The sequence below is a fragment of the Actinoplanes palleronii genome (assembly GCF_016862315.1).
GTDB lineage: Bacteria > Actinomycetota > Actinomycetes > Mycobacteriales > Micromonosporaceae > Actinoplanes > Actinoplanes palleronii.
This window is the reverse complement of the sequence record NZ_BOMS01000111.1, coordinates 1-49,722: the sequence shown is the minus strand read 5'-3', so window position 1 is coordinate 49,722 and position 49,722 is coordinate 1. Positions and strand designations below refer to the sequence as shown.

The following is a 49,722-nucleotide window of genomic DNA, read 5'->3' as shown; positions in this document are numbered from 1 at the left end:
CTCAACACCCCTGAGACACCCCTGACGACCAGCCGAGGCCGTGACCGCTCCGGGCCGTGGCGTACCGCATGGGGGTGAAGCGGCGCGGCGCCCTTGCCGGGACGCCGCGCCGGGAGAGTTATGCCGTTGCGCAGGTGGCCGACGGCCAGGTCCAGTTGCCGTTGGTTTGGATCGTCACGCCGAAGGTGTTGCCGCTGCCGTTGGGTTTGGCGACCATCTGCTGGGCGCTGGGCCAGGTGGCGGCGGTGTTCCAGGTGGCGATGACCTTTGCCGGGGACGGGATGTTCAGGGTGACCGTCCAGCTGCTCGAGCCCGTCACCGCCACGCTGAGGTTGTAGCGGTCGCTCCACTGCTGACCCGCGGAGATGGTGGCCGTGCAGCTGCCGGACTGCGGCGGGGTGGTCGGTGAGGTGGGCGGGGTCGTGGTGCCGCCACCGCCGTCGGGGGCGACGGCCCGGCCGGTGGACGGGGAGATCATGCCGCTGCAGAGGCCGCGGGCGGCCAGGCCCTGGGCGATCCGCGGTACGGCGGCGACCGTGTTGGCCGGCCAGTCGTGCATCAGGATGACCTGGCCGTTGGTGAGCCGGCCGGCCGCCGCGACGATCGCGTCGGTGCTGGCGTTGTTCCAGTCCTGCGAGTCGACGTCCCAGATGATCTCGGTGAGGCCGTACTTCTGCTCGACCGCCTTCAGGGTCGCGTTCGTCTCGCCGTAGGGCGGCCGGAACAGTTTCGGGGTGCCGCCGCCGGCGTTCGCGATGGCCGTCTGGGTCCGGGAGATCTCGGAGTCCATGGTGGCCTGGCTCTGCTGGGTCAGGTGCGGGTGGGTGTAACTGTGGTTGGCCACCCACATCCCCGCGTCGACCTGGGCCCGGACCAGGCCGGGGTTCGCGGCGGCGTACTGGCCCTGGTTGAACATGGTGGCCCGCAGGCCGTTGGCGCGCAGGGTGTTGAGCAGGTTCTGGGTGTTGCCGGCGGTGGGGCCGTCGTCGTAGGTGAGGCCGACGTAGCCGCTGCACGCGGCGGCCTGCGACGGGGTGGCGTTCATGGTCACGGCGATACCGGCCGCGGCGGCCACGATGGCGGCCAGGGAGGCTGCGATGCGCATCTGACGTTCCTCTCTAGCTCGCGCTGCACGAGACGCTGGGCCAGGTCCACGTGCCGTTGGCCTGGATGGTGACGCCGAAGGTGTTGCCGCTGCCGTTCGGCTTGGCGACCATCTGCTGGGCGGAGGGCCAGGTCGCGGCGGTGTTCCAGGTGGAGAGGACCTTCTCCGAGCCGGGCAGGTTGAGGGTCACCGTCCAGTTGCTGGAGCCGGTCACCGCGACGTTGAGGTTGTACCTGTCGCTCCACTGCTGCCCGGCCGAGAGGGTGGCCGTGCAGCCGCCGGACTGCGGCGGCGCGGTGGTGGTGCCGGTGGTGGGCGTGGTGGTGCCGCCGATGGTGATGTTGGAGTTGCCGGAGCTCTGGTAACCCTCGGTCGCCAGGATCATGTAGTTGAAGGTGCCGAGGTTCATGCCCTTGCTCGCCCAGGCGTCGAAGTGGTTGCCGCTGGTGATGGTGCCGCCGGTGCGCTTCTGCTGGCGGACGCTCCAGTACTGGTAGAACGTCGAGTTGTTGCCCTCGATCGACGGGGCGTTGACCCGCTGGGTGCGGTAGATGTCGTACGTGCCGCCGTCGCTGGTCACGGTGCCCATGAACGTGCCGGTGGGCCGGTAGGTGCCCCAGTTGTCGACGATGTAGTACTCGATCAGCGGGCCGGTGGTCCAGCCGTAGAGCGTCAGGTACGCGTTGCCGGACGGGTTGAACGAGCCGGAGTACGTGACCGCGCGGCGCCCGCCGGTGCTCCAGCCCTTGCCGGCGACGAAGTTGTTGATGCCGCTCCACTGGGTGCTGTACTGGCCGCCGGCGCCCATGGTCATCGAGACGTTGCCGCTGTCCTTCCAGAACGAGAAGTAGTACCCGTTGTTGGTGCCGGTCTGGTTGGTGGTCACGGTGGTGTCCGCGCGGGCCGGGGCGGCCATGACGGTGGCAACGAGGGCCAGGACCGCCGCGCAGGCGGCGCTGAAGAGCAACCGGACGCGATTTCTGGGCATGGTGATCAGACCTCCCGGGTGGGGGATTTCGGGCGGGTTTTCAATCGACGCCTACTGATGTGTCGACTGCCGCAGTATTGGCCCGGGCTCGCGCTGGTGTCAACAACTTCCGGATACATACCGGAAACATGATCGAACGTCTTACCTGCTGAATTCGATTGTTACGGGCCCACGCCGGAAGCTGGCGCTGAACTTACGGAGCATTACTCCGAAAGTTTCGGGCGTTCTCCTGCTCCAGCAGGGCGTCCAGGTCGCTGAGCCGGCGCAGCCCCTGCAGCGGCTGGCGCATCCGGTGGTTGCCGGTCAGGGCCGCCTCGTTGCGGGCCAGGAAGCTCCAGTACCCGGCGGTGAACGGGCAGGCGTCGTCGCCGACCCGGACCTTCGGGTCGTAGCGGCAGCCGCCGCAGTAGTCGCTCATCCGGTGCAGGTAGGCGCCACCGGCCGCGTACGGCTTGCTGCTCATCCGGCCGCCGTCGGCGTACTGGCTCATCCCGACCACGTTCGCGGTCATCACCCACTCGTAGCCGTCGACGAAGCTGCGGTGGAACCAGTCGGCGACCGCGCCGGGCCGCCAGCCGCGCTGCATCGCGTAGTTGCCGAGCACCATCAGCCGCGGGATGTGGTGCACCCAGCCCCGGTCACGGACCCCGGCGAGCACGTCGGACAGGCAGCGCGCCTCGACCGCGTCCGCGTCCAGCTCGGCGAACCATTTCGGCAGCTGCTTGCGGGCGTGCAACTCGTTGACCGCGCGGTACTCCGGTTCGAAGTACCAGTACAGGTGCCAGACGAAGTCGCGCCAGCCGAGGATCTGCCGGATGAACCCCTCCACCGAGGACAGCGGCGCGGCGCCCTCCCGGTACGCCTGCTCGGCACGTTCGATCACTTCCCGGGGGTCCAGGAGCCCGAGATTGATCGCCGGGCTGAGCAGACTGTGCGCCATCAGCGGGTCGCCGGCCAGCATCGCGTCCTCGTGCGGGCCGAAGACCGGCAGCCGGTGCGTGACGAAGTGCCGCAGCCGGGCCAGCGCCTCCGTGCGGGTCGCCGGGAACAGCCGCGGGCCGTCGTTGCCGACGAACGTGATGCCGTCCTCGCGTTCCCACCGGTCCAGGTCGGCGCGGACCTGCTCGTCGATCTCGTCCTCGACGATCGCCGGTGGCGCCGGCACGTCCAGCCGCTGCACGCCGCGCGGCGGCGGTTCCCGGTTGTCGGCGTCCAGGTTCCACCGGCCACCGGCCGGCTCGGCGCCGTCCATCAGCACGTCGTGGTGGCGCCGGGCATACCGGTAGAAGTCCTCGAGCCGCAGGTGGTCACGGCCGTTCGCCCAGCTCACGAACTCGTCCGGGGTCGTGACGAAGCCCCGCGGCGGCAGCATCTCGACGCCCGGCAGCCGCCGGACCAGACCGCGGGCGGCCCGGGAGGTCGGATGGCAGACGGTGAGCGGTTCGTTCACCGCTGCGGCGTACGTCTCGGCGCGCACCAGGCGCACGTCCCCCTGCTGGGCCCGGTGCCGCAGCGCGGAGAGCACCAGGTGCGCCTTCTGCCGGTGGAAGGCGCGGCGCCGGAACACCGCCGTGGACTCGACGAGCAGCACCGGCTGCCCGGGCGTGTCCAGGAAGTGCGGCCCGAGTTGGTCGGCGAACAGCCAGCGACGCGTCATACCGCCCATACTCCCGCATCTCGGGCCGGCGACGGCGCGTGGCGAGCGCCCACGGTGATGAAAAGCGGCGAGACCACCAAGGGCGCCCGGCTGGTCTCCAGGGGTATTGAAACGGATGCGAGACACCCCCGGGAACCAGCCGGGAACCGCACCATCACGACTACCGAGGGTGGATGCCCTGCAGGGCCAGCCGGAGCAGGCGGGCGGCTTCCCCGGCCGGGTCCGGGCCGCTCTCGGTGGCCAGCGACACCGCGTTGACCAGGGTCAGCAGGTCGATCGCGGTCAGGTCGGCGCGCACCGTCCCGGCCGTCTGCGCCGCGGCCACCAGGTCACCGCCGGCCGCGAGCAGCATCACCTCGCACGAACTGTCGACCGGTGCGGTCGCGCCGGCCAGCAGCGACGAGGCCAGCCCCCGGGTGGTGGCGCCGAAGACCGCCACCGCGATCAGCCAGTCCACCAGCGCCCGGCCCGGTTCGCCCTGCCCGGCGAGCAGCCGCGCCTGCGCGCAGAACTCCTCGACCCGGTCGTGGAAGACCGCCTGCAAGAGCGCGTACCGGCTCGGGAAGTGCCGGTGCAGGGTGGCCGATCCGACGCCGGCCCGGCGGGCGATCTCCTCGAGCGAGGCGTCCGCGCCGGAGCGGGCGATCTCGGCCTGGGCGGCGGCGACGATCTGCTCGTAGTTGCGGCGGGCGTCGGCCCGCCGGGGTCGTTCGGCTTCCACCGGCCTGGCGCCTCCAGATCTGGGGTGTCCCTCCAGATCCTAGTCAGCACCAAACGGGGTGGTCCACCACTTCTCGTTGACAAGTGGGGGACCCCTCCATATATCGTCGCTCGGACAAGCGGGGTGCCACCCCGTTTCTACCGACAGGAGATCCCGATGAGTGACAGCACCGTTCTGGTCACCGGCACCAGCACCGGCTTCGGGCGGCTGACCGTCGAAGCCCTGGCCCGCCGCGGTCACCAGGTCTTCGCCGGGCTGCGCGACGTGACCGGGCGCAACGAGCGGGCCGCCGCCGAGCTGACCGCGCTCGCCGGGGCGCAGGGCCTGCGGCTGCGGGTCGTCGAGATCGACGTGACCGATCAGGACTCGGTCGAGCGGGCCGTCCGGGAGGTGACCGAGGCGGCCGGCCGGCTCGACGTGGTGGTGAACAACGCCGGGATGAACTTCGCCGGGCCGGTCGAGGCGTACACCGCGGCGGAGGCGCACCGGCAGTTCGACGTGAACACGCTCGGCGCGCTGCGGGTGAACAACGCCGCGTTGCCCTACCTGCGGGCGCAGGGTCACGGCGCGCTGATCCAGGTCGGTTCGCTCGCGGGCTGGCTGACCCCGCCGTTCAACGGCCTGTACGCGGCGAGCAAGGCCGCCCTGCGCAGCCTCACTGAGGCGTGGCACCACGAGCTCGCCCCGTACGGCATCGAGGCGGTCATCCTGGACGCCGCGGCGTACCCGACGAACATCGGCGTCAACGCGGCGATGCCCGCCGACCACCAGCGGATGGCGCTCTACGGCGAGACGATGACCCGCTTCGTCACCGACCTGGTCGCCCGCACCACGGCCGCCGCCGCGACGATCGGCGAGGCGAGCCAGGTCAGTGACGCGCTGGTCGCACTCGTCGAGACCCCGCACGGCAAGCGGCCGCTGCAGACGCTCGTCGCGCCGCCGGCCCAGTACGCCGCGGTGCACGCGCTGCAGGAGCAGGCGAACGCGGCCGCCCGGATCGTCGCGGACGACATGGGCATCGGCGCCTACCTGGCGGCCCGCTGAGCGGCGAGAACCGTGGCCAGCCGGCGGCGCGACGTGATCGCGAGTTTCCGGAAGACCTTGGTCAGGTGGTACTCGACCGTCGACGTGCTCAGGAACAGCCGGGCGGCGATCTCACCGTTGGTGGCGCCGGCCGCGGCCAGGCTCGCGACCTGCTTCTCCTGCGGGGTGAGGTCGCGGGTGGCCTGCTCGTCGCGTTTGCGGGCCCGCTCGCCGGTCGCCAGCAGCTCCACCCGGGCGCGTTCGGCGAACGCCGCGGCGCCCATCCGGGTGAACATCTCGTAGGCGGTGCGCAGCTCGGCGCGGGCGTCGGCGCGCCGGCGACGGCGGCGCAGCCACTCGCCGAACAGCAGGTGGGTGCGGGCCTGTTCGGTGACGATGGTGGTCCGGGCCAGCAGGTCCGCCGACTCGCGGTAGAGGTCCTCGGCCTGCTCGTCGTCGGCCATCAGCGCCCGGCAGCGGGCGAGCAGGCCCAGCGCCCAGGGGGTGCCGCTGGCCTGGGCGCGTTCCTCCATCCGGGTGAGCGCGGCCTTCGCGGCCGGGTCGTCGCCGCCGCGCACACCGGCCTCGACGATCTCGTGCAGCGACCGGGTGGCGACGCCGGGCTTGTCCCGGTCGAACGCGGGCAGCAGCAGGGCCAGCGCCTCCTGGTGCCGGCCGAGGCTGATCTCCAGGACGGCGAGGGAGTTCTGCACGTAGTCGTCGAAGCCGAGGCCCGCGGCGGCGACCGCCCGGGTCTCGGCCTCGCGGCCGCTCCAGGCGAGCAGCTCGATCCGCTGGATGCCGCCGCGGTGCGGCTGGCCGACCACGTCGGAGAGTTCGTCGAGTTCGTCCTGGAGGGCCGCGGCCGCGTCGAAACGGCCGGCGCGCAGCTCCCAGGTGGCGCCGGCGACCAGCGTGGTGCGCAGGTTGCCGAGGGCGCCGTTGTCCCGGTCATGTTTCTCGAGCCGGCGCCACACCCGGCGGCCGCCGTCCTCGTCCCACACGTCCTCGGCGGCGAACATGCTGATCACGGCGAGCGGCAGGCACTCCTCGGCCAGGCTGTCGCCGTCGCTGCTCAGCGCGGCCAGCGCGGCACGCATCAGCGGCACGGCCGGCCGGTAGCCGACCGCGATGCGCGTCGTGTAGCCGTACAGGAAAAGATCGGCGTAGCCGTAGGAGAAATCATCGGTCCGGGTGGAGGCGGGCGAATCCTGCACCGCGCGGGCCAGGGCCGGCAGGGTGAGGGTGGCGTCGCGGTCGTCGGTGAACAGCACGGCCTGCAGCGCATCGAACATCATGGTCCGGGCCAGGCCGGCGTCGACCGCGGCGATCGACCCGGCCGCGTCCAGCAGGATCGTGGCGGCGCCGGTGAACCGGCCGGTGTACATCTCGGCGATCGCCCGGGTCTGCCGGGCGATCGCCCGCGGCACCGGCTGGTCGAGTCCGTGCTCGGCCCGGTCCAGCATCGGGCCGACCGAGGCCGGGTCGCCGAGCACCAGGTGGGCGTGTGCCGCCGCGACCAGGCGCGCGGCCCGGGCCCGGGGGTCCGGGGAGAGGTCGGCGGCGCGGCTCAGGAACGCGGCCCGCTCGGCGTGACCGCCACGGGCCCGGGCCCGGTCGGCGGCCCGGTCGAGCTCCGCGGCGACCTGCTCGTCGAGCCCGATGGTGGCTTCCGCCCGGTGCCACGCGTGGCGGTCGCGGTCGAACACCGGATCGCAGACGGCGGCCAGGGCGGCGTGCGCGAGGCGCCGGTCGGCCGGGTCGGCGCCGCGGTAGACCGCTGAGCGGATCAGCGGGTGCCGGAAGTCCAGGGCCGGGGTGAGGATGCCCGCGGTCAGGGCCGGGTCGGCCATCGCGGCGGCGATGCCGAGGTGCCCGGCGGCCCGCCAGAGCAGCGACGGGTCCTCCGGCGGGGTGGCCGAGACGAGCAGCAGCAGGGTACGGGTCTCGGCCGGCAGCCGGCCGACCTGCCGCAGGAAGTGGGTCTCCAGGAACGTGCCGACCGGCAGCGGGCTGGGCAGCGGGGTGATGCCGGTCAGCTGCTCCGCGGTGAGCGCGTGCGCGAGTTCGATGAGCGCCAGGGGGTTGCCGCCGGTGCCGGCCACGATCCGCGCGGCGACCGCGCCGTCGAGGTGCCCGGTGATGCTCGTCGACAGCAGGCTCTCCGCGTCGTCGTCGGGCAGCCCGGCCACGGTCAGCGCCGGCAGCCCGTCGACCAGGGCCTGCCCGTGCGGGCGGGTCGCGAAGACCAGCCCGATCGCCTCGGCGTGCAGGCGGCGGGCGACGAACGCCAGCACCTCGGCCGACTCCCGGTCCAGCCACTGCGCGTCGTCGACCGCGCAGAGCAGCGGCTGCGGCGCGGCGGCGTCGGCGAGCAGGGTGAGCGCGGCCATCCCGGCGAGGTAGCGGTCCGGCGCGACGCCGGCCAGCCGGCCGAACGCGGTGTGCAACGCGTCGCGCTGCGGCGCGGGCAGCTCGTCGATGCGGGGCAGCCAGGGGCGCAGCAGGCGGTGCAGGGCCGCGAAGCCGAGCCGCATCTCCGACTCGACCCCGGCGATCCGGACGGTGTGGACGTCCGGGCAGCCGGCCGCGACCTGGTCGAGCAGGCTGGTCTTGCCGGTGCCGGGCTCGCCGACCAGCACCAGCGTGCCGCTGCGTCCCTCCCGGACACCGGCCAGCAGGTCGGCCAGCACCTGCCGTTCCCGGTGACGGCCGATGAACGGCGCCGTTCGTTCCATGTCGCACCGACCCCCATGTTCCGCCTCAGGTCAAGGGGACCATCCGGGCGGCACTGGGGGCCCTAGGGCCGGACCCTAAGCGTCCGACCCGGGGTCCGGTCCGCGCAGCGCGTCGGCGAGCAGCCGCCGGGACGAGATGCCGAGCTTGGCGTAGATGTTGGACAGGTGGTACTCGACGGTCTTCTGGCTGACGTAGAGCTCCGCGGCGGCTTCCTGGTTGGTGCGCCCGCTCGCGATGACGTACGCCACCGACGTCTCCCGTTCGGTGAGCGTCGGCCGGCCACCGGGATCGTTCTCGGACGCGGTCAGCCCGCTCGCGGCCAGGTCGGCCGCGCACCGCTGGCGGAACGGCTCGGCCAGCAGCGCACCGAAGCGCCGGTGCGCGTGGTGCAGCCAGGTCGCCGCGTCCCGCCGCGACGTGGCGCCGGTGGCCAGCAGCAGCTTGCCGTGCGCGTGTTCCAGCATCGCCCGGTGCAGCGGCGCGGTGCCCGCGTCCACCTCGACCGCGAGGGCCTGCTGATAGATCTCCACGGCGTCCAGGGGGTGGTTCCGGGCCTCGGCCAGCCGGCCGGCCAGCCGGGCCACCACGTCGCGCAGATAGCCGGTGCCGTCGTGCCGGGCGCGCAGGTCACGCAGCGCGGCCGCAGCGTCGTTCAGCTGATCAGTTCCGGTCAGGGCTTCGACGAGCATCGACTGCTGCCACAGCCAGAACGGCTGGTACCGCAGGCGGTAGCCGCCGCTGTCGTCGAGCAGCGGCCGCAGCGCGTCCAGCATGCCGGGATGGTCGGCGCGCGCCTGCGCCATGGTCGCCGCGGCCAGCGACGAGTAGACGGTCTCCGGGGCGGAGCCGAGCACCTGCACCAGGTCGCCCAGCTCGCCGAGGCGCCGCTGGGCACGCTCCCAGTCGCCACGGCCGGCGTCGACGCAGACCATCGCAAACCGGGCCGCCGACTCGAAGGCCAGCAGCTCCTGGGCCTGCGCCACGGCGAGGGCCCGTTCGGCGGCGGACTCGCTCTCGTCCCACTCGCCGGTCAGGTACTGCACGACGGCCTGCAGCGCGAGGGTCGCCGGGCCGAGCTTGGACGCGGCGCCCTGCCGGTCGCGCAGCGCGGTGGTCGACAGGTCGGCGAGCGCCGACGGGAGATCGCCCAGGAACAGCCGCATGACGCCGCGGGTCGCCAGGGTGTCCAGGGTGTCGTTGCGCGCCGCGGTGCTCGACGCCGGCAGGTGGGTGAGGTCGCCGAGCGCGGCGCGCGGGCCCTCGTGCCACATCCGGCCGGTCGCCTGCAGCGCCCGGATCAGGTCGACGGTGGCCGGATCGAGACCGCCGATCGTCAGCGTGCGCCGGGCGATCTCGGTCGCCTCGCCGCCCCGGCCGGTCCAGATCATCATCTGGGCCAGGAACGTGCCGGCCAGCGCGGCCACCCAGCCGTTCTCCGGCACCGGCCGGGCCTGGTCCCAGGCCTGGGTCAGGTGCGCCTCGGCGGCCGGCAACCGGCCCGACGTCAGGTCCATGATCCCGAGGACGCAGCTGCGCAGCGCGCCCGGCGAACAGTCCTCGACCTGCTGGCGCAGCTGCGGGATGCCGGTCGGCTGCTGGGTGCGCAGCGTCTGGGCGCACGAGGCGAGCAGCCGGCGTTCCCGGTCGGTGCGGGCCGCGGACAGCGACGACGCCCAGCCCAGGCGGGTGGCGGCCACCGCGCTGCGCCCGCTGGCGGCCTCCGCCATCCCGGAGCGTTCCAGGTCGGCGGCGAGGTGTTCGTCGGTGGTGGTGGCCGCCGCGACCCGGTGTGCCCAGCTCGCGGCCGCGTCGACGAGCTCGGCCGCGGCGGCGTGCAGGGTCCGGCGCCGGTCCGGGGCGAGCGTGTCGTAGATCGCGTCCCGGTGCAGGGCGTGCACCAACGCGACCGGGCTCTCCGGTTCGGTGGGCGACCACTGGACGAGGCCGGCGGTCAGGGCCGGGCCGAGGGCGCGGGCCGGGTCCGGGACTCCGGCGAGCCGCCCGGCCGCGGCCAGCGGGGCCCGGGTGTCCAGCACCGCCATCGCCTCCAGCAGCTCGCGCGACTCGGCCGGCAGGTGGTCGAGCTGCGCCCGCAGGCCGGTCAGCAGCGAGCGGGGCACCGGCCAGCGTTCCAGCACCCCGTCGCGCAGCACGTCGGCGGGCACCTCGGCGAGCACGGTGCGGACGTGCAGCGGGTGGCCGCGGGTGTATTCGTACAGCCGCTCGCTCAGGGCCGGCGCCAGGGCGCCGTCGACCAGGGCGTTCGCGAACTGTGCGACTTCGCTGTCGTCAAGACCGCCAAGATCAACCTTTATCGCTCGATCGGTGGAGCGCAACAGCCGGTCCACCGTCTCGGCGGCCGCCCCGCCGTCCGGCCGGGTGACCAGCACGGTGAGCACCCGGTCGGCCCACAGCCGGCGCAGCACGAACCCCAGCACCTGGATCGACTGCCGATCGGCCCACTGCAGGTCGTCCACGATCACCGCGACCGGGGCACCGCGCTGCTGCAGCGCGCCCAGCAGGAGCAGCAACTGCCCGCCGAGCACGTGCGGACCGGTCTCGGCGGCCGGCGCGGTCAGCTCCGGGAACTCCCGCAGGGCGGCCGGACCGGCGCGACGGGCCAGTTGCTCGATCACGCCGTACGGAAGATCGGTCTCTGCGGGGTCACCGGTGGCCCAGAGGACCGTGAAGTCGTCGAGGGACGCGGCGCTGCGGCGCACCAGCGAGGTCTTGCCGATCCCGGCCTCGCCCTCGACCACGGCCAGCCAGGACGCACCGGCCCGGACCTGGTCGGCGCAGTCGCGCAGCCGTGCGGTATCCCGTAACCTGCCGACGAAAAGGTCACCACTCGTCAAGATCGCTCCTTGGCGTCGCGGCAGCCGCCGTCGCACGACTCTAGAAATCCCCCAGTGACCGGCGCAAGCCAGAAACCCGGACTGTGGTCTTTCCCTGATTCGAAGCCATCCGGCCCGGTGATGTGCTGCGGGCATGACGACACCTACCCCGATCGTTTTCATCCACGGGCTGTGGCTGCACGCCACCTCGTGGAACCCGTGGATCGACCTGTTCACCGCGGAGGGCTACGCGCCGATCGCGCCCGGCTGGCCCGGTGACCCGGACTCGGTGGCCGAGGCCCGGGAGAACCCGGAGAGCATCGCCGACCACGGCATCGACGACGTCGTCGAGCACTTCGCCGGGATCATCAAGACGCTCGACTCGGCGCCGATCCTGATCGGTCACTCGTTCGGCGGCATGATCGCGCAGAAGCTGCTCGGGCAGGACCTGGCCCGCGCCGCCGTCGCGATCGACGCCGCGCAGATCAAGGGCGTGCTGCCGCTGCCGCTCTCCGCGCTGCGCGCCACCCTGCCGGTGTTCAAGAACCCGGCGAACAAGCACCGCGCGGTGTCGCTGACCGCCGAGCAGTTCCGGTTCGCGTTCGGCAACGCGATCCCGGAGGCCGAGTCGGACGCGCTGTTCGAGCAGTGGACCATCCCGGCGCCGGGCAAGCCGCTGTTCGAGGCGGCCGCCGCGAACTTCAGCCCGCACTCCCCCGCGAAGGTCGACACCGGCAACCAGTCGCGCGGCCCGCTGCTGCTGATGACCGGCGGCAAGGACCACACCGTGCCCGAGGCGGTGGTGCGGGCGACGCTCAAGCAGTACCGGCACTCCGAGGCGGTCACCGACATCACCGAGTTCCCGGACAAGGGCCACTCGCTGACCATCGACAACGGGTGGCGCGAGGTCGCGGACACCGCTCTGACGTGGTTGCGCGCCCAGGCGCTCTGAGTTCGTACACCTGAGGGGGTTTGGTTATGGATCTTGGTCTGTCCGGTAAGAGCGTGATCGTCACCGGGGCGAGCCGGGGCATCGGCCTGGCCGTCACGCGCGCCCTGGTCGAGGAGGGTGCGTCAGTGGTCGCGGTCTCCAAGGGTGGCTCGGTCGAGCTGAAGGCCCTCGAGGAGACCGGGAAGGTGCGCGCGGTCGCGGCGGACCTCACCGACCCGCACGGCGCCACCGAGGTCGTCGAGGGGGCGATCGCGGCGTTCGGGCGTCTGGACGTGCTGGTCAACAACGTCGGCGCGGTCCAGCCACGGCTCGGCGGGTTCCTGTCGGTCACCGACGACGAGTGGCACACCACGCTGACCATCAACCTGCTGTCCGCGGTCCGGATGACCCGGGCCGCGCTCCCCCGCCTGATCGAGGGCGGCGGCGGCAGCATCGTCACGGTCAGTTCGGTCAACGCCGTGCTGCCCGACCCGCTGGTGCTCGACTACAGCGCCGCCAAGGCCGCGCTGTCCAGCCTGTCCAAGTCGCTGTCCAAGGAGTTCGGGCCGTCCGGCGTGCGGGTCAACACGGTCAGCCCCGGACCGGTCTCGACCGCGCTGTGGCTGGGTGAGGGCGGTGTCGCCGCGACCATCGCGAAGGCCACCGGCGGTGACCCGGCCGCCATCGCGGAGCAGGCCGCCGGCGGCGCGGTGACCGGTCGATTCACCACCCCCGACGAGGTCGCCGACCTGGTCGTCTTCCTGGCCGGCGACCGGGCCGCGAACGTCACCGGCGCCGACTTCACCATCGACGGCGGCCTGGTGACCACCCTGTGAAGCTGGTCCTGGCCGCGATCACCGCCGCCGTCGCCTTCCTCGTCCCGGCTTCCTCCGCTGCTTCCGTCGCTCCCTCCGCCTCCGCGGTGGAGGAGATCCCGGCCGGGTTCAGCGAGCACACGACGCAGGTCGGCGCGGTCGGCATCCACTACGTGATCGGCGGGCACGGGCCGACCCTGGTCCTGATCCACGGCTACCCGCAGACCTGGTACGAGTGGCACCACATCATGCCGGCCCTGGCCGAGCACTACACGGTCATCGCCCCCGACCTGCGCGGCGCCGGCGGCAGTGACGCCCCGGCGACCGGCTACGACAAGAAGACCCTGGCCGCGGACCTGCACGGGCTGCTCACCCAGCTCGGCCGGACCTCCAACGTCCGGATCGTCGGGCACGACATCGGCACCATGGTCGCCTACGCGTACGCCGCCGCGCACCGCGCCGACGTGACCAAGCTCGTGCTCAGCGAGGCACCGATCCCCGACCCGGGCATCTACGACTTCCCGTCGCTGACCAAGGACGGGCCCGGCGCCTGGCACTTCGGCTTCTTCGCGCTCACCAACGGCATGCCGGAGCAGCTGATCCAGGGCCGCGAGCAGCTGTGGACCGACAAGTTCATCGACAACCTCGAGGTCAAGAAGGGCTCGGTGACCCCGGCCGAGGTCGCGGTGTTCGCCAGGCACCTGAGCGAACCCGGCCATCTGGCCGCGAACCTCGCCTGGTTCCGCACGTTTCCGCAGGACATGACGGACAACGCCCGCAACCAGAAGATCAAGCTCACCATGCCGGTGCTCGCGATCGGCGCGTCCGGCAGCCTCGGGCCACTGGTCGGCGAGAAGGCCAAGGAATACGCCCGGCACGTCACGCCGGTCACGGTGGCCGACTCCGGCCACTGGATCTACGAAGAACACCCGGCTGAGATGACCAGCCTGCTCCTCACGTTCCTGAAAGGTAACAAAAAATGACCGCATTCCCGGAGACCGGGTCCCCGTTCTGGTTCCTCGGCGGGCAGGCCAAGGTGCTCGTGCCCGGCAAGGTGACCGGCGGCAGCCTGTCGGTCATCGAGTTCACCGACTCCGCGGGCCACGCCCCGCCGATGCACGTCCACGAGGGCGAGGAAGAGGTCTGGATCGTCCTGGACGGCAAGATCCGCTTCTTCGTCGGCGACGAGAAGTTCGACCTGGAGCCGGGTCAGGCCGCTTACGGGCCGCGGGGTGTGGCGCACAGCTATCTGGTGCGCAGCGAGACGGCGCGGCTGGCCGCGGTGTTCGCTCCCGGGCAGGTCGAGGAGTGGTTCACCAGCAACAGTTCGCCGGTCTCCAGCGTGGACGAGGCGCCGGCGTCGTTCGACATCGGGGCGATCCTGGCGTCCGCGGACGCGTTCAAGGTCCGGGTCGCGGGCCCGCCGCCGACTGAGTGATGTTTTTGGGCCGGTCCTCGCCTTGGGGCGAGGACCGGCCTTCGCTTCACCCCGGTCAGAGCAGGCGGCTGCGGTCCTTCGCCGCCCGGGTGCGGACCGCCTCGCGGAACGCCTCGTTCGCGCCGGCGCCCGCGCCCTCGTCCTCCTTGAAGTCGGTGTAGAGCAGCTGGCAGCCGTGGATCCCGATCAGCAGGTCCTCCAGCAGATCGCGGGCCGGGCGCGACGGGTCCAGCGGCGTCATCCGCACCGGCTCCCCGGCCAGCACTCCGGGCTCCACATCGTCGTCATCGTCATCGTCGTCGTCGAGGTCCGGCTCGTCGGCTTCCTCGTACCGGCCCTCGCCACCGGCGAAGATGACCGTCCCCGGTGCCAGCCCCTCGGCGATCAGCATCGCGTCGCCGACCAGGTCGACGACCAGCTGATGTGGTGAGCCACCGGCCGCGAACAGCTCCAGTACCACCGTCGGCGTCCGGTACGGCAACGACTCCAGGTCGTCTGCGGCCACCACGACCTGCTCGGCCGGGATGCCGGTCAGGTCGGCGGTCACGTCCGCCGCCGCCTTGAGCCAGTGCGCCGCCGCCACCGCCGCGGCGGTCGGTTCGAGCTCGCGGAACAGCTCACTGCCACCGAGCGGATCCTTGTCGAGCACCGCGTCGGCCGCGGCCACCTGCGCCGGGCTGGCATCGGTACGGCTCAGCGTCACCGCCTGCACCGCCCGGCCGGTCAGGTCACCGAGCTCGGCCCGCTCGACGGCGTCCCGCTCCGCGTCCACGTCCGCCACGACCGCCTGCGACAGGGCCTCGTCGCCGATCGTGTGCAGGGCCCGGCCGACGCGGTTCGCGTACTCCTGGACCGGGTCGTACTCGACGACCAGGTAACCGTCGCCGTCGACCAGGTGCGGGGCGCGGATCGCGTCGGCGACCGTACCGAAACTGTCCCGGCTCTGCTGCCGGCGCCAGCCCTCGGTGTGCGGCTCGGTGCTCGCGGCCGCGCTGGCCGGATGGGTGTAGCAGCGCCACAGCGTGTCCGCCAGGCCGGACAGCTGCGCGGCCAGATCGAGCCGGTGCAGCCTCGGCGCGGACTCCGGGATCGCCGCGACGACCGCCGCGAGGTGCCCGTGACCGGCGGCCCAGGTCCGGATCAGGACGTTGCCGTCGTCGTCGACCGCGTAGTTGCTCACCAGCTCATCCCCCATGTGCCTGTAACACCGGAACCGAACACTACGTCAGCGCCTCCGGGCGGGGGTTTTCCCCACCCGTACTCCGGGGGTGGATCGAGTGCGGTCCGGGGGACTGCTCGATCGCGCCGGAGCTGCGGAAACGGAAACATTGGTCCTGTCAGCAAGGCCCGCACGGCAGACAGGGACAGAGATCATGTGGAACAGCTCGCACTGCTCGCCCGGCGACAACACCCCGTCCAGCGACACCAGCTCGCACGCCTCGCACGCCTCGTATGGCGACGACGCCTCACACGCCTCGTATGGCGACAACGGCTCGCACGGCGACAACAGCTCGTATGGCGACAACACCGACTACGACTACACCCGCTGGGAGTCGACCAGCAGCCACCAGCAGAACCAGTCGTGGGACGACCACTCGCAGAGCTCCTTCGAGCACCAGGAATACACCAGCGTCCACTTCGAGCACCACACCTTCACCGGCTGCAGCTGACCGCTCTCGGTCGGCGCCGGGGGTTATCCCTACCTCGGGCCGGGGGAGCTCCCCGGCCGGATCCGGGGGTCTCCTCGGTCGCGCCGCGGCGGTCAAGACGGAAGCATTGTTCCCATCGGCAAGGCCCCCCACCAGGTAAAGGACAACGACCATGTGGCAGAGCACGCACCACTCCGACAGCCGTCACCAGAGCGATGACAACAACCACGACAGCGGGAGCTCCGGGCACGACCGCAACCACTGGGACGACAACGACCACCACAACCGCCACAACCGCCACGACGACCACCGGTGGAACCACGACTCGCACGGCCACCACGGCGGTCACCACGACCACCACGGCCACCACGAGCACCACGACCACTCCGGTCACCACGACTCGCACCACTACTTCCAGCACTGACGGCACCCGACCGGTGGCCGCCGCCCGGCGGCCACCGGACCCAGCACGCGGAGGTGAGCCCGATGACCGTCACGACCGAGCAGACCGACCTGCGGGAGCTCGTCCACCTGGTCCGCCAGGGCGCCGAGGCCAACGAGCGACCCGACCTGGTCCGCCGGATGCACACCGCCGCCGGCGAGTTGGCCGTCACCCACCCGGCGCAGGGCGCTCCGGTCGCCGCCACCGTGGTGCAGGCCCTGCAGTCGCTCGAGGTCGACCTCCGCAACCGGCGGGCCGGGCTGTGCGACCCGGGGCGGTCCGCCCGGCTCGCGGCCGAGGCACGCCACGCCGAGACCCGGCTGCGCCGGTTCCGGGAGAGCACCGCGAGGTGGCCCCGCACGCTCGGCGACGCGCTGGGCGCGGCCGATTCAGACCTGGAGTACGCCGTTCAGCGGCGGTTGCGCTCCCTGCTCGACGAGGGCACCGCGCTGATCGAGCGGGCCGAGCCCGGCCTGGACCTCGACGGCTGGCTCCGCGCCCGGTTCGCCACCGAGACCGAGGCCTGCGAGGAGGCGCTGCGGTCGGCGGCCGCCCGGGTCGCCGCCTCGCTCGAGGTCCCGGTCCCGGTGCCACCGGTGTGGCTCGCGCCGCTGGACGAGCCCCGGCCCCGCCCGGCCCCCGCCGGCCGTCAGCCGCTGGCCGGCCGGATGCTCGGCATCGTCATGCCCACCTACGGCGGCATGATGATCGCCCTGGTCCTCCCCAAGATCCTCGGACTCCGGCTGCCGCTCTGGCTGATCGTGACGGCGGCCGTCACCGGCGCGTTCGCGATGGGCGGCGCCGCGATCGCCGGCGAACGCCAGCGCCAGCGGAGCCGGCGCGCCGCGGAGACCACCAGCGGCCTGCGCGCCACGGTCGACGACTTCCGGATGGCCCTCAGCAAGCGCATGCGCGACGGCGTCCGCTCCCTGGAGCAGCACCTGCGCACCGCCGCCGACGCGGCGGTCACCGCCCGCACCCGGCAGCTCACCTCCACCGCCGACGCGGCCCGGCGAGCCGCCGACGACAGCACCGACCAGGAACTCAGGGCGATCGACGCGGACCTGGAGTCGATCCGGGATCTGCAGGTCCAGGCCCTGCGCTTCCTCCGGAGTGCCTGAGCATGAGGTGCTCACAGGTCCGGACCACGGTCGCCGCGACCAGCCGCACACTTCCGGAGGTGCCGGGGTGCGAGGCCCGGGTCCGCCAGACCGCGAGAGCTCGTGCCGCGGCCTCGGCGACCTGGGCCCGGCCGGCGTCCGCGGCGAGCCCGAGCCGGGTCCGCGGATCCGCACCGCTCTCCCCGAGCAGCCGAGCCGCCATCTCGACCTCGTCCGGCGCGCCGGGATCGGTGGTGCCCGCCGAGCGCAGGGCGTCGATCGCGGTCACCTCGGCCCACTCCCGGCTGCTCGAGCGGATCCGGTCCAGCCGGTGCAGCAGGTGCGGGCCGTTGCCCGGGGGCGGCTCACTGCGGACCAGCTGGTCGAGGGCCCGCAGCGCCGACCACGCGGCGAGGATCGCGGCCCGGCGGGCCGCCGGCTCGTCCAGCCCGGCGCGCAGCTCCCGGATCCGTTCCACGGCCGGGTCGTCGCCGTAGGCGGCCGCCGCCGCCTGGATCGCCTCGCGTACCGCGGTGACCAGCGAGTCGTCGTCGGCCTGCCCGCCGGGCAGCGGGACCCAGCCGTCCACCCGGGTGCCCGCGCCCGGTGCGGACCGCACCGCCACCAGGCCACCCACCGCGGTCACCCGGGCCATCACGTTGCGCATGCCCCGGCCCGGTGAGCCGGCGCTCGCGGTCATGTCCCAGCCCGGCCCGTCGTCGTGAACGCCGAACGCCAGGCGATCCCGGCCGCACGTCAGGCTGAGCCGGATCGGCGCGCCCGGGGCGTGCTTGCGGGCGTTGTTCACGGCTTCCAGGCAGCAAAACCAGACCGCCGACTCCAGTTCGACCGGGAAGCGGCGGCCGGCGTCCATCCCGGCGGCGGTGATCGGCACCCCGGTGCCCAGCTCCGACTCCAGCGCCGCGACCAGGCCGCGCCGCGCCAGCACCGGCGAGGTCACGCCCCGGGCGGTGCGCGCCAGGATCGCCTCGGCGTCGTCGATCTGGCCGGTGACCCGGTCGAGCGCGGTCTCCGCGTCCGCCCGGCCGCCCTTGGTGAGTTTGTGCTCGGCCAGCCCGAGCGCGAGCCGCAGCGAGACCAGGTGGTGCTGGGCCCCGTCGTGCAGGTCCCGTTCGATGCGGCGGCGTTCGGCGTCCATCTCGGCGACCAGCCGCCGGCGCGATCCGGCGATGTCCGCGGCATGCGCCCGGACGGCCCGCAGCTCGCGCTCCAGGGCGATGCCCAGCCGGTGCGCCTCGAAGACCGGGCCGAGGCTGTCGGCGACGTCCTCGACCAGCCGCCGCCGGTGGACGTCCGGGCCGGCCGCGGCCGCCCGGTCCACCGCGATCGAGCCCAGCTGCTCCGCCCCGCGCACCACCGGCAGCGAGACCAGGGTTTCCCCGGTGTCACCGGCCGGCCAGACGTAGGTGCGGTCCGGCAGATCCGGCCGGTGCACGGTCAGCCGGCACACCCGGGCGCCCAGTCCGCGTCCGACCGCCTCGGCGACCCGGGCCAGGTCGGGGGCGTCCGCCGTGCTCGTCCACGACAGCGTCCCGATCCCGGCCAGCACGCTGTAGGGCGTCGGCCGCCGCCCGTGCAGCAGCCGCTCGGCCCTGACCAGGGCCGGATGCAGCAGCAGAGCGACCGGCGCCGCGGCGATCGGCACGGCCAGCCCCGCGGGCAGCCGGTCGAGCAGCAGGCGCAGCACCAGGAACACGCCGCCGCCGAGCACGGCGACCGGAAGGATCACCACTGCCCACGGCAGGGACCGGCGACGCGTCACGACCCCGGCCCGAGGGTGGCGCCGGATTCGAGGAGCGCGTCCAGCCGGTCCGGCAGCCAGGCGTGCAGCCGCAGTCCGGGCTTCTCGTCGTCCGGGCAGGCGACGTCGCCGCCGAGCGCCGCGAGCCGTTCGCTGTCGTCGAGCAGGGCCGTCCGGACCTGCTCCGCGGTCACCGGCGGATCGGGATCCTCGACCAGCACCCGCACCCGGCCACCGCCGTGGGTCAGTCGCACGTGGATCTCCGTGGTCTCCGGCCCGTCCACCCGGACGTCCAGCTCGGCCGTGGTCACCCCTCGGACCAGCGATCCCGGCCGGCCCACGGGCGGTTCCGCGCTCCCGGCCTCCTGCGCGAGCAGCTCCAGGGCCGCCGCCGTCACCTGGTAGACCCCGGACTCGATCTCCCACGCCACCCGGACGTCCAGGTCGCCGGTGATCCGCACCGTCCGGCGCAGGTCGGCGATCAGCTCCTCCAGGGCAGCACCCGGACCCTGGCTGCGCAGCACCGCCGGATACACACCCCGGGCGATCACCCGGAACCGGTCCAGCAGCTCGTCCAACTCGGTGCGCGCCCGCACCAGGTGACCCGGAACCTCCGGCTGCCCCAGGCCGTCCCGGGCCGCGGTCACATGCTCGCGCAGCGCGGCCAGGCGGCCCGAGGTCGCGCGGGACAGCTCGGTCAGCAGCCGGCGCCGCTCCACCTCACGGGCCTGCGCGAGCCGCCGCCGGGACGCCTGCAACTCACCCGCCAGGTGGTCGGCGCGGCGGACCCGGTCGGCCAGTTCGGCGTTGAGCGCCACCGTCCGCAGCAGCAGGGCCGCCCCGTTCGCCACGTCCCGCATCAGCGCGCGGTCGGCGGGCGTGATCGGCGCACCCGGCTTCTCGATCACCAGCACGGCCCGCAGCTCGGTCCCGTCCAGCACCGGCACGACATGCCCGATCCCCGGCCGGGCCAGCAGCACCGCAAGGTTCTCCACACTGTCCGCCGCGCAGGCGGACACTCCGTCGTCCGGATAGGCAGCGCTGATGACCAGGCGCTCCCCCACCGCGAGCCACACCGACGCCCGGCGCGCTCCGGTCCCGTCGGCCAGCACCCCGGCCAGCCCGGGCAGCGCCTCCTCCATCGACGGCGACCGCAGCCGCCGCGCCGCGTCCGCCAGCGCCGAGTAGGGCGTCACCCGCCGGTCGTGAACCACCCGCTCCACCGGCCCGCGCAATCGCGCCACCAGCACCACCGCCACCCCGGCGGCCAGGAACGGCAGCCCGGCGACCACCGGGCCCGGCCCGCTGACCAGGCCCGCCAGCACCAGCGGCACGAATGCCCCACCGCCGAGCAGCGCGGCCCGCAACACCCCCGCCCTACGCACCGTCCTGTTGCGATCTCAGATACGTCAGCACCGCGAGCACCCGCCGATGGTGCTCCGCGGCGTCGGCCGGCAACCCGAGCTTGCTGAAGATGTTCGCGATGTGTTTCTCCACCGCCTTCGGCATCACCACCAGCTGATGGGCGATCCCGCCGTTCGACCGTCCCTCGGCCATCAGCCGCAGCACTTCCTGCTCCCGCCCGGACAGAGCCGCCACCACGTCCCGGCGGCTGCTGCTCGGCCGTTCGACCAGGCGCCGCGCCAGCACCGGCTCGATCACGATCTCGCCGTCCCGGATCCGGGTCAGGGTGTCGCTGAGCACGTCGACGCTGCCCACCTTCTCCTTGAGCCGGTACCCGATCGCGTCGGTGCCGATCTGCAGCACCCGCATCAGGTAGTGCGCCTCGGCGTAGTGCGACAGGAACAGCAGCCCGAGCTTCGGGTGCGCGGCCCGCAGCCGTTCCGCGGTGACCAGGCCACCGTCCGGTTCGGGTGGCATCCGGATGTCCAGGATCGCGACGTCGGCCGGTTCGGTGGCGAGCAGCTCGACGAGCGCGTCACCGTCCGCGGTCGCGCCCACCACCTCGTGCCCGGCCGCCTCGAGCAGCATCATCAGGCCGTCGCGGAACAGGGCCCCGTCCTCGGCGAGCGCTACCCGCACGGAATCCGCACCTTGATCGTGCGCCTACCGGCATCCTCGACGATCTCGACCACCCCGCCCAGCCACGCGATCCGGTCACCGACGGTGACGCCCCGGCCAGTATCGGCACCGGCCAGATCGAGCGCCAAGCCGTCGTCATCCCGGCGGACCGTGATGTCCACCGTTCGAGTGGTGACCGGATGGTCCCGGAGCACTTCGAGGACGGCGAAGTACGCCACGCCCTCCACGGCCGGGTCGAACCGGCCGTCGGCGGCGTCGACCCGGACCGGCGCCGGCAGGACCGAGGCCAGTTCGCGCAGCGCGGCGCCCAGGCCGGCCTCCTGCAGCAGCGGCGGGTAGATCTGGTCGGCGATCAGCCGCAGCTCCTGCAGCACGATGTGCAGCTGTCCTTGCAGGTCTTCGATGTCGTGCCGCAGGTCACCGGCCTTCTGCCCGAGCAGTCCGAGGTGCAGGGTCAGCGCGGCGATCCGCAGCGCCGGGCCGTCGTGCAGCTGTCGTTCCAGGTCACGGCGGCGTGTCCAGTGTTCGTCGGCCTGCCGGCGACGGGCGGTGTCGTCGTCCGGACCGAGCGTCATGCCCTCATTGTGCAGGAATTCACCCGACACGTACGGGTTGGTACCCTGGATCCCGGCCCCCCGGTGTCCGAGACTGACCACAGTGCAGGACCGTCTTGGAGGTGTGGTGGGTTACGACCTGGGTGTCGATCTGGGCACCACCTTCGTCGCCGCCGCGATCTCCCGGGACGGCCGCACCGAGATGTGCACGCTGGGCAACCAGACCGTGGTCACCCCGGCGGTGGTGTTCCTCAGTGAACCGTCCCGGCTGGTCTTCGGCGACGCCGCGGAACGCCGCGCGCTGAGCCACCCGGACCGGGTCGAGCGCGCGTTCAAGCGCCGGCTGGGCGATCCGACCCCGGTGGTGCTCGGCGGCGTCCCGCACGCGGTGACCGCGCTGATGTCCGCGCAGCTGCGCGACGTGCTGGACACCGTCACCCGGGTGGAGGGCGTCCCGCCGGACCGGGTCGCGCTGACCTACCCGGCGAACTGGGGCCCGTACCGGCGGGAGCTGTTCGAGGAGATCCCGCGGCTGGCCGGGCTGCACGACTACGTGCTGCTGACCGAGCCGGAGGCGGCCGCGGCCTTCTACGGCGCGTCCCGGCTGCTCGCCGAGGGTGACACGCTGGCCGTCTACGACCTCGGCGGCGGCACGTTCGACGCCACGGTGCTGCGCAAACGCGCCGGGTTGGTCGAGGTGATCGGCGACCCGGACGGCATGGAGCGGCTCGGCGGGATCGACTTCGACGAGGCGATCCTGCAGTGGCTGAACTACCAGCACGGTGGCGCGCTGGCCGAGCTCGACCTGTCCGCGCCCGAGTCGGCGGCCGCCATGGCGAACCTGCGCCAGGAGTGTGTGCAGGCCAAGGAGGCGCTGTCGGTCGACGTCGAGACGACCATCCCGGTGCTGCTGCCGAACCGGCACTTCGTCGCCCGGCTGACCCGTCCGGAGTTCGAGGGCCTGATCCGCGCCCCGATCGAGTCCACCATCGGCACCCTGATCCGGGCGGTGCACACCGCGCGGCTGGACGTCGGTCAGCTGTCCGCCGTACTCCTGGTCGGTGGATCCTCCCGGATCCCCTTGATCGAGAGAATGGTCGCGGCCGAGACCGGCCGGCCCACCGTGAACGACGCGCACCCGAAATACGCGGTCGCCCTGGGCGCGGCGATGGTCGCCGCGGGCCCCCGCCACGCGCCGGCCCCGGCCGGTCCCGCGCCGGCACCGCAACCGCCATGGACGCCACCGCCTGCGCACCATGACGGCCCGATCAGCACCGGCCGGAGTCGGCGCGCCCTCACCCTGGTCGCGGCGCTCGCCGCCGTCCTGCTGCTCAGCGGCACGATCGTCGCGCTCACCCGGGACCGCGACCACTCGATGTCGGCCGCGGCTCCTCGGCAACGGCCCACTCCCGCCTCGACCGCCGCCCGCATCGCGAAGACTCTGCTCTCCGCGATCGCCGTGCCGTCGCTGGCGAAACCGGTGACGCTCACCTCACCCCCGAGTTACGTCGCCGCCTCCCCGAACGGGCGCCAGCTCTACATCGCCAGCGGCGACCAGACCGTCTCGGTGCTCGACACCAGCACCGATCGGGTGACCCCGACCACCATCCGGGTGCCCGGCCCGGCCCGGTTCCTGTCCTTCTCCCCCGACGGCCGCTACGTCTACGTCAGCCTCTGGGACCGCCGCGACGGCGACGTGCACGCCGTCAGCATCCTCGACACCAGCGACAACACCATCAAGAAGACCATTCCGGTACGGACGCGGCCGTTCCTCGCGGCAGTCACCCCGGACGGCACCCGGTTGTACGTCCCGAACCACGACGGCCACACGGTCACCGTGATCGACACCGAGAGGATGGCCCCGATCGCCGAGATCACCGTCCCGCCCGAGCCGCACTACGTGTCATTCTCGGTCGACGGCACCCGGGCCTACATCGCCGATCACGAGTCCAACGAGATCAGTGTCGTGGACACCGCCACCCGCAAGCTGCTCAGGAACATCAAGGTCGGCCGGTCCCCGCACAGCGTCGAGCAGAACCCGGTCCGACCGCTAGTGATCAACGTCAACTGGGACGACGACACGGTCTGCGCGATCGACACGACCACGCACACGGTCCGCCGCACCATCGCCGTCGGCAACGAGCCGCTGAACGTCCACTGGTCACCGGACGGCCGCTACGCCTACGTCGTCAACAGCGGCAGCGACACCCTCTCGGTGATCCGCGCCGACAACCTCCAGGTCACCGCGACGCTCCCGACCGGCAAGGCGCCCACCTCGATCGCGGTCCTGCCGGACGGCTCCCGCGGCTACGTCAGCAACAGCAAGGACAACACGCTCACGGTCCTCGACCTGACCCGCTGAACGCCCTACTCGCCGGCCTCGGCCCGCCAGGCGATCAGTTGCCCGGCCACGCCTTCCGTGTCGACGGTGCCCGCCGGCAGTCCGGCGTCACCCGCCGCTGGAGCTTTCCGGCACGGCCCGAGTCCCCCGGAAGAAGGTAGCTCTCCTGCCGACAAGCAGGCCGCAGAGGAAAATGGCCACCTGCCGAACCCGGTATGGTGAGGCGATGGCCTGGCCTCGCACGGTGGTCCTCAACGGTGATCTCGGCAGCGGCAAGACGACCGCGTCGGTGCTGCTGGCCGAGCGGCTGGGGGTGCGGCGGGTCAGCGTCGGTGACCTCTACCGCCGGATGGCGGCGGAGCACGGCATGACGGCGCTGCAGTTCAACCTGCACTCGGAGCTGGACGACAAGATCGACCATCAGATCGACCAGCTGCAGCACGACATCGCCGCCTCCGGTCAGCGGCTGGTGGTCGACAACCGGCTGGCCTGGTACTACTTCACCGACGCCCTCAAGGTTCACCTGATCACCGATCCGGTCGTGGCCGCCCGGCGGGTGCTGGCCCGGCCCGGTGACGCGGTGGAGCGCTACGACAGCGTCGAGGAGGCCCGGCGCCAGCTCGCCGAGCGCAGCGACAGTGAGCGGCAGCGGTTCCTCGCGCGGTACGGCGTCGACAAGTCCGACCTGCGCAACTACGACCTGGTCTGCGACACAACCCGGGCGACCACCGAGCAGGTCGTCACCCGGATCGTCGAGATGCTCGGCAGGCCGGCCACCGCGTCGCCGGTCACCGCGTGCCACCTCGATCCCCGCCGGGTCCGCCCGACCGCGGACACCGACGAGGACGGCGAGATCACGGTGCGGCACCAGGCATCGGAGTTCGTCGCCGTGCGCGGGCACCGCCGCCTGACCGCCGCGGTCCACGCCGGCGAAACCCTGACCCCGATGCTCCTCGCCGACGGCGCCTGACACCCCGACACTGAAGGCATGACGTTGACGACCCGGATGCTGTCACCGGAGACGTGGGACGACTTCGCCGCGCTGGTCGAGGCGAACAACGGGGTCTGGGGCGGCTGCTGGTGCATGGGCTTCCACCCGGAGGGCGTGGGCGCGGGGCGCACCCGCGAGGGCAACCGGCAGGCGAAGCTTGCGCACGTCACGCGCGGGACGGTTCACCAGGTGCTCGTCTACGACGGCACACTCTGCGTCGGCTGGTGTCAGTTCGGTCCGCCGCCGGAGCTGCCCACCATCAAAAACCAGCGATCGTACGATCAGGGAGCCGGCGAGTCACCGGACTGGCGGATCGGCTGCATCTTCACCGGTGCGAAGCAGCGCGGCAAGGGTGTCGCCGCCGCTGCCGTCACCGCCGCGCTCGACGAGATCAGGCGGGCCGGCGGCGGGATCGTCGAGGCCTACCCGGAGCAGACCGACGAGCGGCCGCCGCAGCGTGGCGCCTACCTGCACACCGGCCCGGAGGAGCTGTACGCCCGGCACGGCTTCACCCGGGTGCGGAAGATCGCCAAGTGGCGGTGGGTGATGCGCGCCCAGATCTGATCGCGCTGCCCTCAGCCCAATCCCCCGGCGCCTCGACGAGCTTGCAGCGCACGGCGTCGTAGATCGGCGAAGCGTCCTGCCCGAACGCGCCGCTCAGATCCCAGTACTCCTCGCTGATCGCGTCGTCCTCCGGCTCGAGACGGCCGAGCAGGTCGACGATCTGATCGAGCCCGAAATAGGCGGCGGCCGTGCTGAACGCGGCGATCTGCTCATCGGTGCACGCGTCCAGCGGCCAGCCGGCACCGTTGGCCATCGCGCCACCGTGGAACCACATCAGATACGACAGGTGCCGCAGCCCGACCGGGCTCTCCGCGGACAACCACGGTTCGAGGTCGATACCGCGCTCCATGACGGCGTCGACCCGGTCCCGGTCGAGGTAGTCGCCGGCGCCCGAGCGCCAGTCCAGGGCGTGCACCCAGCGGTATTTCGCGCCGGGCGCGCGCAGGATCTCCAGGCCACGGGCGCGGGGCAGGACGTTCGTGCCGGACTCGTCCAGGCGAAGATCCCGGCCGCCCCGGTGCCGCTCCACCCGGCACTCGTCGGGGCCGCTGACCCACACCAGCACGCCGTCGTGGTCGAAGACCGGTTTGGTGGCCCAATCAACGGCGGCGTAGGTCGCCTCGAGGTCAGCGGCATCGATCACTTGCTGCCGTTCGCGAGCGAGGTACCACCGCAGTCTGATCACCGCACCAGTCTGCCGGAGCGGGGAAAACCGGCCGGGCCGGGGAGGTCGTGTGGAGGTTCCGTGCAGGGCCTTCCAGCGGCACCGGCCACGGGCCCAGGGTCGTGTCATGGACATTCACCAGCATCTCGCCATGTTCGAGGAACACGCTCGCCGCCGGGCCGCGCGGACCGAGCCGCAGCCGCTCGGCGGGCAGCTGCCACCAGCGCTGATCCGCAGCGTCCAACGGTTCCAGGCCGGCGAGGACGGCGACGGCACCAGCCTGATCGCGGCGGCGACCCGCGCCGGCGACCCGGTCTATCTGGCCGCGATCCGCCTCTTCGTGGCCGAGGAGCAGAGCCACGCGGTCCGGCTGGCGAACGTGGTGCGCTACGCCGGGGCGGCCCCGATCAGCGGGCACTGGACCGACACCGTGTTCGTGCTCGTCCGCCGCGGTGGTGGCCTGCGGCTGGAGTTGCTCACGCTGATGCTGGCCGAGGTGGTGGCGCTGCGCTACTACCGGGCGCTGCGCGACGGGTCCGGCGACGACTACGTGGCCGACGTGGCCGGCCGGATCCTCGCCGACGAGGAACGGCACGTGCCGTTCCACCTCGACCGCCTGCGGCAGGGTTTCGCCGGGACCCCGCTCGCCGGCCGGGTCGCCGCGGCCGCCGGGTGGTGGGCGCTGATGACCGGGGCGGCCCTGGTGGTCTCCCTCGACCACGGTGGCGCGCTGCGGGCGCTGGGGCTGAGCCGCCGGCGGTTCGTCGCCGACGTGCTGCGCCTGTTCCGCCCGATGGTCACGGCCGTCTTCGGTCAGCGGGCGGCCGCGGCGGACGTCAGTGAACCGCCGCTGCGGCGTCTCGGGAGGACGTTCCGGCCAGCGCACCACGAGTGATCACTCCGGTGATCCGGCCGTCGGTCAGGACCGCGACCCACGTGGCGGCTGCGGGCGTGCGTTCCAGAGCCTCGGCCGAGGACTCACCGATGCCGACGGTCGGCAACGGAGGCTGGGCAAAGTCGGTCAAGAGGGCGCCCGGATCGGCGTGGATCAGCGCGTCGAGCGGCACCGCCCCGACGACGTCACCGGGCGCCGGATCGGTCAGCGGACGGTTCCCGCGCGGCAGGACCACCAGCGCCACCGAAGCGACCGGCTGGCCGGTCACCTGGCCGGCCGGCCGAGCCGGCACCCGGGCGGCGGCCGGGAGATCCCGCACCCGGGCGGTGACCGGCAGCAGGACCGCGGCGGTGATCGGGCTGTCCCCGACCAGCGGGCCGGGCGAGGCCGCGGACCCGGGTGCGGCGTGGGCTCCGGACCCGGGCGAGGCTGCGGCCAGGGAGTCACGTGCCGCCGGCACCGGGAAGCCGCTGCGGCGCAGCCAGCCGTCGTCGAAGTACTTGGACAGGTAGGCGCGGCCGGAATCCGGTGCGAGGACCACCACCAGCCCGTCCGGGCCCAGCTCACGGGCCACCCGCAGCGCCGCCACCACGGCCGTGCCGGTCGACGCGCCGACCAGGACGCCCTCCTCGCGGGCCAGCCGGCGGGTCATCGCGATGGACTCCCGGTCGCCGACCCGCTCGATCCGGTCGACGACGTGCGGGTGATACGACTCCGGCCACACGTCGTCGGCGGTCGCCGGGTGCACGTAGTGGCCGATGCTCTCCACGTAGTACGGGCTGCCGTCACCGCCGCCGTAGACCGAGTTCTCCGGGTCGGCGCCGACGATGGTCACCGGGCCCGCCGACCGCAGGAACGCCCCGGTGCCGCTGATCGTGCCGCCGGTGCCGACGCCGGCCACGAAGTGGGTGACCCGGCGGCCGGTCTGCCGCCAGATCTCCGGGCCGGTGGTGGCCCGGTGCGCACCCGGGTTGGCCGGGTTGTCGTACTGGCCGGCCAGCCAGCCGCCCGGTGTCTCGGCGGCGAGCCGGGCGGCGACCTGCGAGACGTGCCGGGGATCCTCGCGGGGCACACCGCCCACGGTGATCACCACCTCGGCGCCGTAGGCCCGCAGCGTCGCGACCTTCTCCGCGCTGCTCTTGTCCGGCACCACGACCAGGGCCCGGTAGCCGCGCTGTGCGGCGATCATGGCGAGGCCGATCCCGGTGTTGCCCGAGGTGCCCTCCACGATCACCCCGCCCGGGCGCAGCTCGCCGGACTCCTCGGCGGCCTCGACCATGGCCAGCGCGGCGCGGTCCTTGACGCTGCCCCCGGGGTTGAGGAACTCCGCCTTGAGATGGACTTCGGCGGCGATCCCGGCGGTGATCCGGGTGAGCCGGATCAGCGGCGTGTCGCCGATGGCATCGAGCACACTCATCGCCATAACCTATCAGACACATAGGAGTTATAGGCGATGCCGCCGGGCGACTCAGCGATGGAGGATCAGGCTGTAGAGCAGATAGCCGCCCGCGGCCGACAGGCCCGCCGCCAGCAGCAGCACCCACGTCGGTCTCGTCTGTTCTTCCACCCGCGGACCGTACCAGTCCGAAACGGCTCAGGTGTGGCCGGGCGGTGCCGAAGCGGACAGCGGGGAGGCGCCGTGTTTTCACCAGCGAGCCGGCTGCTGGGCCGGCTGCGCTACGCGTACAAGATCCTGCTGGTCACCCTGGTGCTGCTGTTGCCGCTGGGTTTCGTGACCTGGGGTTACGTCGGTATTCAGTCCAGCCAGGTGGCGTTCAGTGCCAAGGAGCGGGCCGGTACCGTCTACCTGCGGCCGCTGCTCGCCCTGACCGCGGCCACGGTACGAGCCCGGCACCTGGCCGTCGACGGCAGCCCGCCGGGCGGGGTCGACACGAGTGCGGTGGACGCCGCCGACCACGAGCACGGCACCGAGCTGGGCGTCGAAACCGCCTGGCGCGCGGCCAAGGCGGAGCTGGCCGCCGCCACGGGCAGTGGGCAGACGGCTTTCGACGCGTACGGTAAAGCCTCACATGCCCTTCTCGGCCTGATCGTCGCCGTGTCCGACGCCTCGAACCTGACCCTCGATCCGGACCTGGACTCGTACTACGTGATGGACGCGCTGGTGTTCCGGCTGCCGCTGTTGCTGGACCAGGCCGGGCGGGCCGTCGACGAGACGGTCCTGGCGACCGGCGGATCGGTGGCCACGGCCTCCGCGGCCTGCGCGCCGAAGGTGACGACATCACCGCGACGTCGGGCGCGCTGACCGAGGTCAGCGGGCAGATGCGGGCCAGCGCCGAGTTGACCACCGCGAAGGCCGGCCAGGCCCGCGACGTCGCCGACACGGTGTCCCGGCACGTCTCGGCGACCTCGGCCGGCGCCGAGGAGATGTCCGCGTCGATCAACGAGATCTCGCAGGGGGCGAGCCAGGCCGCCGCGGTCGCCGCCGAGGCGGTCGACGCGGCCCGCGACACCACCGAGATCCTCGACCGGCTCCGCGGGAGTTCCGCGCAGATCGGCGACGTCCTGCAGGTGATCACGTCGATCGCGGCGCAGACGAACCTGCTCGCGCTGAACGCGACGATCGAGGCGGCCCGGGCCGGTGAGGCCGGCAAGGGTTTCGCCGTGGTGGCCGGTTCGGTCAAGGACCTGGCGCAGGAGAGCAGCCGGGCCGCGCAGGACATCACCGCCCGGATCGACGCGATCCAGCGCGACGCCCGGGACGCGGCCGGCTCGATCGAGCAGATCACCGCGGTGATCGCGCGGGTGGACGAGTTCCAGGCGACGATCGCCGCGGCGGTCGAGGAACAGTCCGCGACGACCGCGGAGATGAGCTACGGCATCAGCGAGGTGGCGGCCGGCGCCGAGCAGATCGCCGGCGGGTTCGGCTCGGTCACTGAGGAGGCCCGCCGGATCACGGCGGCGGCCGATACCACGGCCCGGTCGGCGCACGAACTGGCCGGCGCCGCGACCCGGCTGCGCGAGGTGGTGGCGACGTTCACGACCTAGGTTGGCGCGGGTCACCGCGGGTACAGCGTGGCCATGGATGCCACACCAGTAGTCGTGATCACCGGGGCTTCCAGCGGCGTGGGGCGGGCGACGGCGCTGGCCTTCGCCCGGACCGGCGCCAGGCTGATCCTCGCGGCCCGATCAGAATCGGACTTGGAGACTGTTGCTGCGGACTGCCGGGCCGTGGGCGCGCAGGCGCGGGCGGTGGTCGCGGATGTCACCGACGGCGACGCGGTGGAGGCGGTGGCCGAGGCCGCCTCTCTCGCGTACGGCGGGATCGACGTCTGGGTGCACACCGCCGCGGTGATGGCCTACGGGAAGTTCGAGGACGTACCGGCCGAGGTGTTCGACCGGGTCGTCACCGTCGACCTGCTGGGCGCGGCCACCGTGGCCCGGGTCGCGCTGCGCCGGTTCCGTGCGCGCGAGCGAGGCGTGCTGGTGCTCACCGGTTCGCTGCTGGGGACCGTGGTCACGCCGTTCACCAGCTCCTACGTCACCAGCAAGTGGGGGCTGCGCGGGCTGGCCCGGGCGCTGCGGCTGGAGACCCGGGACGCGCCCGGCATCCACGTCTGCCTGGTGTCGCCGGGCGCGGTGGACACCTCCATCTATCGCACCGCGGCCAACTTCGCCGGCCGCTTCGGCCAGCCCCCGCCCCCGGTCGACTCGCCGGAGAAGGTCGCCGCCGCGATCCTGCGCTGTGCCCGCCGCCCGCGCGGCGAGGTGTCGGTCGGCCTGGTCAACCCGCTGATCAGATTCGGCTTCGTGGCGCTGCCGGCGGTGTACGACGCCCTGGTGGTCCCGCTGATGAGCGTCGGAGGCCTGTCCCGCGAGCAGGTCGCCCCGCACCACGGCAACGTCTTCACCCCGATCCCGCCTCCGCCCAAGCCCGCCCCGGCCCGCCGGCGCTCCCTCGCAGCCCCAGCCGCCGGCCTCGCCCTGACCGCCGCCGCCGTGCTGACCTGGCACGCCACCCGGCAGTCCCGCCCCTGACCGCTCGCCGGCTGGCGCTCAGGGGTGTCTCGGGGTGCCCGAGACACCCCTGAGGACCAGCCAAGGACCGCGACCGGCCAGACCGCAGCGCACGTCACGGTCCCGGCTGGTCGTGAGGGGTGCCTCCGGCACCCCGAGGCACCCCTGAGCGCCAGCCGAGGACCGCGAGGCGCGCGGTGGTCCGGTGTGGTGGCGGTGTCGCGCGAGGCCACCACGGGACGTGGCTTGTAGCCTGCGGACGGGCGCTCCGTATTCGTACCGAAAAAGTGGTAAGCGGGAGGTTAAAGCCTACCTTGACCCGGGATGTGCTTGCGAAAATGTCGAGTCCTGTTTCTTTTCGTTGACATCACACATGTAACTGGCTCAATGTGATCTCGTTACGTCGTTGTGCGAAGGGAAACACTCGATGCCGCGATCGCCCTGGAAGTCCCTGCTCACAGCAAGCCTGCTAGTCCTCGTCAGCCTGGTGGCGCCCGCAGCCGCCCACGCAGAAGCACCCGCAGCAGCCGTCGTCGTGCACGGCCTCAAGGGTGAGTATTTCCGGATGTCAGCGCCTGGGGCTCGGGACTTCGCCGAGCTCGGCGGCGTCTCGCTGGACCCGAACGTCGACCTGCCGGACCTGACCGGCAGCTTCCAGTCGTTCCTCGGGCGCACCGAGCACACCACCGCCCGCTGGACCGGCAAGCTGACCGCGCCGGCCACCGGCGACTACACGTTCTTCATGATCGGCGACAACGGGTTCCGGTTCCTCCTGGACGGGCAGCCGGTCATCGATCACTGGGTCGGTGACTGGGACGTCGAGCAGACCAGCGCGGCGGTGCACCTGACCGCCGGCGAGGCGCATGACGTGCGCGTCGAGATGTTCCAGGACGTCGGCGGCGCGAACCTGTTCCTGCGCTGGTCGGCCGCCGGCCTCTCGAAGCAGCTCGTTCCGGAGAGCGCTTTCACGCCGCCGGACGGTTTCCAGGTCTTCCCGGCCGCGTTCGCGGTCGGCGCCGGCGGCCGCAAGCTGACCGCCGAGTTCGACGCGCCGGTCACCACGATCGGGCAGACCGCGGCGCACCTGGTGATCGAGGCGGACACCACGCCGATGCCGATCTCGTCGATCACGAAGAGCGGCACGCGGCTGACCGTCACCCTCGCCGAGCCGATCCAGGCCGGGCAGAAGGTGCGGGTCAACTACGACGGCGCCGGCGGCCTGATCGTCGGCGGGGAGACGGTCCCGCAGATCATCCGCTCCGCGACGAACGCCTCCACGCACCGCCTGACCACCCGGTGGGGCGACAAGGTCGACACCAGGCACCCGCTGCCGGAGTACCCGCGCCCGCAACTGGTCCGCGACGACTGGGTGAACCTGAACGGCCCGTGGGAGTTCGCCGGCGCCGCCGCGGGTGAGCAGCCGGTCTTCGGCGCGAAACTGGCCGAGAAGATCATCGTGCCGTTCCCGGTCGAGTCGCAGCTGTCCGGGCTGGAGCGCCGCGAATCGCACATGTTCTACCGCAAGCTGATCACCGTGCCGAAGGGCTGGAAGATCGGTTCCGGTCAGCGGCTCAAGCTCAACTTCGGCGCCGTCGACTACCAGGCCAAGGTCTACGTCAACGGCACCCTGGTCACCGAGCACACCGGCGGGTACACCGCGTTCACCGCGGACATCACCGGCGCGCTGGTCACGAAGGGCCAGCAGGAGATCCTGGTCGAGGTCACCGACGCGACCGGGGCGAACCAGCCCAAGGGCAAGCAGTCGCTGAACCCGGGCGGCATCGTCTACACCCCGTCGTCCGGCATCTGGCAGACGGTCTGGCTCGAGCCGGTCGCCGCCACCGGCATCACCGAGCTCGTCACCACCCCCGACCTGGCCACCAACGCACTGCGAGTGACCGTCAAGTCGGCCGCCACCGGCGCGAAGGTCACCGCGGTCGCGCGGGACAAGAAGGGTCACAAGGTCGGCTCAGTCACCGGCACCGCGAACACCGAGCTGCGGATCCCGATCGCCAAGCCGCACCTGTGGAGCCCGGACGACCCTTACCTGTACGACCTGGACGTCACGCTCGGCAAGGACGAGGTGGGCAGCTACTTCGGCATGCGCTCGATCGCCGTGCAGACCGTGGCCGGCTTCCCGAAGCTCGTCCTCAACGGCAAGCCGATCTTCTCGCTCGCCACCCTGGACCAGGGCTTCTTCCCGGACGGCCTCTACACCGCACCGAGTGACGCGGCGCTGCGCTTCGACCTGGTCGAGACGAAGAAGCTCGGTTTCAACGCGGTCCGCAAGCACATCAAGGTGGAACCGGCCCGCTGGTACCGGCACGCCGACGAGCTGGGCCTGCTGGTCTGGCAGGACTTCGTCTCGGCCGACATCACGAACACGACCGGTCAGCAGGCCTGGTACGACCAGGGCCGGCAGATGATGGACCAGCTGCACAACGCCCCGTCGGTGATCGGCTGGGTGGTGTTCAACGAGGGCTGGGGCGAGTGGGACCGCACCGAGACCGGCCGGATCACCGAGCGGGTCAAAGCCGCCGACCCGTCCCGGATCGTGAACGCGCACAGCGGCGTGAACTGCTGCGCGTCGAAGGGCGACTCCGGCAAGGGCGACGTCATCGACCACCACGACTACAACAACACCGATCCGGCGTACCCGGACGCGACCCGGATCGCGATGGACGGCGAGCACGGTGGCTTCACCCTGCGCACCCCGGGCCACATGTGGCCGGGCACGCCCGCGGTGATCTACAGCGGGGTCGCCGACAAGGCCGCGCTGACCGCCAAGTACGTCGACAACACCGAGCGGTTCTACCTGGAAGCCGCCGGCGCGGAGCTGTCCGGTTCGGTCTACACCCAGATCACCGACCTGGAGACCGAGCTCAACGGCCTGTGGACGTACGACCGCCGGGACATCAAGGTCGACCCGGCGCCGGTCCGGGCGATCAACCTCAAGGTGATCGCGGCCGGTGCCGCAGCCGCCCAGCAGCCCCCGCCGCCGGGCCACGGCGACTGGAGCCTGGACGAGGGCACCGGCACCACCGCGAAGGACAGCGGCGGGACCAGCGACCTCACCCTGGCCGGGAACACCACGTGGACGCCGGGCGTGTCCGGTTCCGCGCTCACGTTCGACGGTGACGGCGACTACGCCGACACCACGTCCCCGGTCGTCGACACCACCCGCGACTACTCGATCGCGTCGTGGGTGACGCTCGACAAGCTCCCCGGCAACTACGCCACCGTGGTCAGCCAGGACGGCCGCACCACCGAGAACCCGTTCTACCTGCAGTACGGCCAGGGCGCCTTCGCGTTCAGCACCCCGGGTGGCAACCGGGCCCGGCTGGCCGTGACGCCCGAGCTGAACCGGTGGTACCACCTGGTCGGCGTGCGCGACCACACCACCGGCGAGGTCCGGCTGTTCCTCGACGGCAAGCGGGTCGCGGCCACCACGGCCGGTCCGGACGTGGTGAGCACCGGGCCGCTGTCGGTGGGCCGGGCCAAGTACGCCGGCAACAAGACCGACTACTGGTCCGGGTCGATCGATCAGGTGCACGCGTTCAACCGCGCGCTGACCGACGACGAGGTCGCGGCGCTGTACACCGCCGAAGTCCGCTGATGCTCTGAGCGGTGGCCCCACCCGGGCCACCGCTCAGTACTTCAGGTTCTCCCGCGTCGCCGCGGCGACCTTCTCCACCAGCGCGATCCCGTCCTTCAGGCTCTTGTCACCGTGCGAGAGCACCACGATCGACACGTTGGTCTCCCGGTCCTCCGAGACGATCCGGCCCAGCGAGTTGACCACCCACAGGTTGTGGTCGTCGCTGCGGGTGTCCCAGCCGTTCTTGACCGGCGCGTGCTCCCCCTGCTTGGCGACCGACGGCACACCCCAGTTCTGGTCGTCGTTCACCGTCTCCATCAGGTCGAAGATCAGCTGCCGGTGGTCGACGGTGAGCTCGCTGCCCGAGTCGACCAGATTGCCGAGCAGCCGGGCCTGGTCGTCGGCTGTGGTCGAGGTCAGCCCCCACGCCTTGTCGACGGTCGTCTCCGTGAGCCCCACGCGCTTGTTGCACGCGGTCAGCCCGTCCACCTCGCCGACCTCGGTGAACAGCGCCGTGGTGGCGTCGTTGTCACTGGCCTGGATCATGCGCTTGGCCCGCGCGGTCTCCTGCGCGGTCAGCTCGCGCTTCTCGTCCTGGGCGTGCAGCAGCACGCAGGCCAGCACCGAGACCTTCACCGCGCTGGCGGTGTCGAAGCGCTCCGAGCCACGGTAGGAGAAGTCCCGGTCGTTCGCCTTGTCGAGCACCGCGACCGCGAAGTCCGGCGAGGTCAGCGCGATCGCGTCGAGGGCGTTGGTGAGCTGCTTCTCCTGCCGGGCGGCGGCGTTCAACCCCGGAATCTTCCCGAAGAAGGCGAGCCCGGCCACCACGACGACGACCATGACGACAGCCGCACCCGGGATCAGGAATCTGCTACGCGACATCGGCACTACCTCTTCCTCGCCGGCGGGGGGTGCCGGCTGATCCGAGCTTTCTAGCGCATCATCGATGTCATCGGCCACCCAGGGACGCTGCCCGGTCGGTCACATTCCGGTCCCGGTCTCGTCCGCCGGCGCGACTCAGCAGCAGACCGCCGGCCGCGAGCGTCGCGCCGAGCGCGAGCGATCCGAGCAGGCCGATCAGGTGGCCGGCGCTGAGCAGGGCGAACACGCCGCCGTGCGGAGCGGTCAGGGTGGCGCCGGCGAGCATGCTGCCGATCGCCGCGACCACGCCGCCGAGCATCAGGCTGGGGATCACCACCATCGGGCGGACGGCGGCGAACGGGATCGCGCCCTCGCTGATGAACAGGGCGCCGAGGACCCCGGCGGAGCGGCCGTCGCGGCGTTCGGCGGGGGTGTAGGCGGAGGGCCGCACGACGGTGGCGAGCCAGCAGGCCAGCGGGGCGGACATCCCGGCGACCATCACGGCGGCCATCAGGGCGAGCGGGCGGCCGCTGATCAGCCCGGTGCCATGGATGCCGGCGCCGGGCAGACCTGCGCCGCTCACCCCGGTGATCGCGAACAGGTAGGCCGCTTTGTTCAGCGGGCCGCCCAGATCAGCAACGGTCATCGCGCCGAGCGCGGCGGCGAGCAGGACGGCGGAGACCCCGTTCAACCCGTCGAGCCACCCGCCGAACACCCGCATGAACCACGCCAGCGGCGGGCCGATCGCACCGAGCATCGCTCCCCCGCTGATCAGCGTGGCCACCAGCGGCACGAGCAGGAAGGCGGCCAGCCCCCGCAACCACTCCGGCAGCGGCACCCGGCCCAGCTGCTGTGCCAGGATCCCGGCCAGGACACCGCCGATCAGGCCGCCCAGGAAGCCGGCGCCGGTCACGGTCGCGGCCAGGCCGGCGGTGAGTCCCGGCATCAGGCCCGGGCGGCCGGCGATCGCGAAGGATATGTAGCCGGCCAGCACCGGCGCGAGCAGGTAGAGAGCGAGGGAGCCGAGCGTGAACACGAGCGGGGCGGACCCGCCGAGCATCAGGCCGAGCGCTTGCAGCAGACCGCCGACCACCACGAACGGGATCATGTGACTGACCCCGATCAGGACGGAACGGCGCAGGTCGAGCGAGGGCATGCGGTACTCCCGGTCAGGACTGGTCGAGCAGCAGATAGAGGGACTTGCTGTGGTTCTGCGCGGCGGCTTCGACCCGCACCGCGATCGGCTGCAGCCGGGCCCTCGCCTGCGCGCGCAGCACCGAGGCCACCGAGCCGGCGCCGTCCAGGCGGTGATCGACCACCAGCGCCAGCAGCGCGGCCACCACGGCGAGCGCCGACACGCTCGTCAACGCGAACGGCAACCCCCGCTCGCCCGCCAGCAATCCGATGATCGGCGGCCCACCCAGCAGCCCGGTGTACCCGACGCTGGACGCCCGAGCCACTCCGCGCGCCCCGCCCAGCAACCCCGCTTTCGCGATCGCCAGCGGAAACACGTTGGCCAGCCCGAACCCGACCAGCACAAACCCGGCCAGCGCCAGAAACGGCGACGGCGCCGCCGCCCCGACCAGCATCCCCACCGCCGCGAGCAGCGCTCCCGAGGTCAGCACGACGGTGTCGCCGTACCGGACGATCAGGCTCCGGCCGCGCAGCCGCGCAGCCGCCATGGCCAGCGAGAACACGGCGTAACCGGCACCGGCCACCATCGGCGTCGCGTGCAGGTCCTCGCGCAGGTGCAGCGACGCCCAGTCGGTCAGCGCGCCCTCGGCGAACGCGGTACACCCGGCGATCAGTCCCAGCACCACGATGACCGGCGCGGCCCCGGCCGCCGTGGGCCGCTCGCGGCTCGGCACCGGCGCGGCCTCCACGTGAACGAACCCCGCCAGCGCAGGCGCGATCACCACGCTGACCCCCAGCCCCAGCACCCCGACGGCCAGCAGATGCCACCCCGCCGGCAGCACCGTCGAGGCCACCCCGCCGACCAGCGCCCCACCCAGCCCACCGAAGCTGAACCCGGCATGCAGCGTCGACATCACCGGCCGCCCCACCGCCTGCTGCACCTGCACCCCGAGGCTGTTGGCCGCCACGTTCGCCAGCCCGGTCGCCGCTCCGAACAGCAGCAGCGCCACGCACAGCGACCCCATCGAGCCGGCCAGCCCGGGCAGCACCACGGCGACGCTCGCCGCCACCGCACCCGCGGCACTGACCCGTCCCGCTCCCCACCGGGCGCACAGCCCACCGGCGGTCTGCATGCTGACCAGCGCACCCGCCGAGATGCAGAACAGCGCCACGCCGAGCGCGGAGTGACCGGCACCGACCTGGGCGCTGACGTCCGGCACCCGGGCGGCCCAGCTCCCGAAGACCGCGCCGACCAGCGCGAACAATACAAAAACGGCCGCGAGCGGGTCGCGTACACGGGCAGCCTGCACGGCACATTCCTTAAAAGGGATAAACGCGGAATTCGCTGACTACATTCAACGTCCAGCCTGGGAGCACCGCGCTCGACTCTCCAAAGAATCCGCCAGTGACCTGCAATACACGCCCTTGAGCAGGGAACTTTCCACGACCGGGCATGACGCGGCTAACAATTTTCCGATTCGCCGACAACAGAAGCGGGGCCGCCGAAAGATCAGCGGCCCCGCACTTGTTTCGCCCTTATTTCAGGACACCCTAAGCAGCGATCGACCAGAGCTGGCAGGTGTTGTTGAGCCACATCCAGAGACGGGCCGGTGTGCCGTTGGCGGTGCCGCAGTCCTGGTCGTCGAGGACCATGCCGCTGTTCTCCACGACCAGCTCGTAGCGGCCGTTGCCCGCCGGGATCACCGCCCACTGCTGGCACAGGTTGCCCAGCGACTGCCACAGCTCGACGGCCGTGCCCAGCGCCAGCCCGCAGTTGGTCGCGTCGAGCACCTTGTTCGCGTTCACGTTGGTGATCGTCCACTTGTTCGCGCCGACATTGGTGAACTTCCACTGCTGGCAGGTGTTGCCCAGCGACTGCCACTGGTCGATCGCGGTGCCGTTGGCGGTGCCGCAGTTGACCGCGTCGAGCACCTTGCCGCTCTGCAGGTTGGTCAGCCGGTAGGTGGCGCCGTTGACCGGGAACGTGACGCTCTTGGTGTAGCCGACCGAGACGATGTTGGACTGCACCGAGTTCTCGGTGGCGTCGGTCGGGTAGCCGCTGGTCATCACGCCCTCGAAGAACGAACCGACCGAGCCGTTGCTGTTGTCCCCGCCGATGCCCAGGATGATCGCGCCCTGCTTGGTCATCGGCTTGTACCCGGCCTGGGTCGGCAGCCCGCCGTTGTACCTGGTGGCCAGGCCACCGGACTGCGCGTTGCCGTCCTTGATCGCGTAGGTCGTCGTGCCGTTGTTCTTCAGCACCGCGGTCACGAACGCGCTGTTGCGGCCGGTGTTCGCGGTGTTCGAGCCGTTGCCGCCGGCGAACAGGCCGTTCTCCAGGTCGGCGGCGACCCGCGGGCCGGCCGCGCACGGCGAGAACCAGCACAGGTTGCCGAAGTAGATCGCGTCCATGTCACCGTTGCCGGTGTCGTTGTTGTTCGTCTCGGCATTGCCGTAGTCGAAACAGCACCGGTCGTTGACGTGCGTGCCCTCGGTGACCATGTACATCCCCTCCGGCTGGCTGCCGGTGGCGATCCCGTTCGTGGCGTTGTTGCGGTAGCCGTTGCCGGCCGAGATGTAGACCCCGTAGACCTTGTGGCCCCCCGCGGTGACCGGCAGCGCGGCCGCGTTCGAGCCCTGGTCCGCGGTCGGGTTCGCACCGCCGCCGGGCGCGATCGTCAGGTCGTTGTGCCGGGTCGTCTGGTCGTAGATCCGCACGATCGTGCAGTAGGTGCCGGAGCAGAACGAGTCCTGCGTGGCCGCGTTCGCGTACCCGCCGGCGCTGAGCGTGCCGACGTTCGTGGTCGCGCCGTCCGACCAGCGCCGGACCTGGTAGAGCGACCCGCTGTAGGCCCCGAAGAGCGCGCGGGTGGTGCTGTGCGCGGCGACGCACGGTGTGCCGCCGCTGGCGTAGATGTCGCAGGGCAGGGTGCCGGCCGCGGCGGCCGGACCGGTCGCGGCGACCAGGGTGGTGGCGACGACGATCGCGGACGCGGCGACGGCGAGCGCTTTGCGCCAGAGGGAGCGTTCGAGACGGGGAACCATGGCGTGACCTCTCGATTCCGGGCAGGGGACGAACCCGCGGGGATGGAAATCGATGATTGTTAGCGCTCACAGTTCTAACCGCCGTGTTTCACGCTTGTCAATGGGTCGTTTCGCCGCCCGGCCCAGGGTCAACCCCACAATCAAGATCAAATTCATGATGTCGTGCGTCCGCCGGGGTGCAGACCGCCGCTCCCGCCGGGACCCCTGCGGGCTTCGCAGGCCGCTGGCGCGTCCCGAACGCGAAACCCTCCGGGGCGATGCCCGTGCCCACTAGCGGTCACCCCCTGTTAGCGCTCGCCTGACCCGGGCCGGGTCAGCGCCGTGACAGTGACTCAAGAGTGAATGGAGAGGGGTGGGCGGGAGCATGGGTCTCGCCGGGCGGGGCGTGACGCCCCAAGCAGTCGCCCCGCCCGGCCCCGAGTCGCCCGTCAGGTGCGGTCACGAGCACAAAAAAGCCCCGGGAGCCATCAGGCTCCCGGGACTTTCGGTCAGATTCGGTCAGCGCGGGCGGCGACGGCGCTCGAGGCCGGGCAGCACGATGTGCGGGTCGAGGTCGTCACCGGAGGAGACCTGACTGGCGAGCCGGGCGGTGATCCGGCGCAGGCCCGGCCGGCGACGCCCGGTGCCGGTGTCCGGCTGGCTCAGCTGGTGGGCCTGCTCGCCCATCGACCGGGCGATCTCCTCGAGCGGGATGTAGAGCGCCCGGTTGGCGGCCGAACCCAGGTACTCGAACGGCGCGGAGCCGGCCAGCGCGGTGAACCGGCAGCCCAGCATGTCCAGGTTCCGGTACGCGGCCTGGTCCAGCATGCAGACCACGTGGCGGACGCTGGCCCGATGCCCGGCGTTGATGAACGTCCGGTAGAGCATGCCGCTGACGACCAGGCTGTCCCGGGAGGCCCGGTACTCGGGCAGCACCGCGAGCGTCGCGTAGTCCCAGATCCGGCCGTCGTACATGCCGTGCTGGCGGACGATCTCGGACAGCTCGACACCGATCATGTCGGGCGCGTCGTCGAGGGTCTTGCCACCGCCGTCGATCGCCCGGGCGGCGCCGGCCGGCAGCCCGGTCTCCCGGTCGATGACCAGGAAGAAGAAGCTCTGCTCCTCGTACGGGCCGTACTCGGCGATCATGGTCGCTTCGTCCAGGCCGAACGAGGCCTCGAAGACCATCCGCTCAACGGTGCGGGCCACGTCGGCCAGCGGGTCGTTGGGCTTGACGGCCGTGGCGACGAAACGGTTCGTGGACGGGTGCTCGGCGAGGGCTGTCGCACAACGTTCGCGCAGCGTGAGGTCGTCGAGAGCGTAGGTCATCGGGGGGGTAACTCCTTCACCTGGTGCAGGGTGTCCGAGTGACCGGGGGTCGCGGCCACGGGTGCATACCGGGGCTTTGTGGGCCTCACCGGCATATGGGGGGATTCGGACTTATGCAGCATTGACCAGGGTGCGAGCCACCGTCAAGACCGGGAGAGCTTTTCCACTGGCCCGACCACGCGGAGTGACTGATCGATGACGGACTTTCCGGCGCCTGCCATGCTTTCGCCCATGCTGAGGCTCTTGGTGGTCGGCGGTGGCGGCCTGTTGGGCCGCGAGGTGGTCCGGCTGGCGCGACGGGCCGGCCACTCGGTCACCGCGACCTACCACCAGCGGCCGATCGGGACGGACGGGCGACGCCTGGACATCCGGGACCGGGCCGCGGTGGCTGCGCTCGTCGCGGCGGTGCGACCGGAAGTGATCGTCAACGCGGCGTACCGGCAGGCGGACTGGGCGACCACCGCCGACGGCGGGATGCACGTCGCGGCGGCCGCCACCGAGGTCCGGGCCCGGCTCGTGCACGTGTCCAGCGACGCGATCTTCTCGGGGGCCGCGGACTCCTACGACGAGGGGGCGGCGCCGGATCCGGTCACGCCGTACGGCGCGGCCAAGGCGGCGGCCGAGGTCGCGGTCCGTGGGCTGGCGCCGGACGCGGTCATCGTCCGTACCTCATTGATCATCGGCGCCGGGACGTCGGAGACCGAGAGGCACGTGCACGACCTGGCCACCGGAAGGCGGAGCGGCGCCCTGTTCACCGACGACATCCGGTGCCCGGTCCACGTCGCCGATCTGGCCGCCGCGGTCCTGGAGCTGGCCGCGGACCCGCACCCCGGCGTACGAAATGTGGCCGGAAGTGATCCGATCTCCCGGTACCAGCTCGGTGTCCTGATCGCCCGGCGGGACGGCCTCGACCCGGCCGCCCTGCCCGCCGCGCTGCGGGCGCACAGCGGTCTGCCGGGCGCCCTCGCGGTCCGTCTGGACTGCTCAGCCACCCAGGCCGGGCTGGTCGTCCGCCTCCGTGGCGCCCACGAGTTCGTCGGCGCGGGCGCGGCGTGAGGCCCGGCTGACCGGCGGCCGCAGCACCAGCACCACGACGACCGCCACCAGGATGATCGCGGTGAGCGTCACCGGAACCGGCACCACCGGGTCGAACAGCACCAGCACCGCGCCCAGCGGCACCGCGACGTTCACCACCCGGTCGGCGTTCTCCCGGATCACCACCCACCAGACACCCAGCATGAACACCGCGATCGGCACGGTGACCGTGAACGACGCGGCCACGTCGCTGAGCTCGCTGTGCCCGGTCAGCGCGTCGATCTCGACCTCGACGCCGGCCGAGAACGCGGCCGCCGCGGCGAAGATGAAGTAGTGGGTGTAGCCGTAGCGGAACGAGTCGCGTAGCCGGACGATCACGGTGTGGTGCGGCGGCCAGAAGTAGAGCCACCACAGCGCGCCGCTGACCACCAGGGTCAGCACCGAGATGGAGATCAGCGGGGCCAGCTCGTCGGCGTCGTGCAGCGCCTCGATGATCGCGTTGGCCGCACCGAGCAGGCTCTCGCCGAGCACGATCAACGTGAACAGACCGTAACGTTCGGTGATGTGGTGCAGGTGACGCGGTGTGGTCGCCTTCCGCTCGGCGATCACCGGAACGGCCATCTCGGCAAGCGCCAGCACCACGAACGACACGCCCTGGATGCTCGCCGGCAGGAACAGCCGGCCGATCCAGAGCAGCTGCACCAGGCCGATGCCGACGGCGTAGCGCCGGGCGATGCCCCGGTCCGGCCCGCCCGCGCGGGAGGCGCGCAGCCACTGGGTGATCATCGCGACCCGCATCACGACGTAACCGATCACCACCACGGTGAAGTCACCCTCGGTGAACGCCGGGTCGATGCCGGCCGCCAGCACCAGAACCCCGCCCATCTGGACGAAGGTGAGCACCCGGTAGAGCCAGTCGTCGATGCCGTACGCGGTGGCGAACCAGGTGAAGTTCATCCACGCCCACCAGATGGCGAAGAACACCGCCGCGTACGACAGCAGACCGTGCGCGATGTGGTTCTCGGTCAGCGCATGGTGCAGCTGAACGGCGGCGATGCTCACCGCGATCACGAAGACCAGGTCGAAGAAGAGCTCCAACGGGGTCGCGGTGCGCCCGGGCTCGTCGGGATCACGGGGTCGCATCGGTGTCAGTCGAAAGGGTGCGCGTGCAGTCACCGCGGCAGCGTAACCGCTGGTCCCCCTCCGGTCGTTACAGAGTTGCTTCCGTCCCACCTGCCTCCGGAGACCGATTTCGTGCATCCTCAGCCGCCTCGTCGCACCACCCACGCCCACGGCACCCCGCGCAACCGGCTCGTCTACGACCGCTGGGGGCGGTTCGGACGCCCGGTGGTGCTGCTGCACGGCCCGTTCTACGACCGGACCATGTGGTGGCCGGTCGCCGCCGAGCTGGACGGCAACTGCGCCGCGATCGCCGTCGACCTGCCCGGGCACGGCGAGTCGGCACGGCGCGACGACCTGTCCGGCCTGACCCAGCACCTGGCCACGCTCGTACACGGGCTGGATCTGCAGCGCGCGCCGGTGCTGGTCGGGCACGGGGAGTCGGCGGCGCTGGCGCACGCGTTCGCGGCCCGGTACGCGGTGCAGCACGTGATCACGGTGGAGGACGGGGACCTGGCTGCCGTACCCGAGGCCTACCGTCAGTTCGCGGTGCGGCGCAGCGACCCGGCACTGGCGCTGACCTACCGGGAGTGGTCGAGCGTCCCGGTCGGCGCGGCGCCGCAGGCACACGCGGGCGACGGCCCGTTCCCGCACCTGCGCGACCCAGCCGCCTTCGCCACCCTGATCCAGGGCCTGGTCCGCTGCTGATCAGCAGCACGCTTAGCTTGTCATCTATCCCGTGCGGCGCGGTTCGGTGCCCTTCGTGTGGTGAGCCGGTCGTTGATGGGTCGGGCCGGTGACCAGCATGAGTCCCACGTCGCAGCGGGTGCCGGCCGGGACCGGGCTTGCTCGGTTTCGGTGCAGAGCCGGCGAGGCGCTGGTCGCGCGCAGTTCCGAAACCCCCACCGCACCCGGGCCGGAGTGAGTCGTTCCGGGGCCGGCGGGCGTTCCCCAGGGCCCGCGCGAGTCCTGGGCGAGGGGCCGGGTCAGGCGTAGCTGAGCATGCCCGGCCAGGAGCAGCCAGGTCCCCCGGTCAGCCGCGGCAGGGTCGCGCAGCTTCGGGGGCCAGCCCAGCGTCTGCTTGATCATGCGGAAGGTGTCCTCAAGATCGAAACGGCGCCGGACCGCCGGTCGACATCCGCCCATGTGGCATCGACCTTGGACCACCACAACCACACCGGCTTCGGCTGTGGGCGGCCTCGGCAGCCGGGACACCCGAGATATGAACCGGCCGTCCTCGTGTGGGGGTCATCGTGAAGTCGCCGACCTCATGAGACGGAGTCAGCAGGGAGAGCTGGACGGTCGGGCAGGGTGGCTGGTTCAGATCCGATACGCCGACCATTGGGACGTCCAGCCCGCGAGGTCATGCATCCAGGCCGCGGTTGATCCGGCCGCCTTCGACGCCCATTTCTCCGCGTTCTTCGTCGCGAAATAGTCCAAGACCTCAGGATCGGTCGATTGCCACACGCGATGGCGTGCCAGCCACTGGTCGGCTTGCTCCGGGGTGTGGCCGGCGCCGATCAGCCATGGGGTAAGCATGGCCAGCTCGACCCACGGCGCGGCTTTGGCTGCCATCGCCCAGTCGACGATCCGGAGCCCGTCCGGGGTCACGATCAGATTGGCCGGGCCGAGGTCGGTGTGCACGAGCGTGTCACCGTCCATCGACGGGTGCTCGAACCCGAGCCGGGCCTTTGGACTGAACAGCGGCGCATCGGGTGCCGGTGTCTCTCCGAGTACTGCCAGCACATCCTCAAGAAGGGCCAGGTCGGGGCTTCCCGGGGACAGGTCGGCATGCGGGCCTTCGCAGTGTTCGAAGCCCACCACCAGCCAGCCGGCCACCGCGAAGTGCCAGACGACCGCGGGTGAGTGAGGCCCGCTGACGGCCTCGCTCACCCGCAACTCGAAGCGCAGTGACCGGACACCGACATCGGTGTGGGCCGCCTTGACGAACACCTTCCCGGTGGTACCGGTAACAGTTGCGGCTATCTCCGCATGATCACCGGTCATGGCGGGAGTGACGTGAAGTCCGCCGACGCGCTCGGCTACCTCTGCCGTGACGGCCTCAGGCAAAGCGGTCCAGTCCATGCGCATTGATCAGGTAGCCCTTTCAGATCCCCGGGTTCGGCGGACAGCAGGACTTCGCCTCGCCGTCCCAGAACTCGGGGTCGATGTAGTAGCCGGTCGCCTTGAGTGCCTGGCGGGTGTACTCCATGGAGGAGCCGTCCGCCATGCCCGCGGTCAGGATCGGTACGTGGTGTACGAATCCTCCCGCGAGCTGTTCGCAGGCGGCGGCGTACGGCTCGGTGTGTTGCAGCGACACGTGCCATGCCGCGTCAACGGGCTCGGTCGGGACGACGCGGTAGGACCGGCCGTCTGGCAGCAGCCGGCCGAAGTCGGGGTCGTGCTTCGAGTCGGCGTGGGCCTTCAACATGAGCAACATCTGCCCGACGGCCCGCCGGGCGTAGGTCTTGGTGACCTCCTGCTCGGCAGCGAAGTGCAGGGCGAGCTTGTCGAAGGTCTCCGGATCGACGAGGGCCTGGGGGTCTTTGTCGGCCTGAACCGGCAAAGTGGTCACGAGGGTCACGATTACTCCTTGGGGGCGTATGGATCGCCGGCGCCGGATGCGCCGGGGAAATCCCTGATCAACGAACCGATGGACGGTGGCCGACCTGGCTCGGTTCGGGGGAGATGTAGTCCACGTTCGGTTCGGTGCGAGCGTGCTGGAGCAGTTCAGCGGCCAGAGTGCTGACGTCGGCGCCGGCCAGCCAGTCCGTCAGCAGGTCGCGCGCCTCGGCGACCTGATCGGCGAAGGCGGTGGGGTTGACGACGCCGGCAGGCGGGATGACGCGCCGCAGCGGGGTTGAGCTCAGCGCGGTCTGGGCCAGTTGTCCGGCGATCCAGTAGCCGGTGCGCTCGCGGGCCACGAAGGTCACGTGGACGCTTTCCTGGGTCTGACCACGCGCGTGCGGGTTGTGCATCCAGCCGCGCGGGAGCATAAGGATCTGTCCGGGGCCGAGGTCGAACTCGAAGTCAGGCCGCATCGATTTCATGCGGTCGAGGACGTCGCTGCCCGGCGCGGTGTTGGACGCGAACTGCTCGCGGTGCGGTTCTTCGACCCCCGGCTCCCAGATCTGCCAGGTCTTGTGTCCGGCGAGCTGGTAGACCAGGCCCATGTTCTGGTCCCAGTGGTGATGTAGACCTTGGCCGCCGGCTGGGGTGACAAAGCCTGTGGCGTAGGTGCCGTAGCCGGACTCGTCCTGGATCGCGGAGCAGATCGCGTGCACTGCGGGACACCATCGGTGCAGGTTGCGCAGTTGGATGGTGTAGCCCCGGCCGCGCCACTTCGCGACTTTGCCGGGGTCGAGGTAGCCGTCGGTCGTGTACGCCCGGGAGTGCAGCGCCGCCCCGTCCTTGATCACGATGAGCTGCTCTGCGGGTGCGGTACCGGTGTCGAGGTAGCCGTTGATGAGGTCCACGTTGACGATGTGGGGAAGGCGGCTGTCGTCGGGCGGCGTGTGGAGCGCCGGCTTGGTCGGCCAGGCGGTCATCATGTCGCTGACCGTGGCCTCATCGAACAACATCGAAAGAGTCATTCTCACTCCACCGTCCGGTAAGAAGGCCTTGAGGACCCCTCTAGCAAAGCGAGACGAGCGTCCATGGAACACGGCGCGAGGGAGGCATCTGTGATGCATCTCTGCGGCGCACCCGCTCGAGGTTCAGTAGTCCCGTAGGCTTGGCGACGACCAGGTCTAGCGGAGGTGCTCATGGCATCGCGACGAAGCCGTTTGATTCGGCGCCGCGAGGAAGTGGGCTTGAGTCAAGAACGACTTGCGACTCTGATCACGTCCGACCGCACCACGATCGGACGTATCTAGCGAGGCGAGACCTCGCCGCAACCCCAAACCCGGGACCGCCTCAGCAAGGCGCTTCAGGTGACCCCTGAGATGCTCACCGAGCTGCTGAGCCATGATGGCGATGCGCCTTCCACCGCCGCTTCCGCGATCGCCGTTAACGGCGCAATCGTGGCCGCTTCACACACGACGGGTGTCTTCGCCATGTACCGCCGCGACCTCCTTCGCCTTCTCGGTCTCGCTGGAACGCTGATCTGTCTTCCCCCGGTCGCGGAGTCCGATGACCCAAACGCGATTCGACGATCCGCAGACCTGCAGGAGCTCCGCGACTTCAACACCCACCTCTGGCAGGTCTTCGGCCTATCCGCGACCAAGCACCTCGTCTATCCGCTCGCCCAGGACCAACTCCACGTGCTCATCGACCGCTTGGACAACGCCAGGTCCGAGGCCGAGCACCGGCAGTTGTGCACCCTGGCGAGCGAACTGTTTCAGCTCACCGGCGAGATCTTCTGTGACAGCGACCTCTACGCCGACGCCACCCACTGCTACAACCTGGCTGCCTCTGCCGCCAAGGAAGCCGGCGCGTACGACCAGTGGGCATGCGCACTTACCCGCAGCGGTTACGTCAGCCTGTATGACCAGCAGTACGACCAAGCCGCGAAAATCCTTTACGCTGCCGGCCGCGTAGCCGCCCGCGGGGATGACCAACTGGCAACCCGCTACTGGGTTGCCTCTGTCCAAGCTCAGGCAGCCGCAGCTCTGCATGACGTGGATGGCTTCAAACGGGCTTGGTCGCTTGCCGAACACATCACCGGAGCACGAGATCTGATCAATCCCGGCGGCTGGCTCCGCTTCGACGGAAGCCGCCTCGATGAAGAACGCGGCACCTGCCACCTGACGCTCGGGCAGTCTGAACTCGCGGCTGGCGCGCTGGCAGCAGCCTTCACGCGAAGCATCTCGCCGCGCCGACGAGGCAGCCTTCTGGTCGATCTTGGAGTGGTGGGCGTGCGCAGACGTGATGCGGACGAGGTACTGCAGCACGGCCACGCCGCAGTCGACATCGCGGAACAGTCCTGTTCGCCCGGCTTCCTCGGCCGGAGACTCCAGTCGCTGCAAACGCAGCTACACCCCCTCGGAAGTGATCCTCGTATCGTCGCTCTCGACGAGCGGATCACGGGAGTCCTTACTTCCGCCTGATCGACCTACCCACCGGAGGATTGCTGATGATCGACCATGGCCGCTTGTTCCGCGAGGCATGGATCGAGGGTGTACGGCGCCACTTTCCAGGTGAACCGAAGCCTGGCTATGTGGCGCCGTGGGAGGAAACTCCGGAGTGGGAGCGTAGCGCCGCCGCCGCGGTCTGCGGCCAAGTCTTGGCGTTCATAGACGTGAGCGATGGTGCCGTGGCGAAGCTCAGCCGCGACCAGCGCGGCCGGTTCCTGGCCCTTTGCTGGACCGCGCAGATCTACCGCGCATTCACAGACCCCAAGCCATCATATGTCGCCGACTGGGATCAACTACCTCCCTGGCAGCAAGCAGTCGACTCGGACATCTTTGACGCCCTCGAAAAGGCTGCTTCACAGGATGCATCAACCTGAGCGTTGGATCTCGATCGTCAGCGCGCCCGCGTCACGGCAAAGGTGCTACCTGCAGCCGTATATTGAGCCTTTTTCATCCTGTGTAGCGGTTGGCTTCGACGTGGTGCAGAACGAGGATGGCCTGCACGATCGCGGTGGCGTGGCGAGGGCAACAGCGCAGCTTGACCAGTAGTTTCCAGGTCTTCAGCGTGGCGATGGCGCGTTCGCCGCGGGCTCGGATCCGGGCGTGCTGGCGGTGGTAGCGCTTCTGCCAGTGCTGGAGTTTCGGCCGGGATCGGTGGCGTTTGAACGGCACCCGGATGGTGCCGCGGGCTCCTTGGTAGCCCTTGTCGGCGAATGTCATCACGTCTGCGCTGGTCAGTGCGTCGATGATGCCGAGCTGGCGGGCAGCGCTCAGGTCGTGGGTCCGGCCGGGCAGGGCTGCCGAAGCCCAGATCAGGCGGCCTGCCGCGTCCGCGATGACCTGCACGTTCACACCATGGCGTTTGTGTTTGCCGGAGTAGTACGGCCGCTGATCGGCGACCCGGTCGATCGGGATCAGGGTGCCGTCGAGGATGGCGAAGGCCAGCCGGCGGATCCGGTCCATGGCGGTGACCAGGTCGTCTGCGGCCGCGGCGAGCAGGTCGACGGCTTCGCGGACATAGCGCCAAGCGGTGGCCACACCGATGTCGAACCCGGCAGCCAGGCGGGTGTAGGTGTCGCCGTTACGCAGGTGCGCGAGTGCAAGTAAGGCCTGTTCACCGGGGTTCAGGCGCCGCCAGCGGGAGCGGCGCTGGCGGCGGTGGGCGCGGATCCGGTCGGCGAGGTGGTTCAGCGTACGACTGGACAACGGGATCTTGGCGGGGTAGGACAGCACAGCGAGGCTCCCGGTCGGGGCATCGGATCTTGGTCGACTGCTGTCTTACCTGGAGCCTCGCACCTATCGATCCCCGGGCCATCCACATC

General features: G+C 71.4%; 42 protein-coding genes and 1 pseudogene. 20 read left to right on the top strand and 23 right to left on the bottom strand.

Annotated features, from left to right (window positions below):
* Positions 1-118: 118 nt before the first annotated feature.
* The 4 genes from Apa02nite_RS34750 to Apa02nite_RS34735 all read right to left on the bottom strand — a co-directional run bounded on the left by Apa02nite_RS34750 (position 119) and on the right by Apa02nite_RS34735 (position 4,471).
* Entirely contained in the window at positions 119-1,105 is a 987-nt protein-coding gene (locus Apa02nite_RS34750; RefSeq protein WP_203828850.1) for a polysaccharide deacetylase family protein, read from the bottom strand.
* A gap of 13 nt (positions 1,106-1,118) precedes the next feature.
* Positions 1,119-2,093, bottom strand: coding sequence for a glycoside hydrolase family 11 protein (locus Apa02nite_RS34745; RefSeq protein WP_239164756.1), 975 nt, complete (start codon positions 2,091-2,093; stop codon positions 1,119-1,121).
* A gap of 193 nt (positions 2,094-2,286) precedes the next feature.
* On the bottom strand, positions 2,287-3,750 hold the full coding sequence (locus Apa02nite_RS34740) for a cryptochrome/photolyase family protein (RefSeq protein ID WP_203828849.1): 1,464 nt from the start codon (positions 3,748-3,750) through the stop codon (positions 2,287-2,289).
* Positions 3,751-3,910: 160 nt separating this feature from the next.
* Positions 3,911-4,471 (bottom strand): TetR/AcrR family transcriptional regulator, encoded by a 561-nt coding sequence (locus Apa02nite_RS34735; RefSeq protein WP_203828848.1) that lies wholly within the window; start codon positions 4,469-4,471, stop codon positions 3,911-3,913.
* Between the two features lie 156 nt (positions 4,472-4,627).
* Here Apa02nite_RS34735 and Apa02nite_RS34730 point away from each other — a divergent pair, with 156 nt between their 5' ends.
* On the top strand, positions 4,628-5,515 hold the full coding sequence (locus tag Apa02nite_RS34730; RefSeq protein ID WP_203828847.1) for an SDR family oxidoreductase: 888 nt from the start codon (positions 4,628-4,630) through the stop codon (positions 5,513-5,515).
* On the opposite strand, the gene Apa02nite_RS34725 is transcribed toward Apa02nite_RS34730, so the two are convergent.
* Both Apa02nite_RS34725 and Apa02nite_RS34720 read right to left on the bottom strand, forming a co-directional pair.
* Positions 5,497-8,232 carry an AAA family ATPase gene (locus tag Apa02nite_RS34725; RefSeq protein ID WP_203828846.1) on the bottom strand — a complete coding sequence of 912 codons (2,736 nt, stop codon included), beginning with the start codon at positions 8,230-8,232 and terminating at the stop codon, positions 5,497-5,499. The genes Apa02nite_RS34730 and Apa02nite_RS34725 overlap by 19 nt on opposite strands.
* Before the next feature lie 75 nt (positions 8,233-8,307).
* The gene (locus Apa02nite_RS34720; protein WP_203828845.1) at positions 8,308-11,088 is read right to left on the bottom strand and encodes a helix-turn-helix transcriptional regulator; all 2,781 of its coding nucleotides are present in this window, start codon (positions 11,086-11,088) and stop codon (positions 8,308-8,310) included.
* Between the two features lie 133 nt (positions 11,089-11,221).
* On the opposite strand from Apa02nite_RS34720, the gene Apa02nite_RS34715 reads away from it, so the two are divergent.
* From Apa02nite_RS34715 to Apa02nite_RS34700, 4 genes are read left to right on the top strand one after another with little or no spacing between them, the layout of a single operon-like run.
* Complete coding sequence (locus Apa02nite_RS34715; RefSeq protein ID WP_067685345.1) at positions 11,222-12,019, top strand: alpha/beta hydrolase; 798 nt, start codon at positions 11,222-11,224, stop codon at positions 12,017-12,019.
* Between the two features lie 26 nt (positions 12,020-12,045).
* Positions 12,046-12,834: an SDR family NAD(P)-dependent oxidoreductase gene (locus Apa02nite_RS34710; RefSeq protein ID WP_203828844.1), complete on the top strand. Its 789-nt coding sequence runs from the start codon at positions 12,046-12,048 to the stop codon at positions 12,832-12,834.
* Positions 12,831-13,796 carry an alpha/beta fold hydrolase gene (locus tag Apa02nite_RS34705; RefSeq protein WP_203828843.1) on the top strand — a complete coding sequence of 322 codons (966 nt, stop codon included), beginning with the start codon at positions 12,831-12,833 and terminating at the stop codon, positions 13,794-13,796. The genes Apa02nite_RS34710 and Apa02nite_RS34705 overlap by 4 nt, the downstream gene beginning before the upstream one ends.
* Positions 13,793-14,251, top strand: a complete 459-nt coding sequence (locus Apa02nite_RS34700; RefSeq protein ID WP_203828842.1) for a cupin domain-containing protein — start codon at positions 13,793-13,795, stop codon at positions 14,249-14,251. The genes Apa02nite_RS34705 and Apa02nite_RS34700 overlap by 4 nt, the downstream gene beginning before the upstream one ends.
* Positions 14,252-14,306: 55 nt before the next feature.
* Here Apa02nite_RS34700 and Apa02nite_RS34695 read toward each other — a convergent pair whose 3' ends face one another.
* Complete coding sequence (locus Apa02nite_RS34695) at positions 14,307-15,431, bottom strand: hypothetical protein (protein WP_203828841.1); 1,125 nt, start codon at positions 15,429-15,431, stop codon at positions 14,307-14,309.
* Positions 15,432-15,624: 193 nt separating this feature from the next.
* On the opposite strand from Apa02nite_RS34695, the gene Apa02nite_RS34690 reads away from it, so the two are divergent.
* From Apa02nite_RS34690 to Apa02nite_RS34680, 3 genes are all read left to right on the top strand, one after another.
* A complete protein-coding gene (locus Apa02nite_RS34690; protein WP_203828840.1) occupies positions 15,625-15,921 on the top strand; it encodes a hypothetical protein in 297 nt (98 codons plus the stop codon).
* A 151-nt stretch (positions 15,922-16,072) separates the two neighbouring features.
* Positions 16,073-16,324, top strand: coding sequence for a hypothetical protein (locus tag Apa02nite_RS34685; protein WP_203828839.1), 252 nt, complete (start codon positions 16,073-16,075; stop codon positions 16,322-16,324).
* Between the two features lie 62 nt (positions 16,325-16,386).
* Complete coding sequence (locus Apa02nite_RS34680; RefSeq protein WP_203828838.1) at positions 16,387-17,463, top strand: hypothetical protein; 1,077 nt, start codon at positions 16,387-16,389, stop codon at positions 17,461-17,463.
* Here the strand turns inward: Apa02nite_RS34680 and Apa02nite_RS34675 are convergent.
* Genes Apa02nite_RS34675 through Apa02nite_RS34660 form a run of 4 tightly spaced genes read right to left on the bottom strand, consistent with a single transcriptional unit; the run spans position 17,387 to position 21,822 of the window.
* The gene (locus Apa02nite_RS34675; protein ID WP_203828837.1) at positions 17,387-19,192 is read right to left on the bottom strand and encodes a sensor histidine kinase; all 1,806 of its coding nucleotides are present in this window, start codon (positions 19,190-19,192) and stop codon (positions 17,387-17,389) included. The genes Apa02nite_RS34680 and Apa02nite_RS34675 overlap by 77 nt on opposite strands.
* A gap of 29 nt (positions 19,193-19,221) precedes the next feature.
* A complete protein-coding gene (locus Apa02nite_RS52020) occupies positions 19,222-20,589 on the bottom strand; it encodes a sensor histidine kinase (protein ID WP_203828836.1) in 1,368 nt (455 codons plus the stop codon).
* A complete protein-coding gene (locus tag Apa02nite_RS34665; RefSeq protein WP_083970899.1) occupies positions 20,582-21,247 on the bottom strand; it encodes a response regulator in 666 nt (221 codons plus the stop codon). The genes Apa02nite_RS52020 and Apa02nite_RS34665 overlap by 8 nt, the downstream gene beginning before the upstream one ends.
* The gene (locus Apa02nite_RS34660; RefSeq protein WP_067685353.1) at positions 21,238-21,822 is read right to left on the bottom strand and encodes a sensor histidine kinase; all 585 of its coding nucleotides are present in this window, start codon (positions 21,820-21,822) and stop codon (positions 21,238-21,240) included. Before Apa02nite_RS34660 ends, Apa02nite_RS34665 begins: the two co-directional genes overlap by 10 nt.
* Before the next feature lie 106 nt (positions 21,823-21,928).
* Between Apa02nite_RS34660 and Apa02nite_RS34655 the strand changes: the two genes are divergently transcribed.
* From Apa02nite_RS34655 to Apa02nite_RS34645, 3 genes are all read left to right on the top strand, one after another.
* The gene (locus Apa02nite_RS34655) at positions 21,929-24,163 is read left to right on the top strand and encodes an Hsp70 family protein (RefSeq protein ID WP_203828835.1); all 2,235 of its coding nucleotides are present in this window, start codon (positions 21,929-21,931) and stop codon (positions 24,161-24,163) included.
* Positions 24,164-24,368: 205 nt separating this feature from the next.
* On the top strand, positions 24,369-25,112 hold the full coding sequence (locus Apa02nite_RS34650) for an AAA family ATPase (protein WP_203828834.1): 744 nt from the start codon (positions 24,369-24,371) through the stop codon (positions 25,110-25,112).
* Between the two features lie 18 nt (positions 25,113-25,130).
* On the top strand, positions 25,131-25,697 hold the full coding sequence (locus Apa02nite_RS34645; RefSeq protein WP_239164755.1) for a GNAT family N-acetyltransferase: 567 nt from the start codon (positions 25,131-25,133) through the stop codon (positions 25,695-25,697).
* Here the strand turns inward: Apa02nite_RS34645 and Apa02nite_RS34640 are convergent.
* Positions 25,642-26,382, bottom strand: a complete 741-nt coding sequence (locus Apa02nite_RS34640) for a hypothetical protein (protein ID WP_203828833.1) — start codon at positions 26,380-26,382, stop codon at positions 25,642-25,644. The two genes, Apa02nite_RS34645 and Apa02nite_RS34640, sit on opposite strands and share 56 nt — an antisense overlap.
* Positions 26,383-26,488: 106 nt before the next feature.
* On the opposite strand from Apa02nite_RS34640, the gene Apa02nite_RS34635 reads away from it, so the two are divergent.
* Complete coding sequence (locus Apa02nite_RS34635; RefSeq protein WP_203828832.1) at positions 26,489-27,256, top strand: ferritin-like domain-containing protein; 768 nt, start codon at positions 26,489-26,491, stop codon at positions 27,254-27,256.
* Here the strand turns inward: Apa02nite_RS34635 and Apa02nite_RS34630 are convergent.
* The gene (locus Apa02nite_RS34630; RefSeq protein WP_203828831.1) at positions 27,198-28,673 is read right to left on the bottom strand and encodes a PLP-dependent cysteine synthase family protein; all 1,476 of its coding nucleotides are present in this window, start codon (positions 28,671-28,673) and stop codon (positions 27,198-27,200) included. The two genes, Apa02nite_RS34635 and Apa02nite_RS34630, sit on opposite strands and share 59 nt — an antisense overlap.
* Before the next feature lie 222 nt (positions 28,674-28,895).
* On the opposite strand from Apa02nite_RS34630, the gene Apa02nite_RS34625 reads away from it, so the two are divergent.
* From Apa02nite_RS34625 to Apa02nite_RS34610, 4 genes are all read left to right on the top strand, one after another.
* On the top strand, positions 28,896-29,519 hold the full coding sequence (locus Apa02nite_RS34625) for a hypothetical protein (protein ID WP_203828830.1): 624 nt from the start codon (positions 28,896-28,898) through the stop codon (positions 29,517-29,519).
* 17 nt (positions 29,520-29,536) lie between these two features.
* Complete coding sequence (locus tag Apa02nite_RS34620; RefSeq protein WP_203828829.1) at positions 29,537-30,262, top strand: methyl-accepting chemotaxis protein; 726 nt, start codon at positions 29,537-29,539, stop codon at positions 30,260-30,262.
* A gap of 33 nt (positions 30,263-30,295) precedes the next feature.
* Positions 30,296-31,252, top strand: a complete 957-nt coding sequence (locus Apa02nite_RS34615) for an SDR family NAD(P)-dependent oxidoreductase (protein WP_203828828.1) — start codon at positions 30,296-30,298, stop codon at positions 31,250-31,252.
* Between the two features lie 544 nt (positions 31,253-31,796).
* Positions 31,797-34,847, top strand: a complete 3,051-nt coding sequence (locus Apa02nite_RS34610) for a LamG-like jellyroll fold domain-containing protein (RefSeq protein WP_239164754.1) — start codon at positions 31,797-31,799, stop codon at positions 34,845-34,847.
* A 33-nt stretch (positions 34,848-34,880) separates the two neighbouring features.
* Here the strand turns inward: Apa02nite_RS34610 and Apa02nite_RS34605 are convergent, their stop codons facing one another.
* The 5 genes from Apa02nite_RS34605 to Apa02nite_RS34585 form a co-directional block, all read right to left on the bottom strand.
* A complete protein-coding gene (locus Apa02nite_RS34605; RefSeq protein WP_203828826.1) occupies positions 34,881-35,708 on the bottom strand; it encodes a serine hydrolase in 828 nt (275 codons plus the stop codon).
* A 67-nt stretch (positions 35,709-35,775) separates the two neighbouring features.
* The gene (locus Apa02nite_RS34600; protein WP_203828825.1) at positions 35,776-36,843 is read right to left on the bottom strand and encodes a PTS fructose transporter subunit IIC; all 1,068 of its coding nucleotides are present in this window, start codon (positions 36,841-36,843) and stop codon (positions 35,776-35,778) included.
* A gap of 13 nt (positions 36,844-36,856) precedes the next feature.
* On the bottom strand, positions 36,857-38,131 hold the full coding sequence (locus Apa02nite_RS34595) for an MFS transporter (RefSeq protein WP_203828824.1): 1,275 nt from the start codon (positions 38,129-38,131) through the stop codon (positions 36,857-36,859).
* Positions 38,132-38,372: 241 nt separating this feature from the next.
* Positions 38,373-39,866, bottom strand: coding sequence for an arabinofuranosidase catalytic domain-containing protein (locus Apa02nite_RS34590; protein ID WP_067685364.1), 1,494 nt, complete (start codon positions 39,864-39,866; stop codon positions 38,373-38,375).
* Positions 39,867-40,364: 498 nt separating this feature from the next.
* Complete coding sequence (locus Apa02nite_RS34585) at positions 40,365-41,174, bottom strand: hypothetical protein (protein ID WP_203828823.1); 810 nt, start codon at positions 41,172-41,174, stop codon at positions 40,365-40,367.
* Between the two features lie 231 nt (positions 41,175-41,405).
* Here Apa02nite_RS34585 and Apa02nite_RS34580 point away from each other — a divergent pair, with 231 nt between their 5' ends.
* Positions 41,406-42,230: a sugar nucleotide-binding protein gene (locus tag Apa02nite_RS34580; RefSeq protein WP_203828822.1), complete on the top strand. Its 825-nt coding sequence runs from the start codon at positions 41,406-41,408 to the stop codon at positions 42,228-42,230.
* Here the strand turns inward: Apa02nite_RS34580 and Apa02nite_RS34575 are convergent.
* The gene (locus Apa02nite_RS34575) at positions 42,159-43,352 is read right to left on the bottom strand and encodes a low temperature requirement protein A (protein ID WP_239164753.1); all 1,194 of its coding nucleotides are present in this window, start codon (positions 43,350-43,352) and stop codon (positions 42,159-42,161) included. The two genes, Apa02nite_RS34580 and Apa02nite_RS34575, sit on opposite strands and share 72 nt — an antisense overlap.
* 111 nt (positions 43,353-43,463) lie before the next feature.
* Between Apa02nite_RS34575 and Apa02nite_RS34570 the strand changes: the two genes are divergently transcribed.
* Positions 43,464-44,036 (top strand): alpha/beta fold hydrolase, encoded by a 573-nt coding sequence (locus Apa02nite_RS34570; protein ID WP_203828820.1) that lies wholly within the window; start codon positions 43,464-43,466, stop codon positions 44,034-44,036.
* 612 nt (positions 44,037-44,648) lie between these two features.
* On the opposite strand, the gene Apa02nite_RS34565 is transcribed toward Apa02nite_RS34570, so the two are convergent.
* From Apa02nite_RS34565 to Apa02nite_RS34555, 3 genes are read right to left on the bottom strand one after another with little or no spacing between them, the layout of a single operon-like run.
* Positions 44,649-45,419, bottom strand: coding sequence for a phosphotransferase family protein (locus tag Apa02nite_RS34565; RefSeq protein ID WP_203828819.1), 771 nt, complete (start codon positions 45,417-45,419; stop codon positions 44,649-44,651).
* A 16-nt stretch (positions 45,420-45,435) separates the two neighbouring features.
* Positions 45,436-45,912, bottom strand: a complete 477-nt coding sequence (locus Apa02nite_RS34560) for a glycine-rich domain-containing protein (RefSeq protein WP_203828818.1) — start codon at positions 45,910-45,912, stop codon at positions 45,436-45,438.
* Between the two features lie 58 nt (positions 45,913-45,970).
* On the bottom strand, positions 45,971-46,921 hold the full coding sequence (locus Apa02nite_RS34555) for a JmjC domain-containing protein (RefSeq protein WP_203828817.1): 951 nt from the start codon (positions 46,919-46,921) through the stop codon (positions 45,971-45,973).
* Between the two features lie 297 nt (positions 46,922-47,218).
* Here Apa02nite_RS34555 and Apa02nite_RS34550 point away from each other — a divergent pair.
* A pseudogene (locus Apa02nite_RS34550) lies at positions 47,219-48,376 on the top strand (NsdA family TPR-like regulatory protein); the annotation flags it as partial.
* Between the two features lie 26 nt (positions 48,377-48,402).
* Positions 48,403-48,777 (top strand): hypothetical protein, encoded by a 375-nt coding sequence (locus Apa02nite_RS34545; protein WP_203828815.1) that lies wholly within the window; start codon positions 48,403-48,405, stop codon positions 48,775-48,777.
* Between the two features lie 73 nt (positions 48,778-48,850).
* Here the strand turns inward: Apa02nite_RS34545 and Apa02nite_RS34540 are convergent, their stop codons facing one another.
* Positions 48,851-49,633 (bottom strand): transposase family protein, encoded by a 783-nt coding sequence (locus tag Apa02nite_RS34540; protein WP_203828814.1) that lies wholly within the window; start codon positions 49,631-49,633, stop codon positions 48,851-48,853.
* Between the last annotated feature and the right edge of the window lie 89 nt (positions 49,634-49,722).

Coding starts and splice junctions, on each gene's coding strand:
- Apa02nite_RS34555 (WP_203828817.1), bottom strand. CDS start 46,921: ATGACTCTTTCGATGTTGTTCGATGAGGCCACGGTCAGCGACATGATG.
- Apa02nite_RS34610 (WP_239164754.1), top strand. CDS start 31,797: ATGTCAGCGCCTGGGGCTCGGGACTTCGCCGAGCTCGGCGGCGTCTCG.
- Apa02nite_RS34680 (WP_203828838.1), top strand. CDS start 16,387: ATGACCGTCACGACCGAGCAGACCGACCTGCGGGAGCTCGTCCACCTG.
- Apa02nite_RS34620 (WP_203828829.1), top strand. CDS start 29,537: ATGCGGGCCAGCGCCGAGTTGACCACCGCGAAGGCCGGCCAGGCCCGC.
- Apa02nite_RS34700 (WP_203828842.1), top strand. CDS start 13,793: ATGACCGCATTCCCGGAGACCGGGTCCCCGTTCTGGTTCCTCGGCGGG.
- Apa02nite_RS34545 (WP_203828815.1), top strand. CDS start 48,403: ATGATCGACCATGGCCGCTTGTTCCGCGAGGCATGGATCGAGGGTGTA.
- Apa02nite_RS34685 (WP_203828839.1), top strand. CDS start 16,073: ATGTGGCAGAGCACGCACCACTCCGACAGCCGTCACCAGAGCGATGAC.
- Apa02nite_RS34740 (WP_203828849.1), bottom strand. CDS start 3,750: ATGACGCGTCGCTGGCTGTTCGCCGACCAACTCGGGCCGCACTTCCTG.
- Apa02nite_RS34650 (WP_203828834.1), top strand. CDS start 24,369: ATGGCCTGGCCTCGCACGGTGGTCCTCAACGGTGATCTCGGCAGCGGC.
- Apa02nite_RS34745 (WP_239164756.1), bottom strand. CDS start 2,093: ATGCCCAGAAATCGCGTCCGGTTGCTCTTCAGCGCCGCCTGCGCGGCG.
- Apa02nite_RS34725 (WP_203828846.1), bottom strand. CDS start 8,232: ATGGAACGAACGGCGCCGTTCATCGGCCGTCACCGGGAACGGCAGGTG.
- Apa02nite_RS34715 (WP_067685345.1), top strand. CDS start 11,222: ATGACGACACCTACCCCGATCGTTTTCATCCACGGGCTGTGGCTGCAC.
- Apa02nite_RS34660 (WP_067685353.1), bottom strand. CDS start 21,822: ATGACGCTCGGTCCGGACGACGACACCGCCCGTCGCCGGCAGGCCGAC.
- Apa02nite_RS34600 (WP_203828825.1), bottom strand. CDS start 36,843: ATGCCCTCGCTCGACCTGCGCCGTTCCGTCCTGATCGGGGTCAGTCAC.
- Apa02nite_RS34590 (WP_067685364.1), bottom strand. CDS start 39,866: ATGGTTCCCCGTCTCGAACGCTCCCTCTGGCGCAAAGCGCTCGCCGTC.
- Apa02nite_RS34635 (WP_203828832.1), top strand. CDS start 26,489: ATGGACATTCACCAGCATCTCGCCATGTTCGAGGAACACGCTCGCCGC.
- Apa02nite_RS34630 (WP_203828831.1), bottom strand. CDS start 28,673: ATGAGTGTGCTCGATGCCATCGGCGACACGCCGCTGATCCGGCTCACC.
- Apa02nite_RS34645 (WP_239164755.1), top strand. CDS start 25,131: ATGACGTTGACGACCCGGATGCTGTCACCGGAGACGTGGGACGACTTC.
- Apa02nite_RS34575 (WP_239164753.1), bottom strand. CDS start 43,352: ATGCGACCCCGTGATCCCGACGAGCCCGGGCGCACCGCGACCCCGTTG.
- Apa02nite_RS34690 (WP_203828840.1), top strand. CDS start 15,625: ATGTGGAACAGCTCGCACTGCTCGCCCGGCGACAACACCCCGTCCAGC.
- Apa02nite_RS34710 (WP_203828844.1), top strand. CDS start 12,046: ATGGATCTTGGTCTGTCCGGTAAGAGCGTGATCGTCACCGGGGCGAGC.
- Apa02nite_RS34615 (WP_203828828.1), top strand. CDS start 30,296: ATGGATGCCACACCAGTAGTCGTGATCACCGGGGCTTCCAGCGGCGTG.
- Apa02nite_RS34580 (WP_203828822.1), top strand. CDS start 41,406: ATGCTGAGGCTCTTGGTGGTCGGCGGTGGCGGCCTGTTGGGCCGCGAG.
- Apa02nite_RS34750 (WP_203828850.1), bottom strand. CDS start 1,105: ATGCGCATCGCAGCCTCCCTGGCCGCCATCGTGGCCGCCGCGGCCGGT.
- Apa02nite_RS34565 (WP_203828819.1), bottom strand. CDS start 45,419: ATGCGCATGGACTGGACCGCTTTGCCTGAGGCCGTCACGGCAGAGGTA.
- Apa02nite_RS34730 (WP_203828847.1), top strand. CDS start 4,628: ATGAGTGACAGCACCGTTCTGGTCACCGGCACCAGCACCGGCTTCGGG.
- Apa02nite_RS34605 (WP_203828826.1), bottom strand. CDS start 35,708: ATGTCGCGTAGCAGATTCCTGATCCCGGGTGCGGCTGTCGTCATGGTC.
- Apa02nite_RS34585 (WP_203828823.1), bottom strand. CDS start 41,174: ATGACCTACGCTCTCGACGACCTCACGCTGCGCGAACGTTGTGCGACA.